Origin of the sequence: Bartonella sp. AC329YNZD (assembly GCF_042196685.1) — a bacterium.
In the GTDB taxonomy this organism is placed as follows: Bacteria; Pseudomonadota; Alphaproteobacteria; order Rhizobiales; family Rhizobiaceae; genus Bartonella.
The window spans coordinates 65,611-115,962 of sequence record NZ_JBHIQS010000006.1; the positions used below are offsets into that span (position 1 = coordinate 65,611).

At 36.5% G+C, this 50,352-nt stretch carries 39 protein-coding genes and 2 pseudogenes; 15 read left to right on the forward strand and 26 right to left on the reverse strand.

Annotation, left to right across the window (positions count from 1 at the left end; all coding sequences use genetic code 11):
- The 7 genes from ACFIMW_RS04640 to ACFIMW_RS04670 form a co-directional block, all read right to left on the reverse strand.
- Positions 1 to 930, reverse strand: a 930-nt coding sequence (locus ACFIMW_RS04640) for a site-specific DNA-methyltransferase (protein WP_375608369.1), incomplete at its 3' end; no start/stop codon positions are given.
- A gap of 83 nt (positions 931 to 1,013) precedes the next feature.
- Positions 1,014 to 1,415, reverse strand: coding sequence for an SUF system Fe-S cluster assembly protein (locus tag ACFIMW_RS04645; protein ID WP_273787976.1), 402 nt, complete (start codon positions 1,413 to 1,415; stop codon positions 1,014 to 1,016).
- The gene (locus ACFIMW_RS04650; RefSeq protein WP_375608370.1) at positions 1,408 to 2,652 is read right to left on the reverse strand and encodes a cysteine desulfurase; all 1,245 of its coding nucleotides are present in this window, start codon (positions 2,650 to 2,652) and stop codon (positions 1,408 to 1,410) included. The genes ACFIMW_RS04645 and ACFIMW_RS04650 overlap by 8 nt, the downstream gene beginning before the upstream one ends.
- A gap of 10 nt (positions 2,653 to 2,662) precedes the next feature.
- Positions 2,663 to 3,925, reverse strand: a complete 1,263-nt coding sequence (gene sufD, locus ACFIMW_RS04655; protein ID WP_375608371.1) for a Fe-S cluster assembly protein SufD — start codon at positions 3,923 to 3,925, stop codon at positions 2,663 to 2,665.
- Between the two features lie 11 nt (positions 3,926 to 3,936).
- Positions 3,937 to 4,692 carry a Fe-S cluster assembly ATPase SufC gene (sufC, locus tag ACFIMW_RS04660; RefSeq protein ID WP_375606924.1) on the reverse strand — a complete coding sequence of 252 codons (756 nt, stop codon included), beginning with the start codon at positions 4,690 to 4,692 and terminating at the stop codon, positions 3,937 to 3,939.
- Between the two features lie 159 nt (positions 4,693 to 4,851).
- Positions 4,852 to 6,363: a Fe-S cluster assembly protein SufB gene (sufB, locus tag ACFIMW_RS04665; RefSeq protein WP_375608372.1), complete on the reverse strand. Its 1,512-nt coding sequence runs from the start codon at positions 6,361 to 6,363 to the stop codon at positions 4,852 to 4,854.
- 139 nt (positions 6,364 to 6,502) lie between these two features.
- Positions 6,503 to 7,678 (reverse strand): cysteine desulfurase family protein, encoded by a 1,176-nt coding sequence (locus ACFIMW_RS04670; protein ID WP_375608373.1) that lies wholly within the window; start codon positions 7,676 to 7,678, stop codon positions 6,503 to 6,505.
- A gap of 160 nt (positions 7,679 to 7,838) precedes the next feature.
- Here ACFIMW_RS04670 and ACFIMW_RS04675 point away from each other — a divergent pair, with 160 nt between their 5' ends.
- From ACFIMW_RS04675 to ACFIMW_RS04685, 3 genes are all read left to right on the forward strand, one after another.
- Positions 7,839 to 8,519, forward strand: a complete 681-nt coding sequence (locus ACFIMW_RS04675) for an alpha/beta hydrolase (protein WP_375606855.1) — start codon at positions 7,839 to 7,841, stop codon at positions 8,517 to 8,519.
- Positions 8,520 to 8,839: 320 nt separating this feature from the next.
- On the forward strand, positions 8,840 to 10,093 hold the full coding sequence (gene tyrS, locus ACFIMW_RS04680) for a tyrosine--tRNA ligase (RefSeq protein WP_375606854.1): 1,254 nt from the start codon (positions 8,840 to 8,842) through the stop codon (positions 10,091 to 10,093).
- Positions 10,094 to 10,306: 213 nt separating this feature from the next.
- Complete coding sequence (locus ACFIMW_RS04685; RefSeq protein WP_375608374.1) at positions 10,307 to 10,792, forward strand: peroxiredoxin; 486 nt, start codon at positions 10,307 to 10,309, stop codon at positions 10,790 to 10,792.
- Between the two features lie 193 nt (positions 10,793 to 10,985).
- Here the strand turns inward: ACFIMW_RS04685 and ACFIMW_RS04690 are convergent.
- The 4 genes and pseudogenes from ACFIMW_RS04690 to ACFIMW_RS04705 all read right to left on the reverse strand — a co-directional run.
- Positions 10,986 to 11,414 (reverse strand): annotated as a pseudogene (locus ACFIMW_RS04690) (hypothetical protein); the annotation flags it as partial.
- A 462-nt stretch (positions 11,415 to 11,876) separates the two neighbouring features.
- A protein-coding gene (prfB, locus tag ACFIMW_RS04695) for a peptide chain release factor 2 (RefSeq protein ID WP_375608375.1) occupies positions 11,877 to 13,005 on the reverse strand; the annotation gives its coding sequence in 2 pieces (ribosomal slippage) (positions 11,877 to 12,935 and positions 12,937 to 13,005; 1,128 coding nt in all).
- Positions 13,006 to 13,172: 167 nt separating this feature from the next.
- The gene (locus ACFIMW_RS04700; RefSeq protein ID WP_375608376.1) at positions 13,173 to 15,638 is read right to left on the reverse strand and encodes a penicillin-binding protein 1A; all 2,466 of its coding nucleotides are present in this window, start codon (positions 15,636 to 15,638) and stop codon (positions 13,173 to 13,175) included.
- 169 nt (positions 15,639 to 15,807) lie between these two features.
- A complete protein-coding gene (locus ACFIMW_RS04705; protein ID WP_375608377.1) occupies positions 15,808 to 17,037 on the reverse strand; it encodes an N-acetylmuramoyl-L-alanine amidase in 1,230 nt (409 codons plus the stop codon).
- 606 nt (positions 17,038 to 17,643) lie between these two features.
- On the opposite strand from ACFIMW_RS04705, the gene ACFIMW_RS04710 reads away from it, so the two are divergent.
- The gene (locus ACFIMW_RS04710) at positions 17,644 to 20,274 is read left to right on the forward strand and encodes an Rne/Rng family ribonuclease (protein ID WP_375608378.1); all 2,631 of its coding nucleotides are present in this window, start codon (positions 17,644 to 17,646) and stop codon (positions 20,272 to 20,274) included.
- Between the two features lie 74 nt (positions 20,275 to 20,348).
- On the opposite strand, the gene ACFIMW_RS04715 is transcribed toward ACFIMW_RS04710, so the two are convergent.
- Positions 20,349 to 20,960 (reverse strand): invasion associated locus B family protein, encoded by a 612-nt coding sequence (locus ACFIMW_RS04715; RefSeq protein WP_375608379.1) that lies wholly within the window; start codon positions 20,958 to 20,960, stop codon positions 20,349 to 20,351.
- Between the two features lie 636 nt (positions 20,961 to 21,596).
- Here ACFIMW_RS04715 and ACFIMW_RS04720 point away from each other — a divergent pair.
- Both ACFIMW_RS04720 and ACFIMW_RS04725 read left to right on the forward strand, forming a co-directional pair.
- Complete coding sequence (locus ACFIMW_RS04720) at positions 21,597 to 22,811, forward strand: NADP-dependent isocitrate dehydrogenase (RefSeq protein ID WP_375606660.1); 1,215 nt, start codon at positions 21,597 to 21,599, stop codon at positions 22,809 to 22,811.
- Positions 22,812 to 22,927: 116 nt separating this feature from the next.
- Positions 22,928 to 24,355, forward strand: a complete 1,428-nt coding sequence (locus tag ACFIMW_RS04725; protein WP_375608380.1) for an MFS transporter — start codon at positions 22,928 to 22,930, stop codon at positions 24,353 to 24,355.
- Between the two features lie 44 nt (positions 24,356 to 24,399).
- Here ACFIMW_RS04725 and ACFIMW_RS04730 read toward each other — a convergent pair whose 3' ends face one another.
- The 7 genes from ACFIMW_RS04730 to ssb (ACFIMW_RS04760) form a co-directional block, all read right to left on the reverse strand.
- Positions 24,400 to 25,599, reverse strand: a complete 1,200-nt coding sequence (locus ACFIMW_RS04730) for an MFS transporter (protein WP_375608381.1) — start codon at positions 25,597 to 25,599, stop codon at positions 24,400 to 24,402.
- Positions 25,600 to 26,891: 1,292 nt separating this feature from the next.
- Entirely contained in the window at positions 26,892 to 28,010 is a 1,119-nt protein-coding gene (gene tgt, locus ACFIMW_RS04735; RefSeq protein ID WP_375608382.1) for a tRNA guanosine(34) transglycosylase Tgt, read from the reverse strand.
- Between the two features lie 2,285 nt (positions 28,011 to 30,295).
- Positions 30,296 to 30,808, reverse strand: a complete 513-nt coding sequence (locus tag ACFIMW_RS04740) for a peptidylprolyl isomerase (protein ID WP_375606665.1) — start codon at positions 30,806 to 30,808, stop codon at positions 30,296 to 30,298.
- An 18-nt stretch (positions 30,809 to 30,826) separates the two neighbouring features.
- Positions 30,827 to 31,420, reverse strand: coding sequence for a peptidylprolyl isomerase (locus ACFIMW_RS04745; RefSeq protein ID WP_375608383.1), 594 nt, complete (start codon positions 31,418 to 31,420; stop codon positions 30,827 to 30,829).
- A complete protein-coding gene (gene coaD / locus ACFIMW_RS04750; protein ID WP_375606667.1) occupies positions 31,410 to 31,928 on the reverse strand; it encodes a pantetheine-phosphate adenylyltransferase in 519 nt (172 codons plus the stop codon). Before coaD ends, ACFIMW_RS04745 begins: the two co-directional genes overlap by 11 nt.
- 24 nt (positions 31,929 to 31,952) lie before the next feature.
- Positions 31,953 to 34,736, reverse strand: a complete 2,784-nt coding sequence (gene gyrA / locus ACFIMW_RS04755; protein WP_375608384.1) for a DNA gyrase subunit A — start codon at positions 34,734 to 34,736, stop codon at positions 31,953 to 31,955.
- A gap of 241 nt (positions 34,737 to 34,977) precedes the next feature.
- On the reverse strand, positions 34,978 to 35,484 hold the full coding sequence (ssb, locus tag ACFIMW_RS04760) for a single-stranded DNA-binding protein (protein ID WP_375606669.1): 507 nt from the start codon (positions 35,482 to 35,484) through the stop codon (positions 34,978 to 34,980).
- 331 nt (positions 35,485 to 35,815) lie between these two features.
- On the opposite strand from ssb (ACFIMW_RS04760), the gene uvrA reads away from it, so the two are divergent.
- From uvrA to ACFIMW_RS04780, 4 genes are all read left to right on the forward strand, one after another.
- Positions 35,816 to 38,731 carry an excinuclease ABC subunit UvrA gene (gene uvrA, locus ACFIMW_RS04765; RefSeq protein ID WP_375608385.1) on the forward strand — a complete coding sequence of 972 codons (2,916 nt, stop codon included), beginning with the start codon at positions 35,816 to 35,818 and terminating at the stop codon, positions 38,729 to 38,731.
- A 1,051-nt stretch (positions 38,732 to 39,782) separates the two neighbouring features.
- Entirely contained in the window at positions 39,783 to 40,121 is a 339-nt protein-coding gene (locus ACFIMW_RS04770) for a P-II family nitrogen regulator (protein WP_375606671.1), read from the forward strand.
- A gap of 59 nt (positions 40,122 to 40,180) precedes the next feature.
- The gene (gene glnA, locus ACFIMW_RS04775) at positions 40,181 to 41,590 is read left to right on the forward strand and encodes a type I glutamate--ammonia ligase (protein WP_375606672.1); all 1,410 of its coding nucleotides are present in this window, start codon (positions 40,181 to 40,183) and stop codon (positions 41,588 to 41,590) included.
- Between the two features lie 156 nt (positions 41,591 to 41,746).
- Positions 41,747 to 42,292: a hypothetical protein gene (locus ACFIMW_RS04780; RefSeq protein ID WP_375606673.1), complete on the forward strand. Its 546-nt coding sequence runs from the start codon at positions 41,747 to 41,749 to the stop codon at positions 42,290 to 42,292.
- A gap of 376 nt (positions 42,293 to 42,668) precedes the next feature.
- On the opposite strand, the gene ACFIMW_RS04785 is transcribed toward ACFIMW_RS04780, so the two are convergent.
- A complete protein-coding gene (locus ACFIMW_RS04785) occupies positions 42,669 to 43,451 on the reverse strand; it encodes an ATP12 family chaperone protein (RefSeq protein ID WP_375608386.1) in 783 nt (260 codons plus the stop codon).
- 934 nt (positions 43,452 to 44,385) lie between these two features.
- On the opposite strand from ACFIMW_RS04785, the gene ACFIMW_RS04790 reads away from it, so the two are divergent.
- The gene (locus ACFIMW_RS04790; RefSeq protein WP_375608387.1) at positions 44,386 to 44,673 is read left to right on the forward strand and encodes a hypothetical protein; all 288 of its coding nucleotides are present in this window, start codon (positions 44,386 to 44,388) and stop codon (positions 44,671 to 44,673) included.
- A 40-nt stretch (positions 44,674 to 44,713) separates the two neighbouring features.
- On the forward strand, positions 44,714 to 44,869 hold the full coding sequence (locus ACFIMW_RS04795; protein WP_375608388.1) for a hypothetical protein: 156 nt from the start codon (positions 44,714 to 44,716) through the stop codon (positions 44,867 to 44,869).
- 329 nt (positions 44,870 to 45,198) lie between these two features.
- Here the strand turns inward: ACFIMW_RS04795 and ACFIMW_RS04800 are convergent.
- Together ACFIMW_RS04800 and ACFIMW_RS04805 are read right to left on the reverse strand one after the other, a co-directional pair.
- Positions 45,199 to 45,771 (reverse strand): annotated as a pseudogene (locus ACFIMW_RS04800) (phage terminase large subunit); the annotation flags it as partial.
- Positions 45,752 to 46,066 carry a hypothetical protein gene (locus ACFIMW_RS04805; RefSeq protein WP_375607311.1) on the reverse strand — a complete coding sequence of 105 codons (315 nt, stop codon included), beginning with the start codon at positions 46,064 to 46,066 and terminating at the stop codon, positions 45,752 to 45,754. The pseudogene ACFIMW_RS04800 and the gene ACFIMW_RS04805, both read right to left, overlap by 20 nt.
- Before the next feature lie 297 nt (positions 46,067 to 46,363).
- Between ACFIMW_RS04805 and ACFIMW_RS04810 the strand changes: the two genes are divergently transcribed.
- The 3 genes from ACFIMW_RS04810 to ACFIMW_RS04820 all read left to right on the forward strand — a co-directional run bounded on the left by ACFIMW_RS04810 (position 46,364) and on the right by ACFIMW_RS04820 (position 47,565).
- Entirely contained in the window at positions 46,364 to 46,513 is a 150-nt protein-coding gene (locus ACFIMW_RS04810) for a hypothetical protein (protein ID WP_375608389.1), read from the forward strand.
- A gap of 11 nt (positions 46,514 to 46,524) precedes the next feature.
- On the forward strand, positions 46,525 to 46,800 hold the full coding sequence (locus ACFIMW_RS04815; RefSeq protein ID WP_375608390.1) for a hypothetical protein: 276 nt from the start codon (positions 46,525 to 46,527) through the stop codon (positions 46,798 to 46,800).
- Positions 46,801 to 47,085: 285 nt separating this feature from the next.
- Entirely contained in the window at positions 47,086 to 47,565 is a 480-nt protein-coding gene (locus tag ACFIMW_RS04820) for a hypothetical protein (RefSeq protein ID WP_375608391.1), read from the forward strand.
- Between the two features lie 7 nt (positions 47,566 to 47,572).
- Here the strand turns inward: ACFIMW_RS04820 and ACFIMW_RS04825 are convergent, their stop codons facing one another.
- From ACFIMW_RS04825 to ACFIMW_RS04840, 4 genes are all read right to left on the reverse strand, one after another.
- Complete coding sequence (locus tag ACFIMW_RS04825) at positions 47,573 to 48,067, reverse strand: hypothetical protein (protein ID WP_375608392.1); 495 nt, start codon at positions 48,065 to 48,067, stop codon at positions 47,573 to 47,575.
- A 52-nt stretch (positions 48,068 to 48,119) separates the two neighbouring features.
- Complete coding sequence (gene ssb / locus ACFIMW_RS04830) at positions 48,120 to 48,563, reverse strand: single-stranded DNA-binding protein (protein ID WP_375608393.1); 444 nt, start codon at positions 48,561 to 48,563, stop codon at positions 48,120 to 48,122.
- Between the two features lie 269 nt (positions 48,564 to 48,832).
- Positions 48,833 to 49,318: a hypothetical protein gene (locus tag ACFIMW_RS04835; RefSeq protein ID WP_375608394.1), complete on the reverse strand. Its 486-nt coding sequence runs from the start codon at positions 49,316 to 49,318 to the stop codon at positions 48,833 to 48,835.
- Positions 49,319 to 49,715: 397 nt separating this feature from the next.
- Positions 49,716 to 50,231, reverse strand: coding sequence for a hypothetical protein (locus ACFIMW_RS04840; protein ID WP_375608395.1), 516 nt, complete (start codon positions 50,229 to 50,231; stop codon positions 49,716 to 49,718).
- Positions 50,232 to 50,352: the final 121 nt, after the last annotated feature.

Sequence of the window (50,352 nt, forward strand, 5' to 3'; positions counted from 1 at the left end):
AGTTGTAAAGACATTCTTAGAATTAAAAACTTTAACCTCTTTTTTGGCATCTTGGTTATGCCCTACTTCCTCATAAAGCCAAATGGTCATTGAAACCATACCATTCTTTACTTCTGATAAAAAACGCTTCAAAGAAGGAACATTGCTTCCTGTGGGGCCAAACCAAATACGATTATCATTCAATAATTCAAAGAATTTTTTTTTATTCATAGCCCAACTTCTACCATTAGGAGGCATTACCTTGCGTCCAGAAGGTGTGATGATTTCATAAATGTCCTTAGGTGTTACTCTTTTCACGGATAAATCTCCCGATTTCCAAGGACCACGAGGATCATTATCAGGATTTTTATAGCGCGCATCCATATCGTTTGAACGAGGAAGCAATTGAGGGCGCCAAATCGTTTTATCTTTGGCATAAACCATTATAAAATCATGGTTATCGGAAAGCCACTTTGTATCATTCTGTGGGGCATATTTCTTTTGCCAAATTATATTGTTGATGAAATTTTGGCGACCAAAAATTTCATCCATCATCACTTTTAGATAGGCTTGTTCATCATCATCAATGGAAATCCAAATACTTCCATCTTCCGCCAGTAAACGATGTAACAATTCTAGCCTGTCTCTCATAAGACTGAGCCATAGGGAATGCTCCAAACCATCTTCATAATGTTCAAAGACATTGCCTGTATTATAAGGCGGATCGATATAGATACACTTTACCTTCCCCATATATTCTTGTTCCAGCGCTTTGAGCGCGAACAAATTATCACCAAAAATGAGTTTATTATCAAAAATATCTTGAGTAGATACTTGGTGCGGAGCGTGATAAGATTTTTCAAGATCTTCCAATAAAATACGAGGTTCCAGTTTGGGGCGTTTTTCTTTTCCAATCCAGTTAAGTTCTAATTTTTGTTTATTATAACTCATGCGATCGCCCTTAAATTTAAACGCTTGTGAAAAGTAAACAGCTTATTCATGAATGGCTAGATTAGAGTCTCTTAACAATACTTTTAGTACCATCCGACAGCAATTTGAGCTTCTTCTGACATACAATCAGGTGTCCATGGTGGATCAAAAGTCATAGTGACTTCAACATACGAAACCCCTTCAACTGCACTAACTGCATTTTCTACCCACCCCGGCATTTCACCTGCAACAGGACATCCCGGTGCTGTAAGAGTCATTTCAATTTTTACTGAACGATCATCTTCAATATCAATACGATAAATCAGTCCTAGCTCATAAATATCAGCAGGAATCTCTGGGTCATAAACTGTTTTGAGAGCAGCAATAATATCATTTGTCATACGATCAATTTCGTCTGCTGGAATTGCTGATATGTAAGATTTTTTATTTTCGCTTACAGTTTCAACGGATTCTGTAGAATGACGCTCTTCAATTGATTCAGCCATTAAAAAATGTCCTTGTTTCTTGCAATGCTTCTACTAATTGATCTATATCCTCTTGAGTGTTATACATGGCTAACGATACGCGGCAAATAGATGCTAGACCAAAGCGCTGTAATAAAGGCTGAGCACAATGAGTTCCGGCGCGGATTGCAACTCCTCTTCTATCAATAAACATAGCGATATCATGGGCGTGAATCCCTTCAATTGTAAATGATATAATAGCTCCTTTATTGGGAGAATGACCATAAATACGCAATGACTCAACCATTTTAAGTTTTTCCTGCGCATAAGCTAAAAGAGACCTCTCATGGGCATGAATCGTGCTACAACCTTTCTCTTGTATATAATCAATAGCCGCTGCTAATCCAATAGATTCAACGATAGGAGGAGTGCCTGCTTCAAAACGGTAAGGAGGAGCATTATAAAAAACCTTATCGATTGTTACCTCCTCGATCATTTCCCCTCCCCCTTGAAAAGGACGCATTTCTTCTAATCTATCTTCTTTACCATACAGAACACCAATACCAGTGGGTCCATAAAGCTTATGACCTGTAAAGACATACCAATCACAATCGAGATCTTGCACATCAACGGTTAAATGTACTGCCCCTTGAGAACCATCAACAAGAACCGGAATAGAATTTTGATGTGCTCGCTTAATAATCTCTTTAACAGGAGGCACAGTTCCTAATATATTGGACATATGCGTTATAGCAACAAGCCGCGTTTTTTCGCTTAAAGACTTTTGGAAATCTTCAATGTGCAGAACACCATTTTCATCGACAGGAACAAAAATAAGTTTAACACCTTTTTGTTCCCGAAGAAAATGCCAAGGAATAATATTTGAATGATGTTCCATAATCGTTAGAACAATCTCATCACCTTCCTTGAGTTTAGGCATAGCCCAACCATAAGCAACAGTATTAATAGCTTCTGTTGCATTTTTCGTAAAAACAATCTCCTCCGCTTTTTGTGCATTTAGAAAAACACGAACGGTTTCACGAGAATTTTCATAGGATTGCGTTGCTGCATTGGCTAAAAAGTACATTCCCCTATGCACATTAGCATAACTATAGTGATAATAATTATTCATTGCACTGAGTACTGATTGTGGTTTTTGGGCAGAAGCAGCACTATCAAGATAGGCTAATCGCTTTCCATAAACTTGATGGTGCAAAAGAGGAAAATCACGCCGAATTTCTTCTACATTATAAGTAAATGTTTGTACGTTATTTTCCATTTTTTCCACCTTAAACATTTTTTTCAAGCCATTTACCAATGATATTCTCCAAAATAATCTGAATATTATCTTGCTTGATGTCATCAATAAGCTCAGAGATAAATCCTTTAATTAAAAGTGCACGAGCCGTTTTAAATGGAATACCGCGCGCCATGAGATAAAAAAGATAATCATGATTAATATTAGCAACTGTTGCACCATGACCGCATGCAACATCATCAGCAAAAATCTCTAATTCAGGCTTTGCATTAAATTCTGCATCATCTGAAAGAATAAGGCTATTACAAGCCATGCGTGCATCTGTTTTTTGCGCTTTTTGAGAAACACGTATTATTCCTTGGAAAACACCAACAGCCTTATCTGTAACCACATTGCGTATAATTTCGGTTGATGTTGATTTTTCTTCCACGTGACGAACAGTCATTGTAAGATCACTATGTGTTTGTCCTGATAATAAATTTATGACGCGTAATTGAAAGTCAGATTCTTCTCCCTGTAATTCAATATCGATTTCTTGGCGATTTAATTGACTCCCTATATTAATGACATAAAGTGATAACTTCGCTCTTTGATCAAGAACAGCACAAAATCGACCAAATTGTGTAGAATTAAAATCACGATTGCGAATGAGAATCCACGTAACATCACTATCAGCAGCAACATTTAATGAAAATATTGAACTGACAAAGGTATCTTTATCATTGCCAACCTGATGTTCAATAAACATAACTTGACTATTTTTATCAACTTTTATATCCGAAAAAATATGAGATTGTCCCCCCATTTGTATATTTTGTAACTCAATGGGGATATTTAACTTTGTATTTTCAGGGATGTGAAAAAGCCAACCATCTGTAACAAAAGCTGTATTTAACTGTCCAATAAAATCTTCATCAGAAATGTTTTGATTTATCTGTACAGAATTATCTTCTAATGCATCTGAAAGGCGTTTTACTGCAATATTGTCTATCTTTGACTCTATCGATGTTTTTCCATTGTTTATGGAGAAAACAGCACTTTCTGAAAGCAATGCATCAACCAATTGATTGTCTTGAACTTTTGAAAAATTGCTAATAGACTTCAGTAAGGTACGCAGATTGGTATAATGCCAACTTTCGATTTTACGGGAAGGAAGCCGTGTCGTTTGAAACTGCTCAATAGTTTTCTTGCGGATTTCCTGTACAGCTTTATCACCAGGTAAGTGGTTTACATACTGATTAAAATTACTGAGTATATTTTCTTCAACCGCTAACAAGTTTTGCTGTGCATTCATATTTAATAACCTCAAACCGCTTCCCTAATAAGATCAGCATACCCATTTTGCTCTAAATAAAGTGCTAAGGATTTATCACCGCTTTTGATAATTTGTCCTTTATAAAGAACATGTACCGTATCAGGAATAATATAATTAAGCAGCCGTTGATAATGGGTAATCACCAAAAATGAACGTTTTGAATCGCGAAGTTTATTAACACCATCTGCAACAATTTTTAGCGCATCAATATCTAAACCAGAATCCGTTTCATCTAAAATGCAAAGTGTAGGCTCAAGAAGTGCCATTTGTAAAATTTCAGCGCGTTTTTTTTCTCCACCTGAAAAACCTACATTTAATGGACGCTTTAGCATATCCATATCTATTTCAAGTTTGGCTGAAACTTCTTTAACACATTTTATAAATTCAGGAATTTTAAGTTCTTCGTCACCTCGCGCTTTGCGTTGAGAATTCATCGCAACTTTTAAAAATTCCATTGTTGCTACCCCTGGTATTTCCATTGGATATTGAAATGCAAGAAAAACACCATATGCAGCACGTTCTGCTGGATCCATTTCTAAAAGTGATTGTCCATTATAGAGAATATCTCCTTCTGTTATTTGATAATCATCACGACCAGCAAGCAAATAAGATAAAGTTGATTTTCCGGCTCCATTTTGTCCCATGATAGCGGCAACTTCTCCGTCTTGAACTGTCAAGTTTAAACCACGAATAATTTCTGTATCGGTTTCAGCAATACGGGCGTGCAAATTTTTGATCTCTAACATCATTTAATCCTGTTTTGGCTGTTTTTCAGATATCAATGCGTATTATTTTACCTTAGCATCCATCTACTTTTGTAATTACCATAGAGGTCATTTTTAGCATTATGTGCTACCGTTACAGCCTTGTTACATAAAGTCTTCTATTTATCTCATTAAATAAAATTATCCAACACTACCTTCAAGGCTAATACCAATAAGCTTTTGCGCTTCGACAGCAAATTCCATGGGAAGTTTTTGAATGACCTCTTTTACAAAACCATTTACAATTAATGCGATAGCTTCTTCTTCAGGAATTCCTCTTTGCATAACATAAAAAAGTTGGTCATCGGAAATTTTTGATGTTGTGGCTTCATGTTCAAACTGAACTGTTGCATTTTTTGCTTCAATATAAGGAACTGTATGCGCACCACAATCATTCCCGATTAACAAACTATCACATTGCGTAAAGTTACGCGCATTTTGTGCTTTTCTATGCGCTGTAACTTGTCCTCGATACGTGTTATTTGAAAAACCAGCAGAAATGCCTTTGGAAATAATACGACTGGATGTATTTTTTCCTAAATGAATCATTTTTGTACCGGAATCAATTTGTTGATGACCGTTTGCAACAGCAATAGAATAAAATTCTCCACGCGCGTTCTCACCGCGCAGTAAGCAGGATGGATATTTCCAAGTAATCGCAGAACCGGTCTCAACTTGTGTCCATGAAATCTTAGAGTTATCACCTCGACAATCTCCACGCTTCGTCACAAAATTATAAATACCGCCCTTTCCATCTTTATCGCCAGGATACCAGTTTTGTACTGTAGAATATTTAATCTCTGCATTTTCAAGCGCAATAAGCTCAACAACAGCAGCATGAAGTTGGTTTTCATCACGTTGGGGTGCTGTACACCCTTCAAGATAAGAAACATAGGAATCTTCAGCGGCGATAATCAATGTTCGTTCAAATTGGCCAGTGTTGCGTTCATTAATCCTAAAATAAGTTGAAAGCTCCATAGGACAACGAACCCCTTTGGGAATATAAACAAATGAACCATCTGTAAAGACAGCTGCATTTAAAGCCGCATAATAATTATCACTTATAGGTACAACTGTTCCTAAATATTCTTTAATAAGCTCAGAATGTTCAATAATCGCCTCTGAAATAGAACAAAAAATCACACCAGCACGTGCCAGCTCTTTTTTGAATGTTGTTACAACAGAAACAGAATCAAAGACTGCATCAACAGCCACCTGCCCCGATACAGACATACTGTCATCAAAAGTGGAGGGATCAGACTGTTTTCTTACTCCTGCCAAAATCTCTTGTTCTTTAAGAGGAATGCCAAGTTTTTCGTACGTTGCTAATAACTCAGGATCCACTTCATCCAAAGATTTTGGTCCTGTATGATTTTTTGGAGCAGCATAATAATAAAGCTCCTGAAAATCAATTTTAGGATATTCAAGACGCGCCCAATGAGGCTCTTGCATTGTCAGCCAACGGCGGTAAGCTTTTAAGCGCCATGTTAGCATCCATTCAGGCTCATTTTTTTTAACGGAAATAAATTTGATAATATCCTCATTTAAGCCTTTTGGAGCTTTATCGGTTTCAATATTGGTTTCAAAACCATATTTATATTGGTCAACATCTATTTCACGTACTTGGCGTATCGTTTCTTGTACTGCCGGCATAAATTTTCTCCATTTTTTGGCGTCAAAAACCGGTAACTAAAGTCTTGTTTTTTACAAGATTAAAGTAAGCAAGTTATCTCCTAGGCTATAGGTAAAGTGCAAAAATTTCAATCAAACTTATTTTATTTTTAAAATAATTCTAATTTTTATAACTTTCTGATGATAAATCTTCTCCTTTTTTCCTGCTTATAATTTGAGAAAAAAACGACAGAAAATCATCAATATCTTCAGAAGTTGTACCACGCCCTAGCGAAATGCGAATGGCACCATTTGGAACATGATACCCCATTGCCTCCAACACTTTGCTTTGTTTTACTTTTCCCGAAGAACAGGCAGAACCAGCTGATACAGAAAACCCTTCTAAATCAAAAGCAATTTGCATCGTTTCAGCTTTTATATTTTTCACGGTAAAGTAAGTTGTATTTGGCAAACGTTGAACTCTTTTACCAAAAATTTCAACATTTCTACTTATTTTTTGTAGTCCATCTTCTAATTTATTGCGTAAATATATTAATTGTTTTCTTTCTTCTTGCGTGAAACAATCAGCCATTGCTGCCCCAAAAGCAGCAATAAGGGGCAATGCTTCTGTTCCTCCCCGTAAACCTTTTTCCTGTCCTCCCCCGACAATAAGAGGATGTGGAGTGAGAAGATTACCACATGAAACAAAAGCACCTATCCCTTTAGGCCCGCCAATTTTATGGGCAGACAGTATAAAAAAGTCTCCTCCTAACTGATGAATATCAACAAAATTTTTATCTACATATTGTGTCAAATCAACAACAAGAGTGCCTCCTAAATCGCGAACAACAGCAGCTATTTCTTTTAATGGTTGAACAACACCAGTTTCACTATTTGCAGCTTGAATAGCAACAAGAGGTAAACCTTTTGTTTTATCGTGAGCCGCTAAGAGTGATGTTAATTTATCTTGTTGAATGAGCCCATCTTGATCAACAGCAATGACGCTTATCAACTCTTTAGAAAAACGCCCTCCCTCTGCAACAGAGGGATGTTCAGTCGCTCCAAGGTAAAGATGAGAAAATTTAACTTTTGCTTTCCCAATATTGTAAAAGGGTGTTAACAAAGTCATTGCAGCTTCACTCGCACCAGAGGTAAATATCACGTGATCTGGATCTGTTTTAAGATTTTCAGCGATTTGCCGACGGGCCTTTTGCAACAAAGTTTTAGCCGCACGCCCTTCCTTATGAACCGATGATGGATTACCAAATATCTCTAAAGATTCTAGTAGCGCCATCCGTGCCACTTTTTTGAGTGGTGTTGTTGCGTTATGATCAAAATATCGGCGTTTTATAACCATTTTACATCGCAATCATTAATCTTATGAATTGATTAAAAAAATAGCGCAATTTTCTTGAAAAGTGCACTAAAAAAAGAATATCTAATAATTATTTAAGAGATTCTATGGTAAAAGTCGACCAGGGTCAAAGAGAGCCTTTTATTGCATTAAGGAGCATTTTATGCCAGAAATTATTTTTAACGGTCCTGCGGGTCGGCTCGAAGGGCGTTATCAACCTTCACAACAAAAAAATGCACCCATTGCGATCATTTTGCATCCTCATCCCCAATTTGGTGGAACTATGAATCATAAAATTGTCTATGACCTCTTTTATATGTTCCAACAACGTGGCTTTACAACTTTACGTTTTAACTTTCGTGGTATTGGTCGTAGTCAGGGTGAATTTGATTATGGAATAGGAGAACTTTCAGATGCTGCTGCTGCTCTGGATTGGGTGCAAACACAACATCCAGACTCTAAAAATTGTTGGGTAGCAGGATACTCATTTGGAGCATGGATTGGTATGCAGCTTTTAATGCGCCGACCGGAAATTGAGGGATTTATCTCAGTTGCTCCTCAGCCTAATGTTTATGACTTTTCATTTCTTGCACCTTGTCCATCTTCTGGACTTATCATTCATGGCGGTATCGATAAAGTTGCCCCTCCAAAAGATGTTCAAATACTTGTCGATAAATTAAAAACACAAAAAGGTATCATCATCACACAAGAAATATTGGAAGAGGCTAATCACTTTTTCAGTGGATGTCATGAAGAACTTATTGAGCGATGTGCCCACTATTTGGATAACCATATCTCCAATGAACTTCTCGCTCCTCCTTCTGAAGTACTTTCACTAACTTAGGAAAATACGATAGATTTATAAAAAATTAGCAAAAATCGTCCCTGATCATAACAAAGTATTTTTTCAGTCTATATTAAAACTTTTCTAAATTTTATTTCAGGATAGAAATGAGAGTAACAGAATACCTTTTTTCTATTACTAAGAAGGCTCTTTTTTAGCGTAAAAAAGAAATAATACCTGTGTTATTATCTTTATACTACCAATATGTCTCTTTCTCTTGTGAGGTGTGCGTCAGTTATGATAGATAACACATTAATAACTTATTATATAATCGCCTGTTATATATAATAAATGCACTCTTAAATTAGGAAATTAAATCTGTGTTTGCCTTTAAATCTGATTTTTTACATATTATGAGCGAACGTGGTTTTATCCACCAAATTTCAGATGAAAAAGGCTTAGATGATCTTTTTTCAAAAGAAACTGTAAGCGCTTATACTGGATTTGATCCAACAGCATCGAGTTTACATGCTGGAAGTCTTCTTCAGATTATGATGCTTTATTGGTTACAAAAAACGGGTCATCGCCCCATTGCTTTAATGGGTGGAGGGACCGGATTGATTGGTGATCCTTCCTTCAAAGACGAAGCGCGACGCCTTCTGACACAAGATGATATTGCTGCAAATATTGATGGTATTAAAAAGGTATTTGCTAACTATTTGACATTCGGTGACCGAGAAACCGATGCTTGTATTGTGAATAATGCTGAATGGTTATGCAATTTAAACTACTTAGAATTTTTGCGTGATGTAGGAAAGCATTTTTCTGTCAACCGTATGTTGTCATTTGATTCTGTCAGACTCAGACTTGAGCGTGAGCACTCTTTGTCATTCTTAGAGTTTAATTATATGATTCTGCAAGCTTATGACTTTGTTGAACTTTATAAACGTTATGGGTTGCGTATGCAAATGGGCGGCTCTGATCAGTGGGGCAACATTATTAACGGAATTGAATTAGGGCATCGTTTAGGAACACCGCAATTATATGCGTTAACATCACCATTGCTGACAACCTCTTCCGGTGCCAAAATGGGTAAATCATTGAATGGGGCTGTATGGCTGAATGCGGATAAGCTTTCACCTTATCAATTTTGGCAATACTGGCGCAATACAGAAGATGCTGATGTAACACGATTTCTAAAGCTCTATACTCCATTACCGATGGATGAGATTCTTAAACTTTCTCTATTACAAGGAACTGAAATTAACGAAGCAAAAAAAATTCTTGCAACAGAAATTACAGCAATGTTGCATGGACGCGCTCTTGCCGATGAAGCTGCAGAAACGGCTCGCAAAACGTTTGAAGAAAAAACTCTGGGAGAAAATCTTCCAACTGTTGAAATTAATTCCTCAAAATTAAAAAAAGGTGTTGGATTACTCACTCTTTTAGTACAAGCAGGACTTGCTAAATCTAATAGTGAGGCACGCCGACACGTTCAAGGTGGGGGCGTACGTGTTAATGATCAAATTATTGAGGATGAAACACACCTTATTATTGAAAAAGATGTGACAGCAGAAGGAATCATTAAACTTTCTTTCGGAAAGAAAAAACATATTTTGATCAAACCGCTATAATCTATTGATTTCTCATTCATTCTATATTTATATCCATGATATTGATCTTTCTTACGCTTTCTTCCCTCATTTTTTAATTTAATTCTTATGACAGAATAATTTTATATGATGGCGAAAAAGTCTTTAAAATAATTCTATTTTAGAGAGTTGAAACTTTATTCCTTCTCTGTATGCTAGTGATTCATCTTTGCGCTTAAAAAGAAAGATAAAAAAATGATAAACTCAATGAAAGGTACTCTTGCTCCTGATTTTAATTTACCACGCGATGGAGGAGAGACAGTATGTCTTTCTGACTTTAAAGGAAAAACTGTTGTTTTATATTTTTATCCCAAAGATGATACCAGTGGATGCACAAGCGAAGCGCTTGATTTTACAAAATTAAAGACAAAATTTGATGAAATTGGTGTTGTTGTTATTGGAATCTCTCCAGATAATGTAAAAAAACATGATAAATTTAAAGTAAAACATGAACTTGATGTTATCTTGGTTTCTGATGAAGAAAAAAGGACCCTTGAAGCTTATGGTGTTTGGGTGGAGAAAAGTATGTATGGACGCAAATATATGGGTGTTGAACGGAGCACTTTTTTAATTGATGCACATGGAATAATAACAGAAGAATGGCGCAAAGTAAGTGTATCTGGACATGCTGAGAATGTTTTAGCTGCTGCAACACTTTTACATAGTAATGGTGACTTGTAAAGAGAATGCTTGATTTATCTTAAAAAGCAAAAGTTTTCCTTCCCAATTGATATTAATTTTTCCAATGGTTTCAATTTTTATAATATATTGCTTTATAAGAACAACTGATTATTCTACATTTAAATTATCCTCCTGAATATCGTAAATTCTTCTTATTTTGAATGAATCAAAATCAATTCACTTGCATCCGTCATAGTGCAGCAGCATGTTTGAGACAACGATTGAAACGAAATGAGAGCTTTGTAAGCAGCGCCAGCTTTTGTATGCCAAATAAGAGCAAGATATTGTGTATCTCTGTTTGTGTAATCTCTGAAACGGAAATACAGCCTAATTGTGGGAGAATTAAAGCCGTAAAGATAAAAACCATTTGCCACCTTTGCCATCATTCTTTAGTTCGGTTTTACAACTTTCAAAAGTCTCTAGAGCAATATCTTTTAAATAATGGAGATTGCTTATTATCTCACGCTTTTGTTTATTGCGTTCTTTAATAGGATCACGCCCCTCACGTAAAACAGAAGCGCCATTAGGGTGCACATTCACAAGCTTGTTTTAAAGAGACATCTGCCTCCAAAATCCATTTCACGACGACACCTCGTGAATGGTATAATGATAAATCTCCCATGAAATAATAAAAAATCCATTGAGCACCCCCATCTTTACGCTTGTGAAGAAACAAGCCGGCACCATCACACACTTTGCCAGCTCGTGGATGATTGAGATCGCTCCTAGTACTTAAGACAGTTCATAAGAGCCATTTTGAGTCCTTTTTTCTATAATTTTTATCCACACACTCATCCCGTTTGTTATGTGCAAGTAGTGATTTTGATTGATTCAACATAAACAAGTTTGAAATGAAAGAATCTTACGATATGCGGGATTCTCATTCAATAGGCAAAACAGTGAATTATCATTATAAATCAATTCGTTTATATAGCAGGATTGGCGTGTGAGAAAAAACTTGAAGAAAGGAAAAAAGAGAATACCTCTTTGAACCTCTCAAGTATCAAGAGCTACCGTAAATCACAACCTCAGTAAAATGAACAACTTAAGAAACAAATTTGCATCCTTGAAGGATGATATATAATTAATTAATATCTTCAATTTCTTTATCTTGTCCATAAATGCGTCGAGCAAGCGCTGCTTCTATAAATACATCTAAGTTACCATTAAGTACAGATTGTGGATCAGTATTTTCAATTCCTGTACGCAAATCTTTGACAAGCTGATAGGGTTGAAGAACATAAGATCTAATTTGATGTCCCCATCCGATTTCTGTTTTAGAAGATTCAGCAGCATTGGTTTCTTCTTCTCTTTTTTTAAGCTCTTCTTCATAAAGCCGTGCACGCAACATCGACCAAGCCGTAGCGCGATTTTTATGTTGAGAACGCTCTGTTTGACATTGAACAACAATACCCGTTTTTATATGTGTGATGCGAACGGCAGAATCTGTCGTATTAACATGTTGCCCTCCTGCTCCTGATGCACGATATGTATCAATCCGCACATCTGCCTCTGAAACATCAACCTCAATATTATCATCAATAACCGGATAAACCCAAATGCTTGCAAAAGAGGTATGGCGCTTTGCATTCGAATCAAACGGGGAAATCCGCACTAAGCGATGAACGCCTGATTCTGTTTTTAACATTCCATAAGCATTATGCCCTTTTACAAGAATAGTCGCTGACTTTATTCCTGCTTCTTCTCCATCATGAATTTCTAAAACTTCAACCTTCATTGCATGCTGTTCAGCCCAGCGCATATACATGCGTAAGAGCATAGAAGCCCAATCTTGGCTCTCAGTTCCCCCTGCCCCAGCATGAACTTCTAAATAGGTATCATTTGGATCCGCCTCTCCTGAAAGAAGCACATCAATTTGCTTTTTATCTATCTCACTTTTAAGATTACGTATTGAATTTTCTGCTTCAGCGATAATTTCAACATCACTTTCTTCTTCGCCCATCGCGATAAGCTCAATGCATTCTTCAAGAGTTTTTGTAAATGATAAAAGGCCATTAATTGAATCATCAAGACGTTGACGCTCACGCATCATATCCTGTGCTCGTTGCGCATCATCCCATAAGGATGGATCTTCCGCTTTTTGATTAAGATATTCGAGACGTTTTAGTGATTGATCCCAGTCAAAGATGCCCCCTTAGCAATTGAATTGCTTTCTGGATTTCATCAACTAATATTTCTATTTCTGCTCGCATAATTTAACACCGTATTTTTTAATACTCTTTCTGGTTATGTCTCTTAGCATTTTATACAAATTTAAAAGCAGCTATCAGAAAATAGTAGGGTTTTATCATTCTATTTACGGAACCGACATTGTAAAAAATAGATAAAAACCATAACTCATGGCAAAAAAATTTATCGATTAATACAGCCCACCCGTCCCACTTTCAAGAGCTTTATTGACTTGTGGAGAAGTGGTTACTGCAGGAACACCTTCTTGAAAAGAATTCGTACTCCCAATGACTTGATAGATATCAGCAGGACCAGTCCCTGGTTTAAATGCTTCTATAATGACATCTTGATCTCCTCTTTCGGCAAGCATTCCTGTTTTTCGATTAATTGGCATTAAAATCATACCCTTTGGCATCTTAAAGGGAACATCTGGCTTCCCTTTAAGAGCATCTACCATAAAATCACCAAAAATAGGTGCAGCTAATGAACTTCCTGTTCCATTATATCCTAACGGAGCTGGTTGATCATAACCGACAAAAATACCAACGACAATGTCAGGAGTAAATCCCATAAACCAGACATCCTTAGAGTCATTGGTTGTTCCTGTTTTAGCGGCAATATGTCGATTAAGATAACGTAAACGTGCCGCAGTACCACGCTGAACAACCCCTTCCATCATCGATGTAATTTGATAAACCGTCATAGGGTCAAGAACTTGATCTCGCTCATCAATCAATGTGGGCTCACTTTGATTATTCCATGAATTCGTATTACAATTTTCGCAAATACGATCATCATGACGATAAATTGTCTTCCCATAACGATCTTGAATTCTGTCTATCAGAGAAGGTTTAATAGAGCGTCCGCCATTGGCAATAACGGAATAAGCTGTAACCATCCGTAATACTGTTGTTTCACCAGCCCCTAAAGCCATGGGAAGATAAGGCTGCAATTTATCTACCACCCCAAAACGTTCTGCATATTCAGCGACAAGAGGCATTCCCATATCATTGGCAAGCCGTATTGTCATAAGATTACGAGAATGCTCAATACCGTAACGCAACGTTGAAGGTCCTGCAAAGGTACCACCATAATTTTTGGGTTGCCAAACTTCACCATTATATTGACGAACTTCTATGGGGCCATCTAAAACAACGGATGCTGGTGTATATCCGTTATCAAGAGCTGCTGCATAAACAAAAGGCTTAAAAGCAGACCCCGGTTGGCGGTAAGCTTGGGTTGCACGATTGAATTCAGATTCGGCAAAAGAAAATCCTCCCACCATAGCAAGAACACGCCCTGTATGAGGTTCCATAGCAACAATTGCACCTTCAACCTTTGGAATTTGTTGTAAACGATAAGTGTTGTTTGTATTGGATAGTTTTTCAACAAAAATGACATCCCCAACTTGCAGAACATGAGATAAGTTCTGAACAGTTTTTCGATAACCATTTTCTTTTACAACATGGAGAGCCCATTTTGAATCAGCTTCAGATAAAACAGCAATTTCCCGTTTTTGGGATAATATACCTGAAGCTTCGTGCTGTGGCTGTAAACCAATCTCTACTTTGTTGGGATTAGTAGAAAGAACAACAGCTAAACGCCATTCAGGAACATCACTTAGCCCTGTGATATTTGCAAGTTCTGTCCCCCAATCACCTTTCTCATCAATATGCGCATAAGCTCCACGCCATCCTTGCGCATGATCAAATCTAATTAATCCATTGTGCAAAGCACGTCGTGCAATAAGTTGTAAATGCGGATCAAGCGTTGTACGAATGGAAAGCCCACCTTCATAAAGTGTTTTAGCCCCATAGCGATGTATTAAACGACGCCGCACTTCTTCAGTAAAATAATCAGCCGCAAAAACATAGCTGTCACTCCCACGTATTGTCGCTCCTAAAGGTTTAGCTTTCGCTTTTTCACCTTGTTCACGCGTTACATATCCATTTGCAATCATACGGTCTATAACCCAATTACGCCGTTCAATAGCACGTTGTGTATTCTTAAATGGATCATAATTTGCTGGTCCTTTTGGAAGAGCAGCCAAATAAGCACATTGTTCTAGCGTCAGATCATTAACGGATTTATTAAAATAAGTCAAAGAAGCTGCTGCTATACCATAAGTGCCACGACCCAGATAAATTTCATTGAGGTAAAGCTCGAGAATATGATCTTTTGAATAAGTTTTCTCAATACGCATTGCTAAAATAGCTTCCTTAAATTTACGTTCTAACGTTGTTTCTGAACTTAAAAGGAAGTTTTTAGCGACTTGTTGCGTTATAGTTGATGCACCCTCTGGACGTCTTCCAGAACCAATATTACGAATATTATTGATCAAAGCGCGAGAAAGCCCTTCGGGATCTAAACCAAAATGATGATAAAAATTCTTGTCTTCAGCCGAAACAAAAGCATCTATAACAAGCTTTGGTATTGATTGAATCGGCAAATAAAGACGGTGTTTTGTTGCAAACTCTGCCATAAGACGACCATCAGAAGCATGGACGCGGGTCATTACTGGCGGCTCATAAAGTGAAAGAACTTCATAATCAGGAAGCGCATTTGCTTGACCACTGGTCATAACACCCCACATTATTGCACCACAAAGTCCAATAGCAACAAAAAAACGAAGAAGATATCTTAAAAAAATCATCATAAAAACGGCTATCGCTTTCTTAAGAATTAATCAAAGAAAAAAATACGTTACTTCAAACACACCATGTGGATATCACCACAAGATTGAGATCAAGAGAAATTGTTCTCTATCTTTCATTTATACTAGAGTACACTAGAAACCCTTACTGATACTCTATTTTCTCACAAATTTAAATAGGCTGTATCATTTTCTGCCTATAATCAGCAAATTGACGAATAGAATGAGCAATAGAGGCTGCCATTTGTTTTCTCCAATGAGGATCATTTAATAACTTTTCGTCCTCTTTATTGGATAAATAACCTATCTCTATCAAGACTGAGGGTATATCTGAAGCTCTTAAAACTTGAAAATTAGCGTACCGATGTGGGTTATTAATCAAGTTAATATGATTCTTTGATAAACTTGAAATAACACTATTTGCAAAATTAACCGAAAATGTATGTGTTTCACGTCGTGTAAGATCCATCAAAATATCTGTAACTTCAAGCGTTTCATCTGCAGGCAAACCATCAAGCAAATCAACTTTATTTTCATTTTCAGCTAAAGATTTTGCAATGGCATCAGAGGCTTTGTCTGATATGGTATACACTGTGGCACCGCGAAGAGAATGTAGATCAATCGTATCTGCGTGAATAGATATAAAAAGATCAGCATCAAACTCTTGCGCTTTTTTAACTCTTTCACTTAGTCTTAAAAAAATATTGGAATCTCGTGTTAAAGCAACGGTAATATGAGAATCCTTTTGTAATTCGTCTCGCAATGCACGCGCAAAGTCTAAAGTCACATCTTTTTCTAAAATTCCAGTAACACCCCGTGCACCACCATCAATACCACCATGACCAGGATCAAGAACAACACGGAAATTATATGCTGGCATTAACTGTGTTTTTGTATCAAAATTGCTTCTTTGCTGTTTTTTTAATATCTCATCAAATTTTTCTTGTGTACTTTTACGAATATCAATCAGCAACTGCCATAAACCATTATTTAATTTTTTTACGACATTTTTTTCAACCACAAAAGCCGTTTTACTTGTCAAAATAATGCGTGAAGTCTGTATGTCAGAGAAAGCATAACGCACATCTGAAAGCATAACGGATAATGTATTCCGTTTCTTTAAAGGCGTATTTTGCATCGAAAAGTCAATTGTAGGTAAATTGATAACCAAACGTGCGGGCCTGTCCAAAATCTGTAAACGAACATTTGGTTTTGAATTAAAAACCGCAATAATACGCGTATGAACACTATCACCAATGGTTCGAAAATTAATAAGTCTCAGAGGATCTGCGGCTTGAACACTAGTTTGGAGTAGCAAAAAAGATAATAAAAAGTATGTGACGAGCACAATAACATCCCCATAAGCTGTTTTCAGCTTTTTGGTAAAAAAAACTTTTATCATAAGCAAAATACTCTACGTTACCTTTGTAATAATTTATCTTGGTTACATAAAACAATACACCAATTTATCTCTATTTTTCAATAAAAGCTAAATAAACACCTCAAAATGGAATTAAGGTCATAAAGATATTATAATTATACATGATTTACATTGTTACTTGCCAAATTTACATTGTTACTTGCCAAACGCATGATATCAACATAAAAGAATATTTATGCTTCCTAGCTGATAATAGTCATCTAAATTATCTACAACTCATATTAAGTTGTCTTTAGAGGTTTTTTGTCTATTATGCGTTGAGACTTTTTTATGGATGAAAAATTTCTATGTTGTAACATTAGGATTGCATTACTTAAGATTCGTTGGTTCGGATATCCGAACTGTTTTAAAGATTATTTTACCGGAGACTTTTAAGAAATATGAGTCATAAAAAACAGATGGAAATAATGATGAGAAATGGTGTAAATGCAGTCATGCCTTTGCACGTGGTGTTCCGTCCTGTTTTTCTGGTACCTCCCTTTTATGGCAGACAGCCTTTTATGTTTACGAATAGTTATAGCATTCGTTTGAATAAAATTGTGCATGTCGCCTTCAGGATATTAACTTATGTCAAACAAAATGCTTATAGATGCCTCCCATCCGGAGGAAACACGTGTTGTTGTTGTTCACGGCAACAAAATTGAAGAACTTGATTTTGAATCAGAACATAGAAAACAGCTCAAGGGGAATATTTATCTCGCACGTATTACGCGTGTAGAACCGTCTCTCCAAGCAGCTTTTGTTGAATATGGTGGAAACCGACATGGTTTTTTAACATTTTCTGAAATTCATCCTGATTATTATCAAATTCCTATTGCTGATCGCCTTGCTCTTCTTGAAGAAGAAGAAAAAGAAGCTGTAGGAGAAAATTCTATAGATACCTTTACGGAAGAAGCAACTAAAAATAAAAAACGCTCCAGAAGAACAAAAAAAAGTGAAAAAAACAATGTTATAGCAGCCGATATTGAAAATGATATCACATCTGAAGCGACAATAATTGATAATACAGAAGAAGCATTAAATGCCAATATCTCTTACGATGAGATTGAAATGGTCGGTGCTGAGGACATCCGTGAAGAGCTCCCGATTTATCAAAGAAAACAAGGGCGCCAGTATAAAATTCAAGAAGTCATTAAACGACGTCAAATTTTGTTGGTACAAGTTATCAAAGAAGAGCGTGGTAATAAAGGTGCTGCCCTTACAACATATCTATCTCTAGCTGGTCGTTACTCTGTTCTAATGCCCAACACAGCACGTGGTGGTGGTATTTCACGAAAAATTACGAACGTACAAGACCGTAAGCGTCTTAAAGAAATCGTAAAAGAATTAGCCGTTCCAAAAGGTATGGGAGTTATCTTACGAACCGCTGGTGCCAATAGAACAAAAGCTGAAATTAAACGTGATTATGAATATCTTATGCGGTTATGGGATACTATTCGCACTTTGACACTCGAGTCAACGGCGCCATGCCTTGTTCATGAAGAAAGCAATCTCATCAAGCGTTCTATACGAGATCTTTACAATAAGAACATTAGTGAAATTCTTGTATCTGGAGACCAAGGATATCGTGAAGCGAAAGACTTTATGCGTATGCTCATGCCAAGTCATGCAAAAGTTGTGCAACCTTACCGTGATCCTACGCCCATTTTTGCAAGAAATAATATTGAAATTCAACTTGATAAAATGTTGCAACCACAAGTTTCTTTAAAATCTGGTGGTTATCTTGTTATTAATCAAACAGAAGCACTTGTAGCTATTGACGTAAATTCTGGCCGCTCTACGAAAGAATTCTCTGTCGAAAAGACAGCCTTACAAACTAACCTTGAAGCTGCTGAAGAAGTCGCGCGTCAATTACGCTTGCGTGACCTTGCTGGTTTAATTGTGATTGATTTTATCGATATGCTTGAAGAACGCAATGTGAAGCTTGTCGAAAAAAAATTAAAAGATTGTTTAAAAAACGATCGTGCTCGTATTCAAGTTGGTCATATTTCACACTTCGGCCTTTTAGAAATGAGTCGACAACGTATTCGCATATCGGTTTTAGAAAGTACGACACAGCCATGCCCACATTGCGCAGGAACAGGAAATATACGTTCTGAATCATCAATTGCGTTACATGTCATGCGCTCAATTGAAGAATATCTTCTTCATAATTCGCAACATAATATTATCGTGCGCACTCCCGTAGCAACTGCGCTTTATGTATTAAATCATAAACGCAATATTCTTGTTAATTTAGAAGCTCGCTTTAAACTTAATATTAGTATTGAAGCAGATGATAGTATTGGAATACAACATCTTGTTATTTCTAAAGGCTCAATAGCAGAGAGAATTTCTCAATCTTCATTGGAAGGTGACAATAAGCAAGAAATTGAAGATTCTGTTTTCATAAAGAGTGAATCTATTGAAAACCCATCTCCCATTGAAACAAACCAAAAGCGTCGGCGCAAAAATCGTCACGGTGAAATTACTGATCATTCTCTCTCCAACGTTCATAAAAAAGAAGATACCTTGAATGATGATTCTTATCATCGAGGACGTCGTCGAGGACGTCGTGGTGGTCGACGCAATCAAGATAATAGTTTTCATCAGATTCGCGTTCCTTATGCAGAACCAGTGGGAGATTTTGCTAAGCAAGCTTTAGCAGAGATTAAAATAGCGCATCGTAAACGTCGTGTTCCATCTTCTAAGTCTTTTGAATCTGAAGAAATAAAAAATGATATACAAGCTCTAGATATACAACAACAAGATGAAACAACAAAAGTTGACACAAGTATTAAACCTAAAAAACGTAAAACACATTCTTCAAAAGCAGAAGAAAGTCAACTTTCTCTAGAGAATGATCAAAATGTCACAGGACAAAAATCTCTTGAAGAAAAGCCTAAAACCAATTCTGCACGTAAACTTAAAACAAAAAAAGCAGATAAATCTATTCATGAGTTAGAGGGTAAAACTCCTGAAAATAGTAAAAAATCAACACGTAGAACACGCAAAAAGTCATCCTCTAAAGAGATAATGCAAATACAAAAAACATTAGAGAAAGAAACTGCAATGGAGATGAAGAAAGTTGTCGAATCCTCTCTTTCCCAAATTGCAGAAACAATCAATCAACCCGTTGTTATCTCATCAACATCTAACGATAATCCCAAAACTGAGCGTATTGGTTGGTGGAAACGTAGAACTCTTTCAAAAAATTAAGAAAATAAAAACCGCCACAAAAAATGTGGCGGTTTAAATAAACAATTATAAAAAAGTTTTAACCAATTCTATGGTTATTTTTGTTTTGCTTTTTCTTGCTCAGCCCGCATACGCTCTTCAATTTCTTTTTGCTTTGATTGAATAGCCTGCTGAAGCTTTATTTGTTCTTGTTGGAAATCTTTTTCTTCCATACCAGGACCGGTATAAGCAGCTGTAAATCCATTCAGAGAAAATTCAATAGGATTAGCTGAACCACGAAAATTAACTGTAGTTACAACCATTTTTGTACCACTTTTCATAGCTGCTATAAGCTTATCATCTAAAACATCATTGGCAATACAACTTGGTCCATTACAAATCACATAAGGGATTTTTTTAGAGAAATCATCACCAATTTTAATGTGAACACCTTCTGGCAAAAAACGACCTGTCGGCACTTGAATGCCTATACGTTTTTCATTTTGCTTTCCTTTTATTTCAACAAGATTAAAAGCCGTTAAAGGTTGTCCCGTATTCGATAATACAGTATTCATTGTATTACAAATATCAACATCATGCTGCTTACTACAAACTTTGTACCAACCTTGCGATAAAGTTTGCGCATTTGCAGAAATGCCAGCTATAAGAAAAAGGGCAGCGGCTCCAATTAATACTGAAACAGCAGAATAAATATTTTTATGCGACATGATTAAGTTAATCCTTTCAACGCGCTCTTAAGTAAATTCAAAAAAATATTAAATATAATTTTAACTTAAATTTATTAAATTATAATGAAATAAAACTATTTTATTGCTTTTACTTCAATATTTAAAAAAAAGTCAAATTTAGAGAAAAAATTATGACGAGCCCTTTAAACTTTTATATACTCATCAGCTTTCCCCTCTTTATCACACTGGTGTTTAATGTAATTTATCCACAAAACACCTCTGTGCATTTAAACTAAGATTACACAAACGAATCAATATTGCAATATCAATTAAAATAAACTATCATGCTCCTTAAAAAACTTACTCATTTAAACTTTTTACACTGATTACTCTCCACATTAAGTTTATGAAGCTTTAGAAACAAGTATTGTAATGCATGAAACTCCAAAATGTCAGATAAAGCAATCTTTATAAAAAATTAAGGCTATTTTCCAAATAACTTACCTTTTTAATTTGAAATTATGACTCCACTACTAAAAAAGAAAAGATGATTTTTTTCTTTCAAATTACTCTATTGTTGATATCGTTTTTGAATGCTTTTTTCCCCTTGTTTTTACTTTTCATTATAAATCTGAAAGTGCTATAAAGTGATATCACTTAAAAAAAGGACTTCTAATGGTAAAGATCAAAGTAGAAAACCCCGTTGTTGAACTTGATGGGGATGAGATGACCCGCATCATCTGGAAATATATCAAAGATAAATTAATCTATCCCTACCTCGACATTGATCTAAAATATTATGATCTTTCCGTCGAAAATCGTGATGCAACCAATGATCAGGTAACTATCGATTCTGCCAATGCTATCAAAAAATATGGGGTTGGTATAAAATGCGCAACCATCACACCTGATGAGGCACGCGTTAAAGAATTTAACCTAAAAAAAATGTGGAAATCACCTAATGGCACAATCCGCAATATTTTAGGAGGAGTCATTTTTCGCGAACCCATTATCTGTAAAAATGTCCCTCGCCTTGTTCCTAACTGGACAAAGCCAATTATTATCGGACGTCACGCTTTTGGTGATCAATACAAAGCAACAGATTTTAAATTTCCAGGAAAAGGGAAATTAAGTATTAAATTTGTCGGTGATGATAATCAAGTTATTGAACATGATGTTTTTGATGCTCCAAGCGCAGGGGTTGCCATGGCTATGTATAACCTTGATGAGTCAATTCGTGATTTTGCCCGCGCATCCTTTAATTATGGACTACAACGAAATGTTCCAGTTTATCTTTCAACAAAAAATACCATTCTAAAAACTTACGATGGTCGTTTTAAAGATATTTTTCAAGAAATATTCGATACGGAATTTAAAACTGAATTTGAAAACCGTAAATTATATTACGAACACCGTCTTATTGATGATATGGTTGCTTCTGCATTAAAGTGGTCAGGTGGATACGTATGGGCATGTAAAAACTATGATGGTGATGTCCAATCTGATATTGTTGCCCAAGGCTTTGGTTCTCTGGGTCTCATGACTTCTGTTCTCATGACACCTGACGGCAAAATTGTTGAAGCAGAGGCAGCACACGGCACCGTAACACGCCATTACCGTCAGCATCAAAAAGGTGAAGAAACATCAACAAATTCCATTGCCTCTATTTTTGCATGGACGCGTGGACTAGCGCACCGTGCTAAACTAGATAACAATGAGAAGTTAAAAAACTTTTCCACGACATTGGAAGAAGTTTGTATTAAAACCGTCGAAGAAGGTTTTATGACTAAAGATCTCGCCCTTTTGATTGGGCCTAAACAAAAGTGGCTTTCTACAACAGGTTTCCTCAATAAAATTGATGAGAATCTCAAAAAAGCAATGGGCAATTAAGTTATTACTTAAATTAAAATTCAAAGCTCTAAACAGAGCTTTGAATTTCTCTTGGCAAATTTAAAGAACTGCCTTATAAATAAAAAGAGGATAAATTTTATTAAATAGCAAAAACAGTGAAAAAACAAAGCTGGTCTGCGCTTTTATTAGGTAAAAATGGTCTTTGCTTTTTGACGTTTATAGGCGGTGTTGTGTTACACGCTACCAACGTTTATATTGTTATTACTATTTTGCCCTCTCTTATGAATCATATTGGCAATGAAATATATTATTCTTGGGTGGCAACTGTCTTTATTACAGCTTCACTTCTTGGGACTTCACTTGCAACAAAAATATTAGAGAAATTAGGTCCTCGCAACACTTATGTTCTCTCTGGACTTATCTTTACCCTAGGCACTTTCATGTGCAGCATTTCTTCATCTATGCCATTATTTTTAATAGGACGTTTTATTCAAGGATTTGGAAGTGGTTCTTTGTTATCCTTATCCTATTCCATGGTACGTATTGTTTTCAGTCCATCTTTATGGTCACACGCATTAAGTGTCATCTCTGGAATGTGGGGAATATCAACCTTGTTAGGACCAGCAATCGGAGGAATTTCTGTATATTATGGCATGTGGAGAGCATCTTTTTGGATCATTGGTGCATTAGCTATATTATTCTCACTCATAGCCTTTAAATTTTTACCCCAAAAGAATGAAAATTATATTCCAACAACCCCTCTCCCTCTGCTCCAGCTTCTCACACTCACCTTATTGATTTTTATCATTTCTGTTGGAGGAGCTATGGACACAACAATGGCCAAAATTTGCGGATTAGTTATCGGACTTAGTCTCCTCTTTGTCCTAGCAAAAATCGAATCATCTACCCTTCATCCTATGTTGCCACGCAAATCCTTTTCTTTTTCTTCTGAAATTTTTCCTGTTTACGCATTAATACTCGTTATGACGACAGTCGTATATAGTATGGAGCTTTATTTCCCACTTTTTCTTCAAGAGCTTCATGGACAAACTCCACTTCTTGCTGGTTACATAGCAGCACTTATGAGTCTAGGATGGACATGTGGAGCCCTCTCAAGTGCTGGTGTATCGGCAAAAAAAATTCGCAACATCATTATATACTCCCCCCTATTAAAACTATTAGGCATAGCTATTCTTTTATGGCTCATTCCAACAAAAGTTTCCACATTTGAATATATTTTTATGATCTGCTTAGCACTGTTTTCTATTGGAATCAGTGCGGGCATAGCATGGCCACATTTGCTCACAAGGATCTTACAATGTGCAAATGATGAAGATGCTCTCCGTGCCAGTGAATCCCTTACCTCTGTACAACTATTTTCAGCGGCCTTAAGTGCAACTCTAGCAGGAGTTATCACCAATCTTGCTGGCCTCTTTAATCCTGGAGGAACAATAGGAATGATCTTAGCAGCAAAAACTCTTCTTATAGTGCTCATGGGTCTTTTATTTTGTCTTGCTATTCCATTAGCACTGCGCATTTCTTACTGCATATTAAAAAACCCAACAGGACATTCCAATAACTAAAAATAAATATAAAAATTCCTTCTTCATTTAAAAAATGAAAAATATTAAGCATGCTTCTCCATATACCATAAGATGCAAAAAACCATTAATCCACACAAAGTTAGAACACTTCCTAAAACAGCTGTATATTCATAACTATAGCCCAATTTTAAAACTAATGCTCCAGATTCTGCACCAAGAGCGTTGGCAATATTAAAAGCAGACTGCATTAATGCTCCTGCCAAAATCTGTCCCTGTAGTGCAACATCCATAATTTTTGTTTGTATAGAAGGCATAGCAGCAAAAGAAGTTCCAACAAAAAAGCATCCTATTGCCGCTGTTAACGGAGCATAGGATAAAAAGAAAAAAAGAAAAAAAACAAATACGCTCCAAAGCATAGAAAAAAATATCATCGGCGAAATACCAATTTTAACGGCTAATTTAGGCCCCAAGAGATTTCCTACCACCATACCCAATCCAACTAAAGGCATGATAAATGGTACCAACTCAAGTGAAACACCAGAAATATGCATTAACGTTAGCTTGATATAAGTGAAAACAGAAAATAATCCTGACGCTCCCACCGAAACCATCAACAAAAGAAACCACACCTGCTTTTGCTTTAATGCACCCATTTCTTGCAAAGGATTCGTTTTTGGAAAAATTGAATCACAAGGAAAAAAATTCCAAATAAGCAAGCTACATAATAAAGCAATCATACCCACAAGGATAAAAGCAATCTGCCAACCAATAAGTTGACCAATCCAAGTAGCACTGGGTGCTCCCAAAACGGTTGCAATTGTTAAGCCGAGCATAACATATCCAACAGCCTTAGAACGTTCTTTCATTTCGACCATTGAAGAGGCAACCATAGCCGCAAGTCCAAAATAGATTCCATGGGGAAGTCCACTGAGAAAGCGTAATACGACTAATATGCTAAAATCAGAAAAAAAGGCACTAGCAATATTTGCTAAAGCATAAAAAAGCATCAATCCTATCAAAACAGTTTTGCGTGATACCTGAGCTGTTGCCACAGCTAAAAGAGGTGCTCCAATCACAACTCCTAATGCATAAGCAGAAATATATTGACCAGCGGTAGGAATATCAACATAGGAACTTCGTGCCATCTCTGGTAGTAGCCCCATTGCGACAAACTCTGCAGTACCAATAGCAAAACTCCCCACAGCAAGAGCTAAAATTATTAAACGCCGTATTCTCGAATCAATTCCCAATGCAAGAACCTTTTGTTGATAAAAATCCTTCATATCATCACTTCTGGATAGGAGTTTTAACTGTAGATATCTGTAATACACACAAACAAAAATTCAAAACATTGTTATACGCATGCCCAATAGTCCCCAATAAAATTTTATAAACATTTCGACATATAAAGCATTTTATAAAGATTTAAGTCAGATTCTTTAATAGAGAATCATTGTAAGCTTAAAGGCTACAGATATATTCAACTATTTTTATCAACTCTGTCAGATCATGAACTTTGTCTATTCTTTTTAACCATTCCAAAATTCTTCTTTTTCAGTGAAACCTTTATTTTGAGATGATATACCATACATTCATCCTAAAATTAGTCGAATAATGAATTCCAAACAAGTGATCAATATTTCAATCATTATCTTGACACAAATATAAACTTTCTCCCAAACTTATTGTTTCTTTGTTTTTGTTACCAGAATGCACATCCTCCAAATCAATAAGCTATAATTTCAACTTTACGCCATCCTTATGAGCTATTTTAGAATCCTCTAAAAATTCTCATGATAATATTGCTTGATTTCTACATTTATGAAATAATTCTATTTTAGGTACATTTACCCGTCACTCATCTAAATAACATCAAATAGTTTTTCATCTAAAGCACCATCTGTAAATTAAAATATTCATGTAATATATTATGATTATTTTCGAATAAATTCTATAAACATAATAAAAAATAATATGATAAGTTTTTGTAAATATATTTATCGATATTTTATAAATCGATAATTATAGTAATTAAATTTTTTATTTTTATAAATTAATAATTTAAAATATTTTAACATAAAATTACATAATAATGTTTCAAATAATACTTATATTAATATATAGAAATGAAAAAAATAAAATTTAAAAGTATATTTTTAAAAGATTGTAATCTTATTTCATTTTTATCTTAATTTTCTAAGAGTTTATCTGTTCGATTGTATATAATCCATTCTTTAACTTTAGTAATAAAAAACACCAAGTAGCTCATAAAAGTACAATTTTCATACTTCTTTAAGAGTTCGCTAACGCCTCATTAACATTGTTGCTGTAAACAGTCATCAGAAACAGAAAAACTGTTTTTCTCCGGATCAGGTAGCGCGTACCGGAGTAACAGTTTCTGTTTTATATAGTACTTAGAAAGAGAATATATGCCCTATAAAACCGCACTGTTATATCTTAAGATAGTGGATTTTATAATTTTGGAAGATGTTTCTAATTTCATATTTTTAGCTAAATTTGTAAGTGCGAGAATAAATTCAATAAAAAAATAAGGTGCTATATTTCGATTAATATTTTAGCGTCCTTGTGCCCATAGAGCACGCGTTTCAGCGCAAAAATCAGCATAACAACCTTCTTCAATGGCATCACGAATTCCCTGCATAAGTTGTTGATAATAAAAAAGATTATTCCAAGTCAACAACATCCCCCCAAGAGATTCACCAGATTTGATCAAATGATGCAAATAAGCACAACTATAATCATGTGCTGCTGGACAAAGTGACTGTGGATCAAGAGGATGTGGATCTTCTGCATAACGCGCATTACGCAAATTAATTCTACCAAAGCGGGTAAAAGCTAAACCATGACGTCCTGCACGCGTCGGCATAACACAATCAAACATATCAATACCACGAGCAACACTTTGTAAAATATCATCAGGTGTCCCTACTCCCATAAGATAGCGTGGTTTATCCTCTGGTAAAATCGGACAAGTAGTATCCAATACTGCTGTCATAACACTCTGCGGCTCACCAACAGCAAGCCCTCCAATAGCATAACCTTTTAAATCCATTTCTTTTAATGCTTGAGCAGAACGCTCACGCAGTTTCATATTATCACCACCTTGAACAATCCCAAACAATGCTTTATCTGGCTGATCTCCAAAAGCTGTTTTACAACGCAGCGCCCACCGCAATGAAAGTTCCATAGCTTCTTCCATTTCTTTTTCAGTGGCGGGTAATGCAATACATTGATCCAACTGCATCTGGATATCCGCATCAAGAAGCCCTTGAATTTCGATAGAACGCTCTGGACTCATTTCATAGTAAGCGCCATTAATGTAAGAGCGAAAAATCACACCTTGTTCAGTAATTTTACGGATTCCCTCCAGCGACATCACCTGAAAGCCTCCAGAATCAGTTAAAATAGGTCCGCTCCAGCGTGAAAATTCGTGTAATCCTCCCAAACGTGCAACACGTTCAGCTCCTGGACGTAACATTAAATGATAAGTATTTCCCAAAATGATATCTGCACCAAGATCACTAATTTGATCCATATACATAGCCTTAACGGTTCCTGCCGTCCCAACTGGCATAAATGCGGGTGTACGAACGCATCCTCGCCCCGTTATAATTTCGCCTCGACGTGCATACCCATCTTGAGCAATTTTTCTATAATGAAATGTCTTTATCATAACTCTCGTCTTTTTGATTCCATCAATGCATATCTCTGTAGAAAGAAAAAAGATATCCCCTTACGAGCATTGTCATAAGCTTTATGAATTAATTTTTGATTCGCTCAATATTGTAATCAGCATCAAAAATTAAACGAGATAAAAGAACATTTCTTGTTAAGAAATCAACATAATAAAAGTGATAATCTAGCTCCAGAAAACAAGTAAAATCCTTATAATATCACACCTCAAAATACCTATGCTTAACGCACTAAAGCCTTAACAGAACTGCAAAATTATTATCTCAACAATCTCATCTTTACGTACTTTCATAAGTAATAATTTCGTACGAATAGAAGAAAGTTATGAACGCATTGTACAACTTACAATATTCTTTAACTTTTACAGATAAAAAGTTTTCATCTATCGGGCACCGAGAGCCTTACGCTTAATAAAAGTGCAAATGCATATTATCATTTATCCGTTCACAACATTGAGATAGCCCTTGAGATAATTCATAAAAGGGAGCTTTTTCCAATAGTTTTTCCCCACGCCAATCTCATTTGTGACGAGCAAAAGGGATGATTTTGATTAATTCAACCGCATGAATAATCTGTAAGAGACCCCTACCGTGAAAAAAAAAGGCTTACAAACCGACACTTGTAGAAAATTCACCCTTTAGGATGGAGAAGAAGTCAATATAAGAGAAATTGAAATAAGAAAATCTTACAATATTAAAGCGCTCTTTCAATGGACAAAATAATAATTTATCCGTTATAAATCAATGTACTAATCTAGAAAGAAACCTATCTCTAAAGTTATTTAGATATAACTTCATAAAACACAAGCCTAGAGATTACATCTTTGCTCCATTGCAATTGCAAATAAAAAAAATCATGATTTTATTTTCATTATCTTGCGCAATATATTCATATAATATGGCGTTAAAAGGCTCTCCAGATTGTACAAGACAACCAACATCACAAATGTAATACTCTATTTTAAAACCTTACCTTGTATCATCCACATTGATAGATTCATCAAAATTTTTTAAAAAGCACAAGCATGAAAAAATAATTCATTCAATCTAACAGGAAAAATCCTTAATTAAACTGTAAGATCATTACCCACATGGGATAAAAATAAAATGAACCACCTATTATGAAACGCAAAAACAATTTTAAAAAACGACGAACCCTATAAATAGTAAGTACAATAAAATAGGCTATTCATACTCAAATTACATCGAACAAACCGTATTAAGATGTAAAAGCCAAACTTTGATAGAATATCCTATTAACGACAATATTTAGAAACAGCATCAATACATTGATTTATAATAATAATTCATTTCTATATGTTGAATGAAGGGATAGCTTCTCTTATTGTAAATCTGTATACGTTAAAATAACTAAAATCATTTTTTTGCACATCACAAGAGAGATTAACGTGTAAATAAAAACACTAAAAAAAAGCACTTTTTTAAGATTCTCACATACTGTAGCTTATCATCGGGTTTTGCATCAATTTATTTTTTTCAAATGATTTTTAAGGGGCTCTCAAAGGGTCTTCAAAGGCGGTTTTCTGGGATTTCACAGACTTTTTAAAAATCTTCAAAGGATTTTAAAAGATCTTTCAAAGCCTTTTATCATTTTTGCTCCAAAATTCCAAATTTCGTTATTTTTAGCTCTTTTTGGCAATTTCAAATGTCAAAATCCATTTTGACAAAATACGCATTTAATGCTAAATTTTATACATAAAATAGTAAATTATCACGTATTCCTAACTAATCCTACCTCTTCCCACTTACTGCGAAACTTACTGTCAAACTACACATACCAAAGACTCTGTTATAACATTGGAGGCTGAAAAAAGCATATGATGATACTGGCTTGCTCCTTCACAAGCATAAAGATGAGGGAGTTTAAATGAATGTTGGAATAGACTGAGAGATGTTTCTTTAAAAAAGCGCGTAAATGCGTAACTCTATTTGGGGCGCTCTATTCCACGTAATGAGTGTTCCTCTTATTAAAAAACAAGAGGAACCTTTTATTTTCATCTTTACGTCTTCCACCCAATTGAGCGGTCTCTTCGTTCGAGAAAACACCCAAACAAATCACAACCTTTCCCCAATACAGCAAACAAAATTCTCTAAATCCATAAATTAAAAGAAACTTGGTAGAAAGAATAAAGGCATAGCAGCTGAACTCTGTTAGGAATTTAAGCTGTAATCACTGATCACCACCCTATATCAGATAGAAGAATTTTCTCTTAGCAACTTACAATTGAAACCAGTATAATTTATACTATTCTACATCCGCAGCAATAATGGCTTTGGTAATTGAATCTGGGTCTGCAACAGGTTCACCACGTTTAATTTTATCAACATTTTCCATACCTTCAACAACCTGCCCCCATATGGAATATTGACGATCAAGCCACGGAGCATCTGCAAAACAAATAAAAAACTGAGAATTAGCAGAATTTGGATTCTGACTCCGTGCCATAGAAACTGTACCACGCTTATGAGAAAGATTTGAAAACTCTGCTGTTAAATTTGGTTTTTCTGCCCCCCCCATACCAGCACGTGATAAATTGAATTTTTCACCATCCTTCTTTCCAAATTGCACATCTCCAGTCTGCGCCATAAAGCCATCAATAACGCGATGAAAAATAACATTATCATAAGCACCTTCACGGACAAGTTCTTTGATACGTGCAACATGACAAGGCGCTAAATCAGCAAAAAGCTCAATAACAACTCTGCCCTTTGTTGTTTCAAGAATTAAAGTATTTTCCGGATTTTTATCCTCAATCATATGAAAAGCTCCTTTGCTTCATCTATCAACTTGTAAAGTAGCAGCATTAATAACATCTGGATTTTCTACAGATCCATTATTACTTGTGGTACCTTTTTTAATTTTATCAACAACATCCATCCCCTTTATTACTTCCCCAACAACCGTATACTGACCATTTAAAAAAGCAGCATCATCAAAACAAATGAAGAACTGAGAATTCGCGGAATCTGGATCTTGTGAACGTGCCATCCCAACAGTACCACGCTTAAATGGCTGCTTTGAAAACTCAGCCGGTATATTGGGATAATTTGATCCCCCCATACCAACGCGTTTCAGATCAAAATCTCTACTGCCTTTTTTTCCAAATTCTACATCACCAGTTTGCGCCATAAAGCCAGGAATTACACGATGAAACACAACATTATTATAGGCCCCCTCCTCTGTTAATCTTTTGATTTGCGCAACATGTTTTGGCGCCAAATCAGGACGCAGGCGAATAATGACATCACCATCTTTGAGAGATAAAACAAGAAGGCTTGAATCACTCGCTGGACTAGAATTACCAGCGACAGCGGACAATGAAAAAAAACAAAATACACATATCAAAACAGCAAAAATTCTACGAAACACACTTATTCTCCTCTAAAGACTGGAATTTCGAGCGCAAAGCTTGTGCAACATTGGGCGGCACAAATGGTGTCACATCACCTCCCATAGAGGCAATTTGACGTACCAATGTAGACGTTATCGCACGCCCAGAAACACTTGCGGGCAAAAAAACAGTTTGCAATTCAGGAGCCAGAATGCCATTCATCCCTGCCATTTGCATTTCATAATCAAGATCAGTACCATCACGTAATCCGCGAACGAGAAATGAAGCACCAACTTCACGAGCCTTGTCAATGAGAAGGTTATTAAATGAAAGAACCTGCAACCGATTAGAATCTGCACCGAAAAAGTCTTTCCCTACTTGGGTAATAAAACCAACACGCTCTTCAAAGCTAAAGAGTGCTTTTTTGTCACCCTGTATACCTATAGCGACGACCACCTTATTAGCTAACACAAAACACCCTTTTAAAACATCAAGATGACCGTTTGTAAGAGGATCAAACGAACCTGCGTAAAGAGCAATTTTCATGATTTTACTCCTTCCTCTTAAAAATTACTTTTCTTCGCTCATATCAATCGTATCAGAATGCTTCTCACCTTCATCATCCAATGAACTCGTATCATCTTCAGGCTCAGAAATACGTTCAACCGATACGACTCTTTCACCTTTGGCTGTATTAAAAATTGTGACTCCCTTAGTTGAGCGCCCAGCAGTACGAATTCCCTCAACAGGGACACGAATAAGCTGCCCCCCATCTGACACCAACATAATTTGGTCTTGCGCCTTCACCGGGAAAGCCGCTACTAATTTACCAATTTCAGCTGTTTTAGATGGATCTGTTGCACGAATCCCTTTTCCACCACGCCCCGAAATCCGGAACTCATAGGAAGAAGAACGTTTACCATAACCAAATTCACTCACTGTTAAAAGCATTTGTTCACGTGCATGAAGTTCTGCATAACGTTCATCTGTTAACTCTGTTTCAACACCCCCATCTTCATCATCCAGAATGACAATATCTTCAACATCAGCATCTGCACCAGCAGCACGCCGCTCATTCATGACACGTTTAATATAAGCAGAACGTTCAATGGACGTTGCCTCGACATGCTCTAAAATTGTCATTGAAATGACTTTATCGCCTTTAGCCAAATTGATACCACGAACTCCCACAGAATTACGCCCCGCAAAGACACGCACATCAACAACTGGAAAACGGATACACTGTCCATTCGCTGTTGTTAGAACGACATCGTGATGTTCTGTACAAGTTTCGACAGAAAGAATTTCATCTTCCTCATCAAGTTTCATTGCAATTTTACCATTACGGTTAACCTGAACAAAATCTGACAACTTATTACGACGCACAGTTCCACGTGTTGTCGCAAACATGACATCCAATGCGCTCCAGCTTGCTTCATCTTCAGGCAAAGGCATAATTGTCGTAATGCGTTCACCTTGTTGTAAGGGAAGCATATTGATCAAAGCCCGCCCACGTGATTGCGGTGTACCTAGCGGTAAACGCCAAACTTTCTCCTTATAAACAATCCCACGTGATGAAAAGAAAAGAACCGGAGTATGCGTATTGGCGACAAACAACCGTGTTACAAAATCCTCATCCTTCGTGGACATACCAGAACGCCCTTTACCACCACGACGTTGCGCACGATAGGTATTAAGAGGTACGCGCTTAATATAGCCACTATGGCTCACCGTTACGACCATATCCTCTGGCGCGATCAGATCTTCACTCTCCATCTCAGCGCTACCAAAACCAAATACGGTACGTCGCGGTGTTGCAAATTCCTCACGCAGAGCACTCAACTCGTCCTTAACAATACCCATAATGCGTACGCGCGATGCTAAGATATCAAGATAATCAGCAATATCCACACCAATTTTATTCAATTCATCAGCGATTTCATCACGTCCAAGGGCTGTCAATCGTTGCAAACGCAATTCTAAAATAGCACGTGCCTGTTCTTCAGAGAGATTATAAGTACCATCCTCGTGGATAATATGACGAGGATCATCAATAAGTTTAATCAAAGGCGCGACATCCATCGCTGGCCAGCGTCGTTCCATTAATTGTGTACGTGCTGTATGTGGATCAGGAGCTTTGCGAATAAGCGCTATAATTTCATCAATATTGGCAACTGCAAGGGCAAGACCAACCAAAACATGGGCCCGCTCACGCGCTTTACGCAAAAGATATTTTGTTCGCCGACTGACAACTTCTTCCCGAAAAGAAACAAATGCACGAAGCATATCAAGCAATGTCATTTGTTCGGGTTTTCCCCCATTCAACGCAACCATATTACAACCAAAGGAAGTTTGCAGCGGCGTATAACGATATAATTGGTTTAAAACAACTTCCGCAACAACATCTTTTTTCAACTCAATAACAACGCGATATCCATCACGATCCGATTCGTCACGTAAATCAGAGATTCCCTCAATGCGTTTATCGCGCACCAATTCGGCCATTTTCTCAATCATTGTGGCCTTATTAACTTGATAAGGGATCTCACTCACAATAATTGCCTGCCGACCACTACGAATTTCTTCAATATCAACTTTAGCACGCATAATAATTGAACCCCGCCCTGTTTCATAAGCTGAACGGACACCAGAGTGGCCAAGGATAATACCCCCTGTAGGAAAATCCGGACCAGGAATAATTTCAATTATTTTATCGAGTGTGATATCAGGATTATCAATCAAAGCAATACAACCATCAACGACTTCACCAAGATTATGGGGAGGAATATTGGTTGCCATTCCCACAGCAATTCCCCCTGACCCATTAACCAAAAGATTGGGAAAACGTGCTGGCAAGACAACCGGTTCACGCTCACGCCCATCGTAATTATCCTGAAAATCAACAGTATCTTTATCAATATCAGCTAAAAGTTCTTCTGAAACTTTTTCTAAACGACACTCAGTATAGCGCATAGCTGCAGGTGGATCACCATCAACGGAACCAAAATTCCCCTGACCATCAATCAATGGATTTCTCAAAGAGAAGTCCTGCGCCATACGCACCAAAGCATCATAAATTGAAGCATCACCATGAGGATGGAATTTTCCCATAACCTCACCAACAACACCAGCAGATTTACGATACGACTTATTGAAAGAAAGCCCCATCTCATTCATAGCATGAAGGATACGTCGATGAACAGGCTTAAGACCATCACGGACATCAGGGAGTGCACGCGAAACAATCACGCTCATCGCATAATCGAGATAGGAGCGTTGCATTTCATCAATAATACTGATTGGTTCAATACCGGTCAGCACATCACGTTCTGGGTGTGGAGTAAGATCGGTCACAATTTAAAAACTTTCAAAAAAGAATCATTTCACTTTATTTATATCGGTTTATATCGAAAAATACACAAAAATGCTAATTTCTCTCCCATAACAAAAAAGAAATTTAACAATATTTTTCAAGATGTTATTAATTTATATTTTAAATTACCAATAATAATTAACAACTTTCACTTTGCTAAACTTTAAAAATCTAAAACAAATAAACCATAAAGCAATCATAATACTGCAACTTTAAAGCCTCTTAAAAAGGAACATCATCATCTAATTTGTGTGAAAAACTTTCTCCTAATTGGTTATTATTTTGACCAAAAGTATTTCTTTGATTTGAACTACTATTAGCAAAGTCACCACTGTAACTCCCCCCTTGACTTGCTCCCTGCTCTCCACCCGCTGCTCCGCGCCCATCAAGCATTTGTAATTCACCACGGTATTTTTGCAAAACAACCTCTGTCGTATAACGGTCATTTCCATTTTGATCTTGCCATTTTCGTGTCTGTAACTGCCCCTCAATATAAATTTTGCTCCCCTTTTTTAAATATTGCTCTGCAACTTTGACAAGGTTTTCATTAAAAATAACAATACTATGCCATTCAGTACGTTCTTTTCGCTCATTTGTATTCCGATCACGCCAACTTTCTGAAGTAGCAATACGTAGATTTGCCACTTGATCACCAGAATTCAAACGGCGGATTTCAGGATCTGCCCCGAGATTACCAATCAAAATAACTTTATTAAGGCTACCAGCCATCGCATAAACTCCAAAATTTTAAATTGTACAATATTTGTTGTATAACAGTTACAACCATCTTGACCTTCAATTTATATGTCTACAATTGACCTCCAATATGGATATTGCTATCCTTTCCCAATATTGTATCCATTAATTATAACAAAAGATGATAAAAACGCATAGTTTATTCCACCACCAGAGAATAAAAAGCTGCTCATTTGTATTTTTCTTTTCACAAAACTTATTCCTTCTTTCTGCATTAAAGCAGTTAAACACATTGTAATTCTAAAAAAACAGTTTTATTCCATTTTAGATGCTCAATTTTTGTCACATATGCCAAGGATAAAATATGACACATCAAAAATATATCTCTATTCGCGGTGCACGTGAGCATAACCTTAAAAATATTGATCTCGATCTGCCTCGTGACAAACTCATTGTTATAACAGGACTTTCTGGATCAGGTAAATCATCTTTAGCTTTTGATACAATTTACGCTGAAGGACAACGTCGCTATGTCGAAAGCCTTTCGGCCTATGCACGCCAATTTCTGGAAGTCATGCAAAAACCCGATGTCGACCGCATAGACGGACTTTCTCCCGCCATCTCCATTGAACAAAAAACAACGAGCCGCAATCCCCGTTCAACAGTAGGCACCGTTACTGAAATCCACGATTACATGCGCCTTCTCTTTGCCCGTATTGGTATTCCTCATTCTCCTGCAACAGGACTTCCTATTGAAAGCCAAACGGTAAGCCAAATGGTGGATCAAATTATGTCCTTACCAGAAGGAACGCGAATTTTTATTATGGCCCCTTTGGTGCGAGGACGAAAGGGAGAATATAAAAAAGAGCTAACAGAACTTTTAAAAAGAGGATTTCAACGCGCTAAAGTTGATGGAAGATTCTATGAAATCGCTGATATTCCACCTCTTGATAAAAAATATAAACACGACATCGATGTCGTGGTAGACCGCATTGTTGTACAAAAGGATATCACCTCTCGTTTAGCTGATAGTATAGAAACCTGTTTACAGCTAGCAAATGGGCTTGCCATTGCTGAAATGGCAGACCAACCCTTAGCACAAAAAGAAACGACAAAGGAATCTGCTCATAAATCAAAAAATGATACACACAAACGGCTCATTTTTTCAGAAAAGTTTTCCTGCCCTGTATCGGGTTTTTCTATTCCTGAAATTGAACCACGCCTTTTTTCGTTCAATAATCCTTTTGGCGCCTGTCCTCTCTGCGATGGACTGGGCATAAAAAAAGCAATGGATCCACTGAAAATTGTGCCCAATAAAAATCTTACCCTCAAGAATGGCGCCATTGCCCCTTGGGCTAAATCAGATTCACTTTACTATAAACAAACCTTAGAAGCATTAGGAAAAGCTTACGGTTTCAAACTCACAGATCAATGGTGTGAACTCTCTAATGAAGCACAACAGGCTATTCTTTACGGTACAAAAAGAGATGAAATTTCTTTTATCTATAAAAATAATTCTGGTTCGCATAAAACGACCCAACCTTTTGAAGGAATCATCCCTAATATGGAGAGACGCTGGAAAGAAACCGATTCTGCTTGGTCTCGAGAAGAAATCGAACGTTATATGTCTTCTTCGCCCTGTCCGGCTTGTCACGGTTATCGTTTAAAACCAGAGGCACTTGCTGTAAAAATCAACGGAATGCATATTGGGCAAATATCAGATCTTTCCATCTCACAAGCAGATGATTGGTTTGCCAATGTTCATCAATATCTCACAGAAAAACAACGTAATATCGCCGTACGTATTTTAAAAGAAATTCGTGAACGTTTGGCTTTTTTAAATCATGTAGGATTGGAATATCTTACCTTGTCTCGAAATTCAGGAACGCTTTCAGGGGGAGAAAGCCAACGTATTCGATTAGCATCTCAAATTGGTTCTGGTCTTACAGGCGTTCTTTATATTTTAGATGAACCATCTATCGGTTTACACCAACGCGATAATGAACGCCTTTTGGAAATGCTGCAGCATTTGCGCAATCTTGGCAATACAGTTATTGTCGTTGAACATGATGAAGATGCTATTCTCACGGCAGACTATGTTGTCGATATGGGGCCGGCCGCGGGCGTTCATGGTGGAAAAATCGTAGCACAAGGAACACCGCAGGAAATTATAGAAAATTCAGCCTCTCTCACAGGCCAATACCTTTCAGGAAAAATGGCTGTTAGAATGCCAACAGAACGGCGTAAAATATCAAAATCGAAAACACTTAAAATCATCGGTGCCAAAGGCAATAACCTCAAAAATATCAATGCGAACATCCCTCTTGGAACCTTCACATGCATAACTGGTGTTTCTGGAGGAGGAAAGTCAACATTTCTTATTGAAACGCTTTTCAAAGCAGCATCACATCATATCATGGGCTCTCATCACAGCCCTGCCAGCTATGACAAAATTGAAGGACTAGAATTTCTTGATAAAGTCATTGATATCAACCAGTCCCCTATTGGACGCACCCCACGCTCTAATCCCGCAACCTATACAGGTGCTTTTACACCGATTCGTGAGTGGTTTGCCGATCTTCCAGAATCAAAAGCCCGCGGTTACAAAGCTGGGCGTTTTTCATTTAATGTTAAAGGAGGACGTTGCGAAACATGTCAAGGTGATGGAGTCATCAAAATTGAAATGCATTTTTTACCTGATGTCTATGTTACTTGCGATGTCTGTAAAGGAAAACGCTATAATCGAGAAACACTAGAAATAAAATTCAAAGGACAGTCTATAGCCGATATTTTGGATATGACAATTGAAAAGGCAGAAGAATTTTTCCAAGCTATTCCCGCTATTCATAATAAAATGGAAACTCTCATTAAAGTAGGATTGGGTTACATAAAAGTAGGACAGCAAGCAACCACACTTTCTGGTGGGGAAGCACAACGTGTAAAACTTGCGAAAGAACTTTCTCGTAAAACAACGGGACGTACACTCTATATTTTGGATGAACCGACAACAGGTTTACATTTTCATGATATTTCCAAACTTCTTGAAGTGCTTCACGAACTAGTCGAGCAAGGCAACACAGTCATCGTCATTGAACATAACCTTGATGTTATAAAAACAGCCGACTGGATTATTGATTTAGGACCAGAAGGTGGAGATCGCGGTGGAGAAATCGTTGCAATTGGACGCCCTGAAGACATTATTAAAATTCCCGCTTCCTATACAGGAAAATTTCTAAAAGATGTTTTACTGCGCCCATCCCTCTATAATTCCAATTCTTAAAAATGCTTCCCCTTAAAAATACAGCATACGAACAAAGCCTGTACTTTTATTGTTACCTGTAAACCAACACCTAATTCCAGTGGTGCAACATGTTGGAAGCAAAGACTAAAAACAATTTAGCGCTTTATAAGCTGTTTTATTTTAGTTTTTGTATTGTCAAATAGCGGCAAACATATTGCATAGCTCTATTGGGCGTAATCTCTGAAACGAGAAGACAACCTAATTTTGAAAGGATATGAAGTTTTAAGGGTATAAACCAGTTTCCATCTTTACCCTCCCCTTTTAATTCATCTTTACGATTTTCAAAAACATCTACAGCAATATTTTAAAAAGAATGAAGATTGCGCATTGCTTCACGCTTTTGTTTATCGCATTCTTTAATGAGATCTCGCTCCTCACGAAAAACAAAACGCCCCAAATAGAATATATTTGCGTTGCCAATTCACACGCTTGTTTTTAAAAATATTTTTCAACACTCCCAAATCCAGTTCACGACATCACCTGAGAATGGTAAATTAATTATTATACACCACTATCTTTGTGCTTTTAAGCAAGTGCAAACTAACACCTTCATTTCCAATATTTGCGCTCTCCCCTAATCTCTAATATTGTAATAACCTTTGGTTATCGAGAGCTTTCATAAAAAGCATTTATATTCCTTTTTCAAATGTTTTTATCCACACACTCATATCTCTTGATATACAAGGATATAACTTTGATGAGACGATCTAAAATGAGAAAATCTTACGCTATTAGAATTCCTCATGCCATATAGAAAACGTCTAATTATCCTTATAAGTCAATGCATTATCCCCCAAAAAGGAAGCAAACTCTCTTAATGATATTATTTTGATTCGCTTATAAGGATTATAAGTTTTTTCCAAAACAATAATATTTCACTTTAATTTTACAAAAGAAGCGCCTCTCCAAGAATATATAGTATCATCATTTCCGACTTTTTGTGCACAAAGTATCTGTTGGACATCTTACAGTTGTCAATATAATGTGATGCAGTCTAAAAAGACAAAATAACGTTGGAGATAATTTCAGCATGAAAAAAATTGAAGCCATTATAAAACCTTTCAAACTTGATGAAGTGAAAGAAGCGCTTCAAAAAATTGGGTTACATGGTATTACAGTAACAGAAGCGAAAGGTTTTGGTCGTCAAAGGGAACATACAGAACTTTATCGTGGGACGAAATATGTTGTTGACTTTCTCCCTAAAGTAAAAATTGAAATTGTCGTGTCCGATGACAAACTGGAACAAACTGTTGATGCAATACGTAAAGCAGCCCAAACTAAACATATAGGAGATGGAAAAATATTTGTCTTTTCCATTGATGATGCCATTCGTATAGGGACTGACGAAACTGGGATCGATGCCCTTTAATAGATAACGAAAAAATTAGTCTTTTTATCCACCTCAACGCCACATTAAGGAAATTGAATATGACAACCGCATCAGATATTATCAAACAGATTGCAGACAACGAAATCCGTTTTGTTGATTTACGTTTTACTGATCCACGAGGAAAATTGCATCACATCACAATGGATATCGCAGAAATCAGCGAGGATACTTTTAGTGATGGTGTTATGTTTGATGGCTCTTCAATTGCTGGTTGGAAAACAATTAATGAATCTGACATGGTTTTAATGCCAGATCCAGCAACAGCACATATTGATCCTTTTTTTGCTCAATCTACTTTGGTCATATTTTGTGACGTACTTGACCCTGTCTCTGGTGAATTTTATCGTAGAGATCCTCGTTCTATCGCCAAAAGGGCTGAGGTTTATATGAAATCTTTAAACATTGGAGATACAATCAATGTGGGTCCAGAAGCAGAGTTTTTTATCTTTGATGATGTGCGCTATAAAACGGACCCTTACAACACAGGGTTTAAACTCGATTCAAGTGAACTTCCCTCCAATGATGATACGGAATATGAAACAGGAAATCTAGGGCATCGCCCACGTATAAAGGGAGGCTACCTTCCTGTTCCGCCAATTGATTCTTGCCAAGATATGCGTTCTGAAATGCTCACAGCACTCAAAGATATGGGTGTACAGGTCGAAAAACACCATCACGAAGTAGCAGCGGGCCAACATGAATTGGGTATTCGTTTTGATACACTTGTTCGCGAGGCTGACAAGATGCAAATTTTTAAATATGTTGTACATCAAATAGCAAACAGTTATGGGAAAACAGCAACCTTCATGCCAAAACCAGTTTTTGGTGATAACGGCTCTGGAATGCATGTCCACATTTCCATTTGGAAAGATGGCAAACCCATTTTTGCAGGAAATGAATATGCTGGACTATCAGAAACCTGTCTGTTTTTTATCGGTGGTGTTATTAAGCACGCAAAAGCAATAAATGCTTTTACCAACCCATCCACAAACTCCTATAAACGTTTGGTTCCTGGTTATGAAGCTCCTGTTCTTCTTGCCTATTCAGCACGTAATCGTTCTGCATCTTGCCGTATTCCAATGAGCTCCTCACCAAATTCAAAACGCGTAGAAGTTCGTTTTCCAGACCCAACAGCAAATCCCTATTTGGCATTTGCAGCCCTTTTAATGGCTGGTCTTGACGGTATCAAAAACAAAATTCATCCCGGACATGCTATGGATAAAGATCTTTATGATCTTCCCTTAAAGGAACTTAAAGAAATCCCTACTGTTTCAGGAAGCCTGCGTGAAGCGCTTGAAGCACTTGACAAAGATCGTGGCTTTCTTAAAGCTGGCGACGTTTTTGATGATGATCAGATTAATTCCTTCATTCAAGTAAAGATGCAAGAAGTCTTGCGTTACGAAACAACACCCCATCCTGTTGAATTTGATATGTACTATTCTGTTTAAACAATTAATACGCATTCTTTTGATTTTAAAAATGGAGGCAAAAGCCTCCATTTTTGTGGATATTCGTCTCATGCAAAAGCGCAAGAGGCTTTTTGCTCATCCGCTTTTCCTTTATAATGTGTTGAATCTCTTCAAATGAATTAACAAAGGTTTCTAATGCCGCGAATTTGTTTTCTCGTTCCCGTTCTTTTATGCATTGTCTTTATCACATCAACAACTAAAGCACATACAATAACCAACCAAAAGCTTACAACTCTTGAGAAAGCAACATCTGCTTATAGTAAAGCACTTAAAAATGCCGATGCAAATGCCATCTTAAATGCTATTCCTCCCCAAATCATCAACCGCTTAACCGCCAAAAAAAATCTTAATCAATCACAATTTCTACAAATTATGAAAAGCCAAATAGAACGGTTGGCAGAAAGTTACAAGATTGAAACAATCAACATTGATCAAAAACAAAAACGTGAAGGGACACTTGATAATGGCATTCCTTATTTTGTTATACCCGTGGAGCTTGTAACCGCAACAAATGCTGGAAAAAAATGCTCTATTCAAACTGAAATTATTGCCCTCCTTCACGATAATGAATGGTATTTTATCCGTGGTAATGACGAAGCAATCTTAAACATAACCAATGAAATATTTCCTGGACTTGAAAAAGTAAAAATCAATCCTCTCAAAATCACAAAAATAATGTAACAGCAAAAACAACACATTGATTTATAAATGAATTAGAAAGCTAAATATCGTAAGATTCTCTCATTTCAAATCTGTGTATATTGAATCAATAAAGACCATTTCCTTGCGCGTCAAAAACGGGGCTAGCATATGAGTAAAAACTGTACAAGAAAGAACTAAAAATGCCTCTTATGAACCCTTCTCAAATACCAAGGACTGTTCGCAACACCTACGAGCTGGTAAAGTGTATGATGGTACTAGCTTGCTTCTTCACAAGCGTAAAGATGGTGGTGTTCAATGGCTTTATCGTTATACCATTCATGGTTGTCACCGTGAAATGGGCTTGGGTACTCTTTGAGAGATGTTTCTTTAAAAAGCCCAAGGAAATAAAGAAATCTTATAAACATACTGTAGCAATTGTAACCGCAGCATTAAATTCAACTTTTTTATGAGCACGGCGTGCTATTGTTTCTTTATCCGTTCCCCATTGTTCCATCATCCAATCTTCATCTAAATGGGCAATAGACCATGCATGATCAGCATCAATCTTTCCCGCAGCAACAGCAAGAGCAATGAGAGCAGACCCTGTTAAGGTCGTCATCAGATGAAGTGCAGCAAGCATATAAGGAGATTCAACTCTACGTAAATAATTACTGACTGCTTGAAGCGTTTCTGGTGATTGTTCCACATGCATTAGCCCTTCTGTCAAATAAAATCGCGCCCCCAATTTTTCTTCTGCCCAATCTAATAAAGGATCCCATTGTTCAGATTGTTTTTGCACCAACTCTTTAGGTGTCTGCGCACGATAAAAGATCATATCACATGCAACGAAACGCAATAAATCTTCAAACACAGCCTGCATATCATCAGCGATACCATCAATAACAGTATTAACCAAACGCGTCATCGGCATTTTTACCGGATCAACAACGTGCTGTTGACTCTCAAATTCTTGAGCAACGAATTCAGCAAATACTTGTGTTGGCACATGAAAATGACGCCTTGCGGGCGTTTTAACAGAACGTTCATCTAATAAGATAGTAAAACCTCTTTCCTCACAAGCAATTTTCACTTGTTTATAAAATCGTTTTGGGTGTGATTGGCATGAAAGATTTTGAGTCTGTTGAACAGAAATCTTTTTATTCAATGGCATATCAAAATGATCCAAAATCTCACGCATATTGTTTACCTCTGATCTTTTTAAGAAAGAGACTATTTTTTCTAAGTTTTATATATTTTAATAAGATTTAATCCACCCTTCCCACACCTCAAAGAAGGAAAAAGATTCTTGCCAACCTCACTCTAATTTAAGAATCATATTTCATCTTTCTTTCACAAACAAGCCAATGGTGATACCTTTTCCTATATTCAATACAGTTACAACTGTAGAATATTTTTTAAAAATATTATTTTAATTAAAAAGTTAAATATATTGAATGAGATGGTAAAAGCAATCGTGTTTTAACACTCTGTTCGTTATCCACCTACAACTCGATACGAACAGCTAAAAAATACTTTTTGCAAAATTTTAAAGTAGAAAAAAGCTTATTATCCCCAAAAGAACAGTGTGCTTTACACATCATCAACCTTTGCTTCACCATTCCAATAATTCTCTAACATATCCAATAAACACCCCCTGCATAGAATCTTTTCTCCCTAATAACTCCCCTAAATAACGATATTTTATGGCAATAGGGCAATGACAAAACAAAATTATAATCGTAAATTTTCTTTTACCTATACATATGTTTTCTAAAGCACTAAATTATTTAACTTATTTTTCTTAATATACTTCACATACTGCACTAGCTTAAATTTAATTGTATAATTATAGAGTGTAGAGGTCGTGAAACCTGAAAATAATACTTTAATACACTTGGCCCTGCAGAAACTAACTGTGCAGCTGTGGCTTAATAGTGGCTTGACAATCATAATCAAAATATTTTTTCCTCTGATTCAGAATCGCGTATTATCTTATACGCAACTCTTGAAGAAGCCTTTGATGAACTCGCTCAGAAAAAGGATGGTTATCTCCTAAGCTGTGCGGCTTACCCCGACTTGCATACATTTATATTCACCCGTTTAGGTGACATGCAATTATTTAATAGCTTTTCATGCCTACCCATTCTATGATTTTAGCTAAACACAATAAGGCTGATGAAATTAAAATCGTAGCGACTCGTCCTACTCCGCAATCTCTGGTAGCTCATCAATATGACAAAGTATTTGCCAACAGCAATGCTGATGCAGCCGTTCTTTGTAAGGCTGAAAAAGCCGATGCTAGTATCACAACATCGGTTGCAGCAAACCGTTATAAGCTGAATATTATGAAAAATTTTGGACAAGTGCCAATGGCTTTCTTGCTCCATTCGCTAAAGTCAGCTCATTATAAAACAATCTGAAGCTCCTCTTTCTATTGTTAACTTGGTTGACAAATTCCGTATGCGTCAAGAACGAGATGGGAGCATTAAGGAACCAACTTCGGCAGATAGTAATATGATTAATGAATTGATCACTCTACTCAATCATCATGCAGATATAATTGACGGATTATCTCCGGAACTTTTGGTGACCACTTCTGATGATCTTCATCAGTGAATGCTCAGCGGTTTAACTACCCCTCCTAAACTTGATAACACCTTGACTGCTTTCAAAGCGCCATTACCAGATGCTCCCCTATTTTTCTTGGCTCCAATGCGTGCAACAAATGGTCCCGATCCAGAAGGATTCCGACTGGAATTAGACAGGATATCGTCATGAAACGGACTATCTTGCCGACGCCTCAAAATATACAAAGGATTATGTATCACCTTTTCAATGTATAAAAATGGGAAGAGCATCAAAAGGTTTTTTAGAAGGCAATTACATTGTTTTATTCCCAAAATCTGTGCAACTGCTAAAAAAATTGACAAACAAGCATTTGCTTTGTCTGACCAGTTGATCTCAACACGCTTGATTGCCTCATTGTCTGAAAAGCGAAACCGCTTCTCAACGGGGGCATTCTCTCGCAACGGGTTCCATGTCACCCATAATTCTGCCCGCCATCCCTCTCCTTCTTCTCGCAAAGTCGGTATAAGCGTTTGCCAAGCTGTCTCTGTAACCGGCTCTGCTTCATCAACCCAACAGAGCAAAATACGACCCATCGATTTGATACTGGCTATATTCCGGTCCAGACCAGAAAACTGAAAGGCTATACGACCATCTATCGACTTAATCGACGACTCCCCAACCTTGTAATAGTCCCTTAAAAAATCATGGGCTTCAATGGCGCGCTTAATCTCCTCCAATGAACTCTCTGCTAGCGAATTCTGAAACTGACGTGCACAAAGTATAGTGCCTGATATCCCTCCCATACCAAATTGATAGCCTTTTAAAGCAGCCATCAAGGCAAATGATCTTGTCTTTCCAGACCCTCTTCCTCCCCAAGCAGCACGCACCAAAGCCTTACCTGTAAAAATCGGTATAAGCTTTGGAACAATATTAATCTGTCGTGTCGTCATTGACCAAAGGCGCGATTTCTACACGCGTTATCATCTTAATGGCGCCCCCATCTTCCCCTGTCACTTGAAGAGGCAAAATCTTTCCCAACAATGACAGATAAGCAGCGGGGCATTTGATTGCCTGTTTTTCTAGATAAGAGATCAAACCATCATCACCATATTTCTTACCAGCGCGCTCAGCTGCCTTAAGCACTGCTTCTTTCAAAATACGTGTCGTTTTATTTGGCACACCTTTTACTCGCCCTTGACCTGCCTTTGGGGGCGTTTTTTTTGCAAGTTTTTCAGTGGTTTTCATGTGTGTTTCTTTTTGTAAACAAGACAATAAAAAAAACCCGCAAAAGCAGGGCTCTGAACAATCATATAAACTTATAAGAAAGGTTATACCTTTACCGTAATTCTAGACACAATTCGACTAGTACAGCAACGCCATAAAACACTATTTTTCATATCCTGTCAACAAAAAAATCACGATATTGTATATTTTTTATTTTTTTACCTAAATCTAGTGTCTTTAACAACCAACCACTCACAATTGTATCATCTAAACGAATCAATTATATGACTAGAAACTAATAAAAAGCGGGGGAGAACAATGCGTGATATTGTCATAGTAATAGTGGGTATACTCATCCTATGGACTATAGTCTCTGACATGCGGGAAGAAGCAGAGAATGGTCGGAATACAGAATTTCAAGGTACTCTTTTATTTGGTATCTTGAATTTTCAAGAAACTCTTTATTAGTAGTAGCAATTTTGTTGTTTGCTTGGAGAAATTACCTAGGAATAATAGCAAATTTTGAACATGATCGCTTAGTCGAATACTCTCAGATGGCGTTTGATTATGAGAATGAAAAAATTAATAAAGCGATTATACAACGAAACGAAGCAGTTAAGGAAAACAGTAGGATGGTCGATAGACACTACAAAGCGATTAAGGAACAAGAGAAAATAATTGAGGAATTATACGAAAAGCTTTGGCAACAACAGAAACAGATAATGATAATGGAAAAACAGAATGAATCTGGTTGAGAAAAAAATCAATTAAAAATTCAATACTATGATTAATGATTAATAAAAAGGGGGAGAAAATGTGGTTTATTATAGGAATTGTAATCCTTATCTTAATAATCCCAATATTAATTGATATTATTATATTAGTAATTTACGGCATTGGATTATTTCTAGGGGGCATACTTGAAACTCTAAAAGAGTTCCTAGATTTAGTAGGAAAAATACTATTAACAATAATACTGCCAACGTTAGAAACTATCGATTATGCTTTTACAAAGGATAAAAGCAAATGGAACGAAATAATTGAAAAACGAGAAAGATTTAGAGAACATAAAGCGATTAAGAAAAAAAAACGGAGAAAAAACAATAAATTATTACTTTCGTTTTGCTAAACGTGGCTTATTTCTACTCTTGCGCCTAGTGGGGCTCTCCTATTTCACAGCAGTGGTTACCTTTATAATTATGTTTTCTACAGGGTACATCATTGCTACGTTTTTCCCCCGCTCTTTTGCCCCTTATTTGTTAGGGACAATTATTTTAATGCTTACTCTTCCCCTTACAGTCTGTATGGCACCAATCCAATATAGAATACAATCGCTACCAGTTTCATTTTTACTACAAATGTTAATTCTTTTTATTGAGTTTCACGAAAACCTCTCTATGGGTATTGTATTCTATATCGCATTCTTTGAGCTATTCGTATATATATTATTTAGCTTTTCTCACGCAGTATTTATAGCCGAACTATCAGAAGAGCAATCAACTGCCTTTGAAACATTATAATAAACATTTACCATTTAGTTTTTCTGTCAAAATATTTATGAAGCGCGTTAAGAGCGACCCGCAATGAATTCACAAGATGTGGTAATGTTTGGTCTTCGACAACAATATATTGTATTGCTGCATAAAGATTATACTGTCTATAGAGATGTTGTGTTTCTTTTATCGCCTCTTGCATATTAGAAAACTGTCCTGTTGCAAATTCGACCCATTTTTCTCTTGCTTTGTCATCAGAAGATGATGGTATTTCGTCATAAACAGCGCTTGGTAAACCTTTTGCACACAAATAGTCATTTTTCACTTCAAGATATTTTTGCGCAGCATCATACTGATCTTGAGTAAGCACACCTTGCAAACATAGCCGCCCAACATAAGACCCAGCAAGCGGATTTTTAGCCTCTTCAATCGTCAAACCAAAGCGTTTAGCACGCATTTCAATTGCCAATTGATTAACAGGATCTTGACGTACTTTCATTTGTGAAATATAAGCATCTTTCTTTTTCATACATCCCCTAATCTGTGGGAGCCCACATGTTTCTCTTTGCTCTATTTTTTAATCAAAATGGCATGCTATCATTAAGAGATGCGCTATAATCTTTAGCACCTGAAGCGATAGCATAATTTTGAGAAGTAACGGAAGAAGAGGTAGACTGCTCTTTCTTTGCATCAAGCAAATACAACTCGCCTTTGAATTGCGGTAAAACAATCTCTGTTGTGTAACGGTCAATACCATTTTTATCTTGCCATTTGCGTGTTTGTAATTTTCCTTCTACGTAAACTTTTGAACCTTTGTTGAGATATTGAAGTGCAATTTTTGCCAAATATGGATTAAAAACCACAATGGAGTGCCATTCCGTTTTCTCTACTTTTTGATGAGTATTTTTATCCGTATAGCTTTCAGAAGTTGCCATACGAAAATTGACTACTTCTGTTCCAGAATTCATTGTTTTGCTTTCGGGATCATTCCCTAAATAGCCAATTAACATCACTTTATTTAGCATGTTTTTTCTTACCTTAAACTTGTATTTAAATACATAGAAAATCTTAGCATGCTTTGCTTATTTTTTCAATTATTTCAAAATGATATTATTGTTTTTTAACATATAAAATTATGTTTTTTATCTTTTGATAAACATAAAGCCACATCACGCAAATGACATGGCTTTCTTTTTTCTATTTTAAAGCAGGCGCCCCCGCCGCACCACTGCTTTTTTACGCAATTTGATCTAAAATCGTTTCATTTCCATTGATTATGATATTGTCACAAATGCTAGCATTGACCACAAACTTTGGCATTGCCATAAACTTCAGCATACATATCAACGCTAGCATTGCCAAATACATGCGCATTCCCATAAACCTTGCCTCTAACATCTGCTTTTCCATAGACCTTAGCATTATCAAAAATATGAGTGGTGCGTAGAGTTTGTGCTTCACCAAAAACCTCTGCATTGCCATAAACATGACCATCTATCCAAACCTTACCGTGAATTTTTGCATTATCGTAAACACGGGCGTCACCATAGACCCAAGCATCACCAAAGATTTGTGCATTACCGTAAACACGCGCCCTTTGACAAACACGGGCGTTATCTCTAACCCAGCAATCACCATCATGCGAAAGGTGCATACTGCTTTCTATAAATCCACCTAGGTCACCTGCTTTTACGTCTCCAAAATCTCTAATGGCTCTAATAAGACGCAATGTGTGTAAACCAGCAACAATTGTCTCACCTGTAAATTCATATTTTTTCATTGGAATTTTTCCTTAACGTAATGGAGTTTTCAATTGACACCCTATAAGGGCGCCGGGCGTTGAAAACACGGCGTTAAGTCCGTCGCTATGCTTTCCCCTAAAAAGAGTATTATATAGCACAGCACACCCGACATAAATCATTATACGCTTTAATAAGCATAAAAGACAATCAGTATTTAAAGGCATGGGAAAGGCTGTTTCGTAACCTATCCGCTTAACGCTAAGTGTTTTCAGCACTTGATACTTTTCTAACAGCATGCCTTTCGAATGTCAACATGCCTTTGCAATTTTTTCTTTTTTATACTTACCTAATTGAATATAACGCGCTTTTTCTAGCTTGCTGTCTATAATGTCATAAAAATGAAGTCTCTGTAAAAAGTATAAAATCTGAATTTTACTATGATTTTTTAACTGAGCACTGTAGTGTGTAAATAGATATGTTTATTAAACTGCGTGTATATAACATAAGAAACAATATACAAAATAAAAAGGAATACCAAAGAGCAATATCTGAGTACCAAAGTACAGTATCCAATGAAAAAGGAAGTTTGTGTTCCACATACCTAGAAATGACAGGCAAAAAAACCGTTTCTTTATAACTATTTGGAAAAATTAAAACGACAAGCGCTAAAATTATTATATTTAAAAGTCTGTGCATATACTGTTGTAAATCACGTGTTAGTTTCACCCAACCCGTTGTATCATCATCTTTATATTTTGGATTATTTTGCAATTCAAAAGGAATATGAGAATTGCATAAAATTACAAAAATATTTGTTATTATTATCAAACCAAAAGATGCAAATATCAAAATACTTTGGATAAAGTAGGGATTTTTTTTAATTCCTAAAAAACATAAAAATATAAAAGTTATAATGCCAAACAAGGCTCTTATTTGCTTATCTGTAAACATGTTCATTTCCTGCGACTTTTGATAATTTTTTGATCTCTCTGTTAATCTCGTCTATAAGAGGTTCGTAATTGAGAACGCTTTTCGGAATATTCCCACCGTAAACCCATGCTTTTACTTGCGC

Coding starts and splice junctions, on each gene's coding strand:
- ACFIMW_RS04645 (WP_273787976.1), bottom strand. CDS start 1,415: ATGGCTGAATCAATTGAAGAGCGTCATTCTACAGAATCCGTTGAAACT.
- ACFIMW_RS04650 (WP_375608370.1), bottom strand. CDS start 2,652: ATGGAAAATAACGTACAAACATTTACTTATAATGTAGAAGAAATTCGG.
- sufD (WP_375608371.1), bottom strand. CDS start 3,925: ATGAATGCACAGCAAAACTTGTTAGCGGTTGAAGAAAATATACTCAGT.
- sufC (WP_375606924.1), bottom strand. CDS start 4,692: ATGTTAGAGATCAAAAATTTGCACGCCCGTATTGCTGAAACCGATACA.
- sufB (WP_375608372.1), bottom strand. CDS start 6,363: ATGCCGGCAGTACAAGAAACGATACGCCAAGTACGTGAAATAGATGTT.
- ACFIMW_RS04670 (WP_375608373.1), bottom strand. CDS start 7,678: ATGGTTATAAAACGCCGATATTTTGATCATAACGCAACAACACCACTC.
- ACFIMW_RS04675 (WP_375606855.1), top strand. CDS start 7,839: ATGCCAGAAATTATTTTTAACGGTCCTGCGGGTCGGCTCGAAGGGCGT.
- ACFIMW_RS04685 (WP_375608374.1), top strand. CDS start 10,307: ATGATAAACTCAATGAAAGGTACTCTTGCTCCTGATTTTAATTTACCA.
- ACFIMW_RS04700 (WP_375608376.1), bottom strand. CDS start 15,638: ATGATGATTTTTTTAAGATATCTTCTTCGTTTTTTTGTTGCTATTGGA.
- ACFIMW_RS04705 (WP_375608377.1), bottom strand. CDS start 17,037: ATGATAAAAGTTTTTTTTACCAAAAAGCTGAAAACAGCTTATGGGGAT.
- ACFIMW_RS04710 (WP_375608378.1), top strand. CDS start 17,644: ATGTCAAACAAAATGCTTATAGATGCCTCCCATCCGGAGGAAACACGT.
- ACFIMW_RS04715 (WP_375608379.1), bottom strand. CDS start 20,960: ATGTCGCATAAAAATATTTATTCTGCTGTTTCAGTATTAATTGGAGCC.
- ACFIMW_RS04720 (WP_375606660.1), top strand. CDS start 21,597: ATGGTAAAGATCAAAGTAGAAAACCCCGTTGTTGAACTTGATGGGGAT.
- ACFIMW_RS04730 (WP_375608381.1), bottom strand. CDS start 25,599: ATGAAGGATTTTTATCAACAAAAGGTTCTTGCATTGGGAATTGATTCG.
- tgt (WP_375608382.1), bottom strand. CDS start 28,010: ATGATAAAGACATTTCATTATAGAAAAATTGCTCAAGATGGGTATGCA.
- ACFIMW_RS04740 (WP_375606665.1), bottom strand. CDS start 30,808: ATGATTGAGGATAAAAATCCGGAAAATACTTTAATTCTTGAAACAACA.
- coaD (WP_375606667.1), bottom strand. CDS start 31,928: ATGAAAATTGCTCTTTACGCAGGTTCGTTTGATCCTCTTACAAACGGT.
- ssb (WP_375606669.1), bottom strand. CDS start 35,484: ATGGCTGGTAGCCTTAATAAAGTTATTTTGATTGGTAATCTCGGGGCA.
- uvrA (WP_375608385.1), top strand. CDS start 35,816: ATGACACATCAAAAATATATCTCTATTCGCGGTGCACGTGAGCATAAC.
- ACFIMW_RS04770 (WP_375606671.1), top strand. CDS start 39,783: ATGAAAAAAATTGAAGCCATTATAAAACCTTTCAAACTTGATGAAGTG.
- glnA (WP_375606672.1), top strand. CDS start 40,181: ATGACAACCGCATCAGATATTATCAAACAGATTGCAGACAACGAAATC.
- ACFIMW_RS04780 (WP_375606673.1), top strand. CDS start 41,747: ATGCCGCGAATTTGTTTTCTCGTTCCCGTTCTTTTATGCATTGTCTTT.
- ACFIMW_RS04785 (WP_375608386.1), bottom strand. CDS start 43,451: ATGCGTGAGATTTTGGATCATTTTGATATGCCATTGAATAAAAAGATT.
- ACFIMW_RS04790 (WP_375608387.1), top strand. CDS start 44,386: ATGCCTACCCATTCTATGATTTTAGCTAAACACAATAAGGCTGATGAA.
- ACFIMW_RS04795 (WP_375608388.1), top strand. CDS start 44,714: ATGCGTCAAGAACGAGATGGGAGCATTAAGGAACCAACTTCGGCAGAT.
- ACFIMW_RS04805 (WP_375607311.1), bottom strand. CDS start 46,066: ATGAAAACCACTGAAAAACTTGCAAAAAAAACGCCCCCAAAGGCAGGT.
- ACFIMW_RS04810 (WP_375608389.1), top strand. CDS start 46,364: ATGCGTGATATTGTCATAGTAATAGTGGGTATACTCATCCTATGGACT.
- ACFIMW_RS04825 (WP_375608392.1), bottom strand. CDS start 48,067: ATGAAAAAGAAAGATGCTTATATTTCACAAATGAAAGTACGTCAAGAT.
- ssb (WP_375608393.1), bottom strand. CDS start 48,563: ATGCTAAATAAAGTGATGTTAATTGGCTATTTAGGGAATGATCCCGAA.
- ACFIMW_RS04835 (WP_375608394.1), bottom strand. CDS start 49,318: ATGAAAAAATATGAATTTACAGGTGAGACAATTGTTGCTGGTTTACAC.
- ACFIMW_RS04840 (WP_375608395.1), bottom strand. CDS start 50,231: ATGTTTACAGATAAGCAAATAAGAGCCTTGTTTGGCATTATAACTTTT.